At 69.4% G+C, this 55,979-nt stretch carries 49 protein-coding genes (2 of these 49 cut by a window edge); 25 read left to right on the forward strand and 24 right to left on the reverse strand.

Annotation, left to right across the window (positions count from 1 at the left end):
- The 3 genes in view from MLJ35_RS03205 to MLJ35_RS03215 are tightly spaced (at most 2 nt apart) and all read left to right on the forward strand, a layout consistent with a single transcriptional unit that may run on beyond the window.
- Nucleotides 1-828, forward strand: the 3' portion of a protein-coding gene (locus MLJ35_RS03205) for a 3-dehydroquinate synthase (protein ID WP_243382924.1). Its footprint begins 237 nt before the window's first position; 828 of the gene's 1,065 nt are visible here — the last part of the coding sequence; its start codon lies off the left edge, out of view; its stop codon occupies nt 826-828.
- Nucleotides 821-2,680, forward strand: coding sequence for a tetratricopeptide repeat protein (locus MLJ35_RS16085; RefSeq protein WP_243382925.1), 1,860 nt, complete (start codon nt 821-823; stop codon nt 2,678-2,680). The genes MLJ35_RS03205 and MLJ35_RS16085 overlap by 8 nt, the downstream gene beginning before the upstream one ends.
- Before the next feature lie 2 nt (nt 2,681-2,682).
- Nucleotides 2,683-3,147 carry a hypothetical protein gene (locus tag MLJ35_RS03215; protein ID WP_243382927.1) on the forward strand — a complete coding sequence of 155 codons (465 nt, stop codon included), beginning with the start codon at nt 2,683-2,685 and terminating at the stop codon, nt 3,145-3,147.
- A gap of 4 nt (nt 3,148-3,151) precedes the next feature.
- Here the strand turns inward: MLJ35_RS03215 and MLJ35_RS03220 are convergent, their stop codons facing one another.
- The 5 genes from MLJ35_RS03220 to MLJ35_RS03240 form a co-directional block, all read right to left on the reverse strand.
- Complete coding sequence (locus MLJ35_RS03220) at nt 3,152-3,967, reverse strand: S1/P1 nuclease (RefSeq protein WP_243382928.1); 816 nt, start codon at nt 3,965-3,967, stop codon at nt 3,152-3,154.
- A 114-nt stretch (nt 3,968-4,081) separates the two neighbouring features.
- A complete protein-coding gene (lepB, locus tag MLJ35_RS03225; RefSeq protein WP_243382930.1) occupies nt 4,082-4,960 on the reverse strand; it encodes a signal peptidase I in 879 nt (292 codons plus the stop codon).
- Between the two features lie 21 nt (nt 4,961-4,981).
- Nucleotides 4,982-5,626, reverse strand: a complete 645-nt coding sequence (locus tag MLJ35_RS03230) for a hypothetical protein (RefSeq protein WP_243382932.1) — start codon at nt 5,624-5,626, stop codon at nt 4,982-4,984.
- Entirely contained in the window at nt 5,626-8,136 is a 2,511-nt protein-coding gene (locus tag MLJ35_RS03235) for a Tex-like N-terminal domain-containing protein (protein ID WP_420843013.1), read from the reverse strand. Before MLJ35_RS03235 ends, MLJ35_RS03230 begins: the two co-directional genes overlap by 1 nt.
- A gap of 65 nt (nt 8,137-8,201) precedes the next feature.
- Nucleotides 8,202-9,212, reverse strand: coding sequence for a CobW family GTP-binding protein (locus tag MLJ35_RS03240; RefSeq protein WP_243382936.1), 1,011 nt, complete (start codon nt 9,210-9,212; stop codon nt 8,202-8,204).
- Between the two features lie 463 nt (nt 9,213-9,675).
- Between MLJ35_RS03240 and MLJ35_RS03245 the strand changes: the two genes are divergently transcribed.
- Both MLJ35_RS03245 and MLJ35_RS03250 read left to right on the forward strand, forming a co-directional pair.
- A complete protein-coding gene (locus MLJ35_RS03245) occupies nt 9,676-10,959 on the forward strand; it encodes a 3-deoxy-D-manno-octulosonic acid transferase (protein ID WP_243382937.1) in 1,284 nt (427 codons plus the stop codon).
- Between the two features lie 14 nt (nt 10,960-10,973).
- Nucleotides 10,974-11,885: an ATP-binding response regulator gene (locus MLJ35_RS03250; RefSeq protein ID WP_243382939.1), complete on the forward strand. Its 912-nt coding sequence runs from the start codon at nt 10,974-10,976 to the stop codon at nt 11,883-11,885.
- A 79-nt stretch (nt 11,886-11,964) separates the two neighbouring features.
- On the opposite strand, the gene trxA is transcribed toward MLJ35_RS03250, so the two are convergent.
- From trxA to ribB, 3 genes are read right to left on the reverse strand one after another with little or no spacing between them, the layout of a single operon-like run.
- Nucleotides 11,965-12,285 carry a thioredoxin gene (trxA, locus tag MLJ35_RS03255; protein ID WP_043483480.1) on the reverse strand — a complete coding sequence of 107 codons (321 nt, stop codon included), beginning with the start codon at nt 12,283-12,285 and terminating at the stop codon, nt 11,965-11,967.
- A gap of 17 nt (nt 12,286-12,302) precedes the next feature.
- Complete coding sequence (locus tag MLJ35_RS03260; protein WP_243320557.1) at nt 12,303-12,797, reverse strand: cyclic nucleotide-binding domain-containing protein; 495 nt, start codon at nt 12,795-12,797, stop codon at nt 12,303-12,305.
- Entirely contained in the window at nt 12,794-13,894 is a 1,101-nt protein-coding gene (gene ribB / locus MLJ35_RS03265) for a 3,4-dihydroxy-2-butanone-4-phosphate synthase (RefSeq protein ID WP_243287919.1), read from the reverse strand. The genes MLJ35_RS03260 and ribB overlap by 4 nt, the downstream gene beginning before the upstream one ends.
- 103 nt (nt 13,895-13,997) lie before the next feature.
- Between ribB and MLJ35_RS03270 the strand changes: the two genes are divergently transcribed.
- The 3 genes from MLJ35_RS03270 to MLJ35_RS03280 all read left to right on the forward strand — a co-directional run bounded on the left by MLJ35_RS03270 (nt 13,998) and on the right by MLJ35_RS03280 (nt 17,174).
- The gene (locus tag MLJ35_RS03270) at nt 13,998-15,050 is read left to right on the forward strand and encodes a DUF4388 domain-containing protein (protein WP_243382940.1); all 1,053 of its coding nucleotides are present in this window, start codon (nt 13,998-14,000) and stop codon (nt 15,048-15,050) included.
- 112 nt (nt 15,051-15,162) lie between these two features.
- Nucleotides 15,163-16,248 (forward strand): hypothetical protein, encoded by a 1,086-nt coding sequence (locus MLJ35_RS03275; protein WP_243382942.1) that lies wholly within the window; start codon nt 15,163-15,165, stop codon nt 16,246-16,248.
- Nucleotides 16,245-17,174 (forward strand): cell division protein FtsX, encoded by a 930-nt coding sequence (locus MLJ35_RS03280; protein ID WP_243320563.1) that lies wholly within the window; start codon nt 16,245-16,247, stop codon nt 17,172-17,174. Before MLJ35_RS03275 ends, MLJ35_RS03280 begins: the two co-directional genes overlap by 4 nt.
- 9 nt (nt 17,175-17,183) lie before the next feature.
- On the opposite strand, the gene MLJ35_RS03285 is transcribed toward MLJ35_RS03280, so the two are convergent.
- The 4 genes from MLJ35_RS03285 to murC are packed head-to-tail and all read right to left on the reverse strand — an operon-like array spanning nt 17,184 to nt 22,684.
- Nucleotides 17,184-18,080, reverse strand: a complete 897-nt coding sequence (locus MLJ35_RS03285) for a carbohydrate kinase family protein (RefSeq protein WP_243382944.1) — start codon at nt 18,078-18,080, stop codon at nt 17,184-17,186.
- On the reverse strand, nt 18,077-18,673 hold the full coding sequence (locus tag MLJ35_RS03290) for a UbiX family flavin prenyltransferase (protein WP_243382946.1): 597 nt from the start codon (nt 18,671-18,673) through the stop codon (nt 18,077-18,079). The genes MLJ35_RS03285 and MLJ35_RS03290 overlap by 4 nt, the downstream gene beginning before the upstream one ends.
- 8 nt (nt 18,674-18,681) lie before the next feature.
- Nucleotides 18,682-21,309, reverse strand: a complete 2,628-nt coding sequence (locus MLJ35_RS03295) for a M14 family zinc carboxypeptidase (RefSeq protein WP_243382948.1) — start codon at nt 21,307-21,309, stop codon at nt 18,682-18,684.
- Between the two features lie 7 nt (nt 21,310-21,316).
- Nucleotides 21,317-22,684 carry a UDP-N-acetylmuramate--L-alanine ligase gene (gene murC, locus MLJ35_RS03300; RefSeq protein ID WP_243382950.1) on the reverse strand — a complete coding sequence of 456 codons (1,368 nt, stop codon included), beginning with the start codon at nt 22,682-22,684 and terminating at the stop codon, nt 21,317-21,319.
- Between the two features lie 315 nt (nt 22,685-22,999).
- Here murC and MLJ35_RS03305 point away from each other — a divergent pair, with 315 nt between their 5' ends.
- Nucleotides 23,000-23,674 carry a hypothetical protein gene (locus MLJ35_RS03305; protein ID WP_243382952.1) on the forward strand — a complete coding sequence of 225 codons (675 nt, stop codon included), beginning with the start codon at nt 23,000-23,002 and terminating at the stop codon, nt 23,672-23,674.
- Between the two features lie 94 nt (nt 23,675-23,768).
- Here the strand turns inward: MLJ35_RS03305 and MLJ35_RS03310 are convergent, their stop codons facing one another.
- From MLJ35_RS03310 to MLJ35_RS03325, 4 genes are all read right to left on the reverse strand, one after another.
- Nucleotides 23,769-24,716, reverse strand: coding sequence for a diacylglycerol/lipid kinase family protein (locus tag MLJ35_RS03310; protein WP_243382954.1), 948 nt, complete (start codon nt 24,714-24,716; stop codon nt 23,769-23,771).
- A gap of 25 nt (nt 24,717-24,741) precedes the next feature.
- Entirely contained in the window at nt 24,742-26,262 is a 1,521-nt protein-coding gene (locus MLJ35_RS03315) for a hypothetical protein (protein WP_243382955.1), read from the reverse strand.
- Nucleotides 26,259-27,224 carry a glycosyltransferase family 2 protein gene (locus tag MLJ35_RS03320; RefSeq protein WP_243382957.1) on the reverse strand — a complete coding sequence of 322 codons (966 nt, stop codon included), beginning with the start codon at nt 27,222-27,224 and terminating at the stop codon, nt 26,259-26,261. The genes MLJ35_RS03315 and MLJ35_RS03320 overlap by 4 nt, the downstream gene beginning before the upstream one ends.
- Nucleotides 27,225-27,304: 80 nt before the next feature.
- Nucleotides 27,305-28,174, reverse strand: a complete 870-nt coding sequence (locus MLJ35_RS03325; protein WP_243382959.1) for an RluA family pseudouridine synthase — start codon at nt 28,172-28,174, stop codon at nt 27,305-27,307.
- Between the two features lie 311 nt (nt 28,175-28,485).
- Here MLJ35_RS03325 and MLJ35_RS03330 point away from each other — a divergent pair, with 311 nt between their 5' ends.
- Together MLJ35_RS03330 and MLJ35_RS03335 are read left to right on the forward strand one after the other, a co-directional pair.
- Nucleotides 28,486-31,602 carry a C45 family autoproteolytic acyltransferase/hydrolase gene (locus tag MLJ35_RS03330; protein WP_243382961.1) on the forward strand — a complete coding sequence of 1,039 codons (3,117 nt, stop codon included), beginning with the start codon at nt 28,486-28,488 and terminating at the stop codon, nt 31,600-31,602.
- Nucleotides 31,603-31,758: 156 nt separating this feature from the next.
- Nucleotides 31,759-34,752 (forward strand): VIT domain-containing protein, encoded by a 2,994-nt coding sequence (locus MLJ35_RS03335; RefSeq protein ID WP_243382963.1) that lies wholly within the window; start codon nt 31,759-31,761, stop codon nt 34,750-34,752.
- 177 nt (nt 34,753-34,929) lie between these two features.
- On the opposite strand, the gene MLJ35_RS03340 is transcribed toward MLJ35_RS03335, so the two are convergent.
- Nucleotides 34,930-35,358 (reverse strand): RrF2 family transcriptional regulator, encoded by a 429-nt coding sequence (locus MLJ35_RS03340; RefSeq protein WP_243382965.1) that lies wholly within the window; start codon nt 35,356-35,358, stop codon nt 34,930-34,932.
- Between the two features lie 119 nt (nt 35,359-35,477).
- Here MLJ35_RS03340 and cysK point away from each other — a divergent pair, with 119 nt between their 5' ends.
- The 7 genes from cysK to MLJ35_RS03375 all read left to right on the forward strand — a co-directional run bounded on the left by cysK (nt 35,478) and on the right by MLJ35_RS03375 (nt 40,816).
- A complete protein-coding gene (cysK, locus tag MLJ35_RS03345; protein WP_243320585.1) occupies nt 35,478-36,434 on the forward strand; it encodes a cysteine synthase A in 957 nt (318 codons plus the stop codon).
- A 9-nt stretch (nt 36,435-36,443) separates the two neighbouring features.
- Nucleotides 36,444-36,941 (forward strand): DUF4395 domain-containing protein, encoded by a 498-nt coding sequence (locus MLJ35_RS03350; protein WP_243382967.1) that lies wholly within the window; start codon nt 36,444-36,446, stop codon nt 36,939-36,941.
- A 36-nt stretch (nt 36,942-36,977) separates the two neighbouring features.
- A complete protein-coding gene (locus tag MLJ35_RS03355; protein ID WP_243382969.1) occupies nt 36,978-37,607 on the forward strand; it encodes a CAP domain-containing protein in 630 nt (209 codons plus the stop codon).
- 43 nt (nt 37,608-37,650) lie between these two features.
- Nucleotides 37,651-38,439 (forward strand): MlaE family ABC transporter permease, encoded by a 789-nt coding sequence (locus tag MLJ35_RS03360; RefSeq protein ID WP_243320591.1) that lies wholly within the window; start codon nt 37,651-37,653, stop codon nt 38,437-38,439.
- On the forward strand, nt 38,424-39,104 hold the full coding sequence (locus MLJ35_RS03365; protein WP_243382970.1) for an ATP-binding cassette domain-containing protein: 681 nt from the start codon (nt 38,424-38,426) through the stop codon (nt 39,102-39,104). Before MLJ35_RS03360 ends, MLJ35_RS03365 begins: the two co-directional genes overlap by 16 nt.
- Complete coding sequence (locus MLJ35_RS03370) at nt 39,101-40,066, forward strand: MlaD family protein (RefSeq protein WP_243382971.1); 966 nt, start codon at nt 39,101-39,103, stop codon at nt 40,064-40,066. The genes MLJ35_RS03365 and MLJ35_RS03370 overlap by 4 nt, the downstream gene beginning before the upstream one ends.
- A gap of 195 nt (nt 40,067-40,261) precedes the next feature.
- Nucleotides 40,262-40,816: an OsmC family protein gene (locus MLJ35_RS03375; RefSeq protein ID WP_243382972.1), complete on the forward strand. Its 555-nt coding sequence runs from the start codon at nt 40,262-40,264 to the stop codon at nt 40,814-40,816.
- A 50-nt stretch (nt 40,817-40,866) separates the two neighbouring features.
- Here MLJ35_RS03375 and MLJ35_RS03380 read toward each other — a convergent pair whose 3' ends face one another.
- Both MLJ35_RS03380 and MLJ35_RS03385 read right to left on the reverse strand, forming a co-directional pair.
- Nucleotides 40,867-41,160 (reverse strand): YciI family protein, encoded by a 294-nt coding sequence (locus MLJ35_RS03380; RefSeq protein WP_243382973.1) that lies wholly within the window; start codon nt 41,158-41,160, stop codon nt 40,867-40,869.
- A gap of 23 nt (nt 41,161-41,183) precedes the next feature.
- The gene (locus tag MLJ35_RS03385; RefSeq protein WP_243382975.1) at nt 41,184-42,131 is read right to left on the reverse strand and encodes a carbamate kinase; all 948 of its coding nucleotides are present in this window, start codon (nt 42,129-42,131) and stop codon (nt 41,184-41,186) included.
- Between the two features lie 133 nt (nt 42,132-42,264).
- Between MLJ35_RS03385 and MLJ35_RS03390 the strand changes: the two genes are divergently transcribed.
- The gene (locus tag MLJ35_RS03390) at nt 42,265-44,055 is read left to right on the forward strand and encodes a tetratricopeptide repeat protein (RefSeq protein ID WP_243382976.1); all 1,791 of its coding nucleotides are present in this window, start codon (nt 42,265-42,267) and stop codon (nt 44,053-44,055) included.
- Nucleotides 44,056-44,084: 29 nt separating this feature from the next.
- Here the strand turns inward: MLJ35_RS03390 and MLJ35_RS03395 are convergent, their stop codons facing one another.
- Nucleotides 44,085-44,618, reverse strand: coding sequence for a GNAT family N-acetyltransferase (locus MLJ35_RS03395; RefSeq protein ID WP_243382979.1), 534 nt, complete (start codon nt 44,616-44,618; stop codon nt 44,085-44,087).
- A gap of 58 nt (nt 44,619-44,676) precedes the next feature.
- On the opposite strand from MLJ35_RS03395, the gene MLJ35_RS03400 reads away from it, so the two are divergent.
- From MLJ35_RS03400 to MLJ35_RS03420, 5 genes are all read left to right on the forward strand, one after another.
- Nucleotides 44,677-45,618 carry a glycine--tRNA ligase subunit alpha gene (locus MLJ35_RS03400; RefSeq protein ID WP_243382980.1) on the forward strand — a complete coding sequence of 314 codons (942 nt, stop codon included), beginning with the start codon at nt 44,677-44,679 and terminating at the stop codon, nt 45,616-45,618.
- Entirely contained in the window at nt 45,615-47,687 is a 2,073-nt protein-coding gene (glyS, locus tag MLJ35_RS03405; protein ID WP_243382981.1) for a glycine--tRNA ligase subunit beta, read from the forward strand. The genes MLJ35_RS03400 and glyS overlap by 4 nt, the downstream gene beginning before the upstream one ends.
- Before the next feature lie 81 nt (nt 47,688-47,768).
- Entirely contained in the window at nt 47,769-49,298 is a 1,530-nt protein-coding gene (guaA, locus tag MLJ35_RS03410) for a glutamine-hydrolyzing GMP synthase (protein WP_243382983.1), read from the forward strand.
- A gap of 100 nt (nt 49,299-49,398) precedes the next feature.
- The gene (locus MLJ35_RS03415) at nt 49,399-49,845 is read left to right on the forward strand and encodes a hypothetical protein (RefSeq protein WP_243382984.1); all 447 of its coding nucleotides are present in this window, start codon (nt 49,399-49,401) and stop codon (nt 49,843-49,845) included.
- Between the two features lie 128 nt (nt 49,846-49,973).
- Nucleotides 49,974-51,056 (forward strand): HD domain-containing phosphohydrolase, encoded by a 1,083-nt coding sequence (locus MLJ35_RS03420; RefSeq protein WP_243320618.1) that lies wholly within the window; start codon nt 49,974-49,976, stop codon nt 51,054-51,056.
- A gap of 4 nt (nt 51,057-51,060) precedes the next feature.
- Here MLJ35_RS03420 and dsrP read toward each other — a convergent pair whose 3' ends face one another.
- The 4 genes from dsrP to MLJ35_RS03440 form a co-directional block, all read right to left on the reverse strand.
- Nucleotides 51,061-52,314 carry a sulfate reduction electron transfer complex DsrMKJOP subunit DsrP gene (gene dsrP / locus MLJ35_RS03425; RefSeq protein ID WP_243382985.1) on the reverse strand — a complete coding sequence of 418 codons (1,254 nt, stop codon included), beginning with the start codon at nt 52,312-52,314 and terminating at the stop codon, nt 51,061-51,063.
- Nucleotides 52,315-52,318: 4 nt separating this feature from the next.
- Nucleotides 52,319-53,245, reverse strand: coding sequence for a 4Fe-4S dicluster domain-containing protein (locus MLJ35_RS03430; RefSeq protein ID WP_243382987.1), 927 nt, complete (start codon nt 53,243-53,245; stop codon nt 52,319-52,321).
- Nucleotides 53,242-53,814: a cytochrome c3 family protein gene (locus MLJ35_RS03435; RefSeq protein ID WP_243382988.1), complete on the reverse strand. Its 573-nt coding sequence runs from the start codon at nt 53,812-53,814 to the stop codon at nt 53,242-53,244. Before MLJ35_RS03435 ends, MLJ35_RS03430 begins: the two co-directional genes overlap by 4 nt.
- Nucleotides 53,815-53,891: 77 nt before the next feature.
- Entirely contained in the window at nt 53,892-55,688 is a 1,797-nt protein-coding gene (locus MLJ35_RS03440; RefSeq protein ID WP_243382990.1) for a DUF2339 domain-containing protein, read from the reverse strand.
- A gap of 288 nt (nt 55,689-55,976) precedes the next feature.
- Here MLJ35_RS03440 and MLJ35_RS03445 point away from each other — a divergent pair, with 288 nt between their 5' ends.
- A protein-coding gene (locus MLJ35_RS03445) for a SixA phosphatase family protein (RefSeq protein ID WP_243382992.1) crosses the window boundary here: on the forward strand, nt 55,977-55,979 show its start. It continues 528 nt past the right edge of the window; only the first 3 of its 531 coding nucleotides appear in the window; it begins with the start codon at nt 55,977-55,979; its stop codon lies off the right edge, out of view.

Below are 55,979 nucleotides of genomic sequence, written 5' to 3' on the forward strand. Positions count from 1 at the left end.
CACCGGGACGCCACCGTGGTGGCCCTGGGCGGCGGCGTCCTCTCGGACATGGTGGGTCTGGCCTCGGCCCTCTACTTGCGGGGCATCGCCTGGCAAGTCTGGCCGACGTCCCTGCTGGCCATGGCGGACGCGGCCCTGGGCGGCAAGACCGCCGTGGACCTCGCCGCGGGCAAGAACCTGGTGGGAGCCTTCCACTCCCCCAGGCGCCTGGTGGCCTGCACCTCCTTCCTGGCCAGCCTGCCCGAGCGGCACCTGGAGAATGGCCGCTGGGAGCTGGTCAAGACCGCCCTCATCCAGGGCGAGACGCCCTGGGCCGTGGAGATGCTGCAGGACGGGCCCGTGAAGGTCCCCTGGGTGGAGCGGGCCCTGGCCTACAAGGCCGGCGTGGTGCACCGGGACCCCCGGGAGGCGGGCGAGCGGCGGTTGCTGAACCTCGGCCACACCCTCGGCCACGCCCTCGAGGCGGCGTCGGGCTACGACCTGCTCCACGGGGAGGCGGTGGGCCTGGGCCTGCTGGGCTCCTGCCTCCTGGCTGAGGACCTCGGCCTCAAACCTTTCCCCGCCGCCTTCCTCGCCTCCCTGGCCCGGCGGCTCGCCCCGCTGGCGCCCATGGTCGCCCCCTGGTCGGCCTGCCTTCCCCTGCTGCACCGGGACAAGAAGGCCAGGCACGCGCCCGGGGCCACCGAGGACGCGCCGGCCACGGAGATCCACTGCATCCTCCCCCGCTTCGGGGAACCGGCGATCCAGCGCGCCCTGGCCCCCGGGGCCTGGGAATCCCCCCATGCCCGTCTTGTCGATCTGCTCCACCGGGAGGCTCCCCGTGCCTGACCTCCGCCTTCCCCTCCTCGCCGTCCTGCTGGCGGCCAGCCTGGCCGCGGCACCGCCGGAAGACGTGCGGGCCCTGATGCTCCAGGCCCGCGCCCTGCAGCTGCGCGGCGGCGGTTCGGATCCCGCCGCGGCGGCAGCCATCTACCGGCGGGTGGCGGCCCAGGTGCCTGAGAGCGCGGAGGTCCACCTGCGGCTGTCCGAGGCTCTCCAGGAGGCCCAGGACCCCCGAGGCGCCCTGGCGCCGGCCCGCAAGGCCGTGGCCCTGGCGCCCCGGAGCGCGGAGGCGAGGGCCCACCTGGGCCTGCTCCTGTACCAGCTCTCCCAGTCGGACGAGGCCATGGCGGCGGAGGCCGCGAAGGAACTGCGGGCCGCCACAGCCCTGCTGCCCCAGGATCCGGAGCTGTGGGCCCGGCTGGGCGAGGTGTCCGAGAAGCTGAAGGATAACGAGGGGGCCCTTCAGGCCTGGCTGCATCTGGGCCGGCTCCGTCCCAGCTTCCAGGCGGCCTGGGAGCGGGCGGCCATCCACGCGCGGGCCCTCCAGAACTACGAGGGGCGGCGCGAGTCCGTGCTCGCCCTCAATGCCCGCAACCCCGACGAGCGCCAACTCCGCATGCTGGAAGAGCTGGCCCGGGATCAGATCCAGGCGGGCTACCTGGCCCACGCCGAGGAGAGCTTCCTCCTGCTCGCCCAGCACCTGCCGCGGGAGGCGGGCCTCTGGGAGAACGTCGCCCTGGTGCGCCTCCAGACCTCGCGGTTCGAAGAGGCCCTAGAGAGCCTGGGCAAGGCGGAAGCCCTGAAGGTGACGCCCCGGACGACCTTCAATACGGCCCGCGCCCTCATGAACCTGGGGCGCTTCCAGGAGGCCGAGACCCGGCTCGCGACCCTTCTCGCCGGCAAGATCCAGGAGGACTGGATCGCCGACGGATCGCAGGCCCTCTATGCGGAGACGCTCCTCCTCCAGGGCAAGGGCGGCGCCCTGCTGACCTACCTCAAGGAGCACCCGGGACGGGAGCAGGTCGCGGGCGAGCTGCAGGTGTTCACCTGCCAGGCCCTCATCAGCCGCAACGACTGGAAGAGCGCCCTGGCCGCGCTGAAGGACGGCATCGCGCGATTCCCCAAGGTGCCCTTCTTCCAGCAGGCCGCGGAGCTTCCCCCCGATTGCCTGGAATACCGCTTCTTCTCACGGAAGGAGACTCGCGCCGTCCTGGAGCAGCTCCATCTGGAGGGCATGGCGGCCATCTGGTCCGAGTTCCGCCGCTGGGACAAGTGCCTGGAGGCGCTCGAGCGGGCCCGCAGCCTGGGGCCCGTGAAGAACGTGGACATCCTGATCATGCAGAGCAGCGCCTATGACCAGCTGGGGCGGGCCGACGATTCCCTCCGGGTGCTCCGGGAGGCGCAGAAGACGAACCCGGGTAACCCCATGGTGCAGAACAATCTGGGGTACCAGCTGCTGGAGCAGGGGCAGAACCTGGAGGAGGCCGCCTCGCTCATCGAGGCCAGCGCCAAGGCCACCCCGGACAACGGCAATGTCATCGACAGCCTGGGGTGGGCCCAGTTCAAGCTGGGGAAGATCGCGGAGGCGGAAGTCACCCTCCGCCGGGCGGCGGAGCTGAGCCCCTTCAGTCCGGAGGTGCGGAAGCACCTGGGTGAAGTGCTGGTGAAGCAGGGCAAGCTGGCCGAGGCGGCCGAACAGTGGGAACGGGCCCTGGCGTTCGTCTTCCCGGACCGCCCCGCCCTGGAGAAGCGGCTGGGGGAGCTCCGCGTCCGCCTGGCCCGCGAGCAGGCCCGGAAGGTCGGAGAGGCCCAGGCGCCCGCGCCGGATGCCACCCCTGATGACGACGACGAGGAATGATCATGCTGGTTTTGCAGGTTCCCCCCGCTGATGTGACGCCAGCCCCGGCGGTGCCCGTGCGCGCCCAGTACGGCTGGGGGTATTCCGGCTCCGGCGGCGAGGGGACCGGCACCCTGAACCTGCTCATGGAACCGGTCTCCGGCCGCCTGGTGGCCGAACTGCATGGGCTCGGCGAGCGCCTGCTGCTCCTGGAGGGAGACCGCGCCTCCGGCTACCGGCTCCAGGTGCCCCGGCAGAAGGTCGACCAGCGGGCCGCCACCCTGGCGGAGCTGCCGCTGCCCTTCCTGCCCCAGGTGGCCAGCGTCGAGGCCCTGCTGCGCATGCTCCGACAGGGAGAGGGGCCGGGCGTGTCCGTGCTGAAGAAGGATGCCGCGGGACCCCGGAAGCTCCACTGGCAGGGCCGGGATCCCCAGGGCAAGGCCGAGCAGGTCTGGCTGGACCGGAAGCGCTGGGAGGAGAGCAAGTAGGCGATCAGGGCTCTGGTTTGCCGGCTGCGACCCAGGCGCTGAGGATGGCATCCCCCAGGTGCTTGCCCGCCAGCTGGAGCTGCCGGGTCACCACGGGACCCTGCCTGGCCCAGAAGAGCGTCCAGTAGGCGGGGGTGCGCATGGCCCGGCCGCGGGTGTCGGTGGGCGTGGTGCGGTCCGCGGTCCGGTCGTCCTCCAGGAGCTGGGGGATGAGCGCGTGGGAGGCGCGGAGCCATTCCCAGGGGCGCTCCAGGAATCGCGGGTCCACCTCGGCGGGAAGCGGGGCAAGCGCCTCCGGCTGGACGTACCGCTCGACCAGGCCGGTCTCCCAGCGGCTGTGGACTCCGCGCTGGTTCGTGGCCTGGCCGTCATGGTTCTCGGTGGTATGCAGGGGCACGTGCGCGTCCGCCACGTAGTGGCTCAGGATGGACGTAGCCATGGACACCCGGGCGGCGTCACCGGATCGGAAGGCATCCACCAGGTCCCGCCAGCGGTCCTGGATGATCCAGGGCACCACGCCCGTGCGGTAGAAGTCGCCGCCCAGGCGGGCCTGGGCCTCTTCCAGGGTGCGGGGGAGGTGATCGGGTCCCCCGTAGGGTTCCATGTCCAGGAAGTGGCGAGGGCCCTCCTTGCGATCCTGGCGCCAGTGGTCCGGGTCCGAGGCATGATCCTCCATCTCGCCCTCGCGCCCTGCGAACCAGGCGCGGAGCTCCGGCGGCAGACCTTTCAGGGCCAGGGCGCAGGCGGCCCGGTGGCCCTTGTCGCCCCAGGCGGAGAGGGGAAGGGCGGCCAGGAGCAGCGCGAGCAGGGGAATCTTCATGGTGTTTGGCGACTCTCTGAAAACGAACCCCACGAAGGACACGACGAAATACGTGAAGGGCACGAATATAGAGGCATTTATTCGTGCCCTTCGTGGAGATCTTTTGTGGCTGGGCTACTCGGGGATGGTCCCGGTGCGCTCCCAGCGGGTGCGGGTGAAGAAGTGGCGGGCGGCGTCGATGAAATCGGCGGCCACGTCCGCGGGGCCGTCGGGCACGCGGCCGTTGTCGTTGTCCGTGTCGCCCTCGCGGAAGCTCCACCACACGATGAAGGGCCGGCCCCGCAGGTGGTCCATGGGCAGGAAGCCCCAGTAGCGGCTGTCCATGCTGTTGTCGCGGTTGTCGCCCATGGCGAAGAGGTGGCCCGCCGGCACGGTGACGGGGCCCAGGTTGTCCTTGAAGCCTTCCTGGATGAGGCTGTTCATGGCCTGCATCTGGTTGTGGTCATGGAGGGCCAGCACCTCCGGATCCGCATGGCGCCAGAGGCCCACGGGGTGCTCGGCCTCGCCGGCGTTCCGGGTCAGAGGCCAAGGGCCGGGCGTGGGACCCTCGGGACTCCTGCCGAACTGGAACTCGAAGGGGCCGGTGATCAGCTTGCCGTTCACGTAGAGCCGCTTGTTGCGCATCTCCACGGTGTCGCCCGGCAGGGCCACGCAGCGCTTCACGTAGTCCTGATCCCGGTCGATGGGATAGCGGAACACGATGATGTCGCCGCGCTTCACCCCCCGCATGGGGAAGAGCTTCTCCTCCCAGGCCCACTGAGGCTGGGCGAAGATGAACTTGTTGGCCAGCAGGTGGTCCCCGATCATCAGCGTGTTGCGCATGGAGGCGGAGGGGATCTTGAACTGCTGACCCACGAAGGTCTTGAAGAACAGGATCAGGATCATCGCGAAGCAGATCACTTCCAGATTGTCCCGCACGGCGCCTTTGGCGGCGCCGGGAGGCAGTTCGACCTCGAGGTCGGCGGACGTGTCGGAAGCGGATTCAGCGGCCATATCGGCTCCGGGATTGGTCGATCAGGGGCGTTGGCCGGGGAACGGGCCGGAGAGGGGGGCGGGGGGCAGGTCCACGAAGCCGCGGGCCACCAGCCGGTTGATGGTCACCCAAACACCGCCGCGTTCTTCCTGGGACTCCACCTCGCCGAGGTTCGGCAGGTAGAGCGTGCGGCGCCGGGGACCCTGGGGCGGCTGGGTTTCCACCCACACGCCGACGGGGTCCGAGGTGGAAGGCAGGAGGGCCGCGCCTTCCCAGGTGGCGCGCCCCACCACGCGGAACCGGGTGCCCCGGTCCTCCCAGGTGGTGGTGGAAGGGAATCCTGTCGGCAGGGGCTGGGCCAGCACCCGGCCATCCTCGCCCAGGAGGGCGATGCCGCCGTCCTGGTGGCGGACCAGCAGGCTCATGTGGCCGCGGAGGCTGGTGAGATCCAGCTGCACCACCCGGGGGGAACCTGGGGCCATGGACGACCGGGCCACGCGCACCTGCAGGCGGTCCGAGGAGCGCTCCGGCTGGGGCCGGGACGGGTCCTCGAAGGCCAGGGTCAGCCCTTCCTCCCAGGGGCCGTAAACGGGGGCGGCCGGGCGCGGCTGGCAGGCCAGGGCCAGCAGCAGGGCAGCTGGCGCCAGCAAGACCGCTGGTGCCAGCCGGGGCAGGCGTGGACGCATCAGCGGGGTCCTTTGTTGAACTTGGCCATCAGGTCGGTCAGCGAGGCGCCTGAGGCCGGAACCGCCGGCTCACGCTTGGGCTGGGGTGGACGGGCTTCGCGCTCGGGCCGCGCCGGGCGAGCCTCCTGGGCGCGCGGGGGCCGGGCGCCCTCCGGCCGGGGTGGCCGGGGACCTTCGGGCCTGGGTGGCCGCGAGCCTTCGGGCCGGGGCGGCCGCGGCCCCTGGGGCCGGCCGCCAGCCTGGGGGCCGGACTGGGGACGGGGAGAGCCCTGGGGCCCGCGCTGGGGCCGGCCCTGAGGATGGCGATGGTGGGGCTGCGGCCGCTCGGCGCCTTCGGGGGCGGCGAGCAGGGCCTTGATGGACAGGGCGATGCGCTTGGCCTCCAGGTCGACGGCCAGCACCTTCACCTTCACGGCCTGGCCCACGCTGAGGGCGTCCGCCGGGTTCTTCACATAGCGGTGGGCGATCTCGGAGAGGTGCACCAGGCCGTCCTGGTGGACGCCGACATCCACGAAGGCGCCGAAGTCGGTGACGTTCGTGACGATGCCCTGGAGCTCCATGCCCACTTCCAGGTCGCTGGGCTTGTTGACGCCCTCGCGGAACTGCACGGCCTCGAACTGGTGGCGGGGATCGCGGCCGGGCTTCTTCAACTCCGCCAGGATGTCCTTCACCGTCTCCACGCCGAACTTCTCGTCCACGAGCAGCTTGGGATCCAGGGCGTCCAGCACGGCGTCGTTGCCGATGAGCTCGGGCACGGTCTTGCCCGCCAGCTGGCAGATGCGCTGCACCACGGGATAGCTCTCCGGGTGCACCGCAGAGGCGTCCAGGGGATCTTCGCCGCCGGGAATGCGGAGGAAGCCCGCGGCCTGCTGGAAGGCCTTGGCGCCGAAGCGGCCGACCTCCAGGAGCTGCTCGCGGCGCTTGAAGGCGCCGTGCTCGAACCGGTGGGCCACGATGTTCTTCGCCAGGCCCTCGCCGATGCCGGCCACATAGGCCAGCAGCTTGTAGGAGGCGCTGTTCAGGTCCACGCCCACGCGGTTCACGCAGCTCTCGACCACATCATCGAGGCCCTTCTTGAGGGCGGTCTGGTTCACGTCGTGCTGGTACTGGCCCACGCCGATGCTCTTGGGATCCACCTTCACCAGCTCGGCCAGCGGGTCCTGGAAGCGCCGGGCGATGCTCACGGCCCCGCGCACGGTGACGTCATGCTCGGGGAACTCCTCCCGGGCGATGTCGCTGGCGGAATAGACCGAGGCGCCTGCCTCGCTCACGCTCACGCAGATGAGGCCCTGGCGGTTCGTCTCCTTCAGCCACTCGCGGATGAAGGCCTCCACCTCGCGGCCGCCGGTGCCGTTGCCCACGGCGATGGCTTCCACGGGGTTCTCGGTGCAGAGCTTCTCGAGGATGGCGCGGCTGCCCTCCAGGTCCCGCTTGGGCTCCAGGGGGTAGATCACCTCGTTCTGCACCAGCTGGCCCAGCCGGTTGATGACCACCAGCTTGCAGCCGGTGCGGATGCCGGGGTCCACGCCCAGGGTGCAGCGCTGGCCCGCGGGGGGCGCCAGCAGCAGGTGGTCCAGGTTGGTCTGGAACACCTTGATGGCCTCGCCGTCGGCCTTCTTCTTGGCCTCGTAGCGGACCTCGGACTCGATGGTGGGCGAGAGCAGGCGGTCGAAGGCGTCGCCGGCCACCTCGTTGAGGAAGCGGCGGTAGCCGCTGGCCGGGTTCACCTGGACCTTGGAGACGAGCTGGCTCACCAGGTTCTCGCGCTCCACCAGGAGCTTCACGGTCAGGATCTCCTCCTTCTCGCCGCGGCGCAGGGCCAGCAGGCGGTGGCTGGGGATCTTCCGGATGGGCTCGGAGAAGTCGAAGTAGGGCTTGAAGCGCAGCGCGGCCTGGTCGGCCTTGCGCTCCTCGCGGATCTCGGATTTCAGCACACCCTGCTCGTGGAACTCCAGGCGCAGCCAGGCGCGGATGTCGGCATCCTCCGCCAGGCGCTCCGCCAGGATGTGGCCGGCGCCCTCCAGGCACTCGGAGGGCGAGCGAAGACCGTCCTCGTCCTTGATGAAGGGCTCGGCGAAGATGAATGGATCGGCGCCCGTCGCGTCGGTCAGGAGGGAATCCAGCAGGGGCTCCAGGCCGCGTTCCCGGGCCACCGTGGCCTTGGTGCGCTTCTTGGGCTTGTAGGGCAGGTAAAGGTCTTCCAGCTCGGCCTTCACCCAGGTGCTCTCGATCTTAGCCTTCAGCTCAGGCGTGAGCTTGCCCTGCTCCTCGATGGACTTCAGCACGGTCTTCCGGCGGTCCAGCAGGTCCTTGTAGTAGGCGTGGCGGTCCTCGACGGCGCGGATGGCGACTTCGTCGAGCGATCCCGTCGCCTCCTTGCGATAGCGGGCGATGAAGGGCACGGTGTTGCCCTCCTCCAGCAATGCCACGATGGCGGCCACGCCGGCGCGGGGGAGCTTCAGCTCCTTGGCCATGAGGTCGAGCACTTGATCCACACTTGCTCCTTGCATCCCGGGTCCGGGCGAACTGCGATGATACCAAGCCGGGCTCGAATCCGGCGATGGGCCGATCCGCGCTAGAGAAAGGCCTTGCGCCGCGCACCCGCGGGCGCACGCTCCAGGGCGCGCAGGGCCTTCTTCCACTGGGCCGCGTCCAGGCCCGTGCCGATGACCACGGCCGCGCAGGCCGGAGCGCTGCCATCCGCGAGGAGGGGCAGGGGAGAGATTTCCAGGCGCCCGTCGGCCAGCTGGAAGGCCCAGCGGTCGCTGCCGTCGTTCCGGGCGGCCCAGCCCGCGAAGGCGCAGACGCCCTTGGCGCGCAGCAGCTCGCCGGAGTCCGGCGGCGCCAGCAGCAGGGCTTCCAGCGCCGCGGGGTCGATGGGGTGATCCCAGTGCAGGGTGAGCGAACGAGCCTCGGCGAAACTGGGGCCTCCGGAGGGTTCCCAGCCCTCGGGCACGGGGCGCAGGTCCCCGCGCCAGGGATCGGGACTGCCCTCGGGGGCGAGCCCGTGGCGCGTGGGGATCAGGGGAATGTGCTTGAAGGCCGCGCGCAGCTCGCCCTCCCAGGCCACGGCCGCCGAAGGATCGAGATCGGCCTTGCTGAGGTGGATGAGGCTGGCCAGGGCGGCCTGCCGGTGGAGCAGGGGCTTGGTCTTCAGGTGATCCACGGGGGCCAGGCAGGAGACCACCGTGAGCAGCCCCGCCAGCCGCAGGCGTCCGGCCAGGGCGGGCTCCACCTCCAGGTCCAGCAGGTCCGTGGGGTCCGCCAGGCCCGTGGTCTCGAGGACCACGCGCTCGGGCCGCTGGCCTTCCGGCTGGTCGCACCAGGCCTGAAGGGTGGCCACCACATCGTTGCGGAGGCTGCAGCAGACGCAGCCGTTCACCAGGTTCTCCACGCCTGCCAGCTCGGGGCGTTCGGCATCCACCAGGGTGCCGTCCACGCTGATGGCGCCAAATTCGTTGATGAGCACGGCCACCCGGTGGCCGGCGGCGACCTCACCTTTAAGCAAGCGGTTCACGGCGGTGGTCTTCCCGGCGCCCAGGGGGCCGGTGACGATGAGGACTTCGAGCGGAGCGCGATCGGACATGCCTCCATCATGCCCTGGAGAAACAGCGGAACGCGAAGTCCACGAAGACGCCCTTCGGGCGCGCCAAGAGCGCGAATGGGTGCCCCATGTCGAGAGACATATGGATTATTGGTTCTTCGCGATACGGGGCGATGAACAGATGGTTTTGCCACCGATTGCGGTGATTTCAGTGATGAAAAGACCGGGCGCTGTCCCGGGCAGCATGGGCTCCATGGGGGGCGCCAGGACCGCGCCCTCTTTGGGGTGCGCGACCCTGGCGCCCCCCATGACTTCCGGCGGAGCCGGAAGCGGCCTACGGCCGGCCCACGCGGGAAGCATCCGAGGCGTCATCACCGCGATCTCTGGAATCGATGGCAACAAGCCTTGTTTTGCTTCGCGGTCTTTGCCCTCTTCGCGCCCTTCGCGTTCGTCTTTTCCAAGGTCTCCTTTGTCCCGGCGCGGCCAAGTGTGAGAGCGTAAACGGATGGATGCCCTGGACCTGAGCTACCTCGCGGCCGTTTCCCTGGCGGGGGCCGTGGCTCGGTCCTGCGCCAAGGGGCTGCCGGAGGGCTGGCGGATCCGGCTGCAGGCGGAGGCGCCGGACTTGCCCAAGGGTCGCTGGATCTGGCTGCACGCGGTGAGCGTGGGTGAGCTGCTGCTGGCGGACGGCCTGGTGGCCCGTCTGCGAGAGGCCGGCCACCGCGTCCACCTGAGCACGGGCACGCCGGCGGGGCTGGCGCTGATGGTGAAGCGCCTGCCGGGTTGGGACGCGGGCACGGGGCGGATCAGCGGCGGGGCCTTCCCCCTGGATGATCCCGAGGGTCTCGAGCCGTTCCTGAGACGCCCGCCCGGCCTCTTCCTGGCGCTGGAAACCGAGATCTGGCCGGGGCTGCTCCAGGCGCTGGAGGTACGCGGCGTCCCGCGGGTCATCGTGAACGGGCGGCTCACGGAGAAGTCCCTCCGGAAGGGCGGCCCCTGGATGCGGCGGGCGGCCTCGCGGCTGAGCCTGGTGTCCGCCCGAGACGAGGCCAGCGCGGAGGCCTTCCGGCACTTGGGCGCTCCGGATGTGCGCCTGGGCGGCAACCTCAAGGCCGACCTTCCTCCCCCGCGTCCCCTGCATGAAGGCTGGACGGCCCTGCGCGCAGCCTGGGCGGGCCTGCCCGTGGCGGTTGCGGGCAATACGGTGGAGGACGAGGAAGACCTGGTCCTTGGGGCCTGGCGCGCGGCCCGGGAGAAGCATCCTGGCCTGAAGCTCATCCTGGCCCCGCGTCAGCCCCGCCGCTTCGATGCCGTGGCGGACCTGATGGCGGCCCGGGGCCTGGCCTTCCGCCGGGCCTCCGGCGGATGGGGGGAAGGCGCCCCCTGGTCGGGGACGGACGTGCTGCTCCTGGACACCCTGGGCGAGCTCTCGGCCGCATACGCCGAAGGCACCGTGGCCCTGGTGGCCGGTGGCTGGGCCGCGGCAGGTGGGCACAACCCGCTGGAGCCGGTCCGCGTGGGAGTTCCGGCCCTGGTGGGCCCGGGCTTCTCTAATTTCGAGGACCTGGTGCCGCCCCTGCGCGAGGCGGGGCTGCTCCAGGTGGTTCCCGCCGCCGGGCTGGGCGTGGCGCTGGATGCGGTCCTGGCCGCCGCGCCGCTGCGCTCAGGGGGCCCGGCTCCGCTGCCCGAGGGCCTGAGGGGGACGCTGGACCGCACCATGGGGCTTGTGGAACCCTATCTGGCCACCCTTTCGGCTGCCAGCGGGCTGGAATCGCATCGAGTATCCTGAAGCGTGGAGCCGCCATGACTCGCCGTGGGACGCACATCCTTCTGATCGATGACGACCCCTCGGTGCTCGAGATGGTCCAGTCCGCCCTGGCCCATTACGGCATGGAGGTCCACGGCTACCCCGACGCCGCCCAGGCCCTGGAGCTCCTCCAGAACCCCAAGGCCCCGCCCTTCGACCTGGTCATCAGCGACATCAACATGGAGGGCATGGACGGGTTCGAGGTGGTCCACAAGGTGAAGGCTTCGCACCCCCACCTGCCCGTGGTGCTGATGACCGGCCAGGCCTCGGTGGACTACGCCATCCAGGCCATGCGGCTGGGCGCCTCCAATCTGTTCATGAAGCCCATCGCCATGAAGGATCTGGTGCACAGCGTGTTCCACCTGGTGGAGCTGCACCGGGAGCTCCGCAAGACCGATGATGGCCTACGCGGGCTGGTGAACGAGCGGCGGCATTTCCTGTTCCGCTCCGACGAGCTGGACATCCCCAGCCTCACGCACCACCTCACGGACCGGCTGGTGCCCATGGGCTTCGCCTCCGCCGGAAACATCGACGTCATCGCCATGGCCATGCATGAGGCCCTGGTGAACGCCCTGGAGCACGGCAACCTCGACCTGGATTCGCGGCTGAAGGGGGATCTCTTTGCGATGGAGGATGCCTACGCGGCGCTCCGCGCCGAGCGCATGGCGGATCCCGAATACGCAGGGAGGCTCATCGAAGTCCGCCTTGCCATGGATACGGAGCGGTTCGAGGTGGAGATCAGCGACGAAGGCCGCGGCTTCGACGCCGGCCGGCTCTCTCCGCCCCAGCCCGATTCGGAGATGGCGCCCCACTGCGGGCGCGGCCTGCCCCTCATCCTCCTCGTGATGGACGAAGTCCACTTCAACGAGAAGGGGAACCAGGTGCGGCTGGTCTTGAGAAGGAAATAGCTGTCGGCTGTCAGATAAAGAAAACGCCGGGTCGCCCCGGCGCTTTTACTGACAGCTGAGAGCTGGTGGCTGACAGCCCTTAGAACGCACTCTCCACGAACGCCTTGAGCTGGGGCTTGGGCTGGCCGCCGATGAGCTTGTTCACCGGCTTGCCGTCCTTGAAGACGATGAGCGTGGGGATGCTCATGATGCCGAACTGGCCGGCCACCTGGGGATTCTCGTCCACGTTCATCTTCACGAACTTGGCCTGGCCCTTCATTTCGGCGGCCAGCTCGTCCAGGACGGGGGCGATCATCTTGCAGGGGCCGCACCAGGGGGCCCAGAAATCCACGAGGGTGACACCCTGGGCGACGGCTTGGGGGAACTCGGCGTCGGTGATGTGCGCGACGAGGTCGGACATGGGAACTCCTTTCAGGTTCAGGGTACGGGAATGGGGCCGCCGGGATTGGCGCCACCCCATTGGGCGATGGTGAAGATGCTCATGTAGCGGTCGTTGGTTTCCCGCAGGCGCTGCGCGAGCACTTCGCAAAGGGCGTAGAGGATCTTGAGCGCGATCTTGTGCTGGGTTTCGATGATGGACCGGAGATCCTGCAGGGGGATGAAGAACAGCTCGGAAGGCTCGTTGGCGATGGCATCCGCGGCGCGGGCGGACAGGTCGATGAGGGCCATCTCGCCGAAGTAGGCCGGCGGCGCCAGGACGGCGAGGGCCTCCTCGCCCGTGGCGCCGCGCTTGGAGATCCGCACCGAACCCTTCAGCACGATGAAGAGGCCGTCGCCGGCATCCCCTTCCCGGAAGATCACCTCATCGGCCGCGACCTGGCGCTTCTGGCCGATGATCAGGATCTGGGCGCGCTCCACCTCGTCCAGGTTCCTGAACAGGGGCGACTGGGTCAGGAAGCGGGCGTCGATCACCGGGGATCCGAGGAAGGTTCCAAGGGCACGTGGGCACAGATGTCGAGGCCGAAGCCACGGAGTCCAATGTACTTGGTTTCATGCCGGCTGAGCAGGCGCATTTTTCCAACCCCCAGCTGGCGCAGGATCTGGGCGCCCACGCCGAAATCCCGGTCGTTCATGGCCTGGAGCTGGGCGTGGCCCTCCTCGGCCACCCCCGGGGTGTGGGCATGGCGGCGCAGGTAGACCATGGCGCCGCGGCCCTCCTTGGCCAGGGCGGCCATGGCCCGCTGGAAGAGGCCGGTCTCGAAGCCGTGCAGGTCGTCGGGCAGCGTCTCCACATGCACCCGCACCAGAGGCGGATCGCCCCCCAGGTCTCCCAGCACGAAGGCCAGGTGGCTGCCGCCGTCCAGCAGGCTCCGGAAGCTGTGGACCTTGAGGGCCCCCCACTGGCTCACCATGTCGCGGGCTCCCAGGTGCGTCACCAGGGGTTCCTGGCGGAGACGGTAGGCGACCAGGTCCGCCACGGTCACCAGGGGCAGGCCGTGCTGTTTGCAGAAGGGCACCAGGTCCGGCACCCGGGCCATGGTGCCGTCGTCCTTCATGATCTCGCAGATGACGCCGCTGGGATGCAGGCCCGCCAGGCGCGCCAGGTCCACGCTGGCCTCGGTCTGGCCTGTGCGCGTGAGCACGCCGCCGGGCCGGGCCCGCAGAGGGAACACGTGGCCGGGCTTCACGAAGTGCTGGGGCTTGGCGTCCGGGGCGATGAGGGCCTGGATGGTGCGGGACCGGTCCTGGGCGCTGATGCCGGTGGTGGTGCCTTCCCGGGCTTCCACCGAGATGCAGAACGCCGTCTCGAAGGGGCTGGTGTTGTCGCGGACCATGAGGGGGATCTGGAGGCGGTCCAGCACCGGGCCCTCCAGGGCCGCGCAGATGAGGCCGCGCCCATGGGTGGCCATGAAGGCGATGGCTTCCGGGGTGACATGCTCGGCGGCCAGGGTGAGGTCGCCCTCGTTCTCCCGGTCCTCGTCATCGACCACCACCACCATGCGGCCCTGCCGGATGGTGTCGATGGCTTCCTCGATGGAGGCGAAGGGGGAGTCGGGGCGGGTGCTCATAGACCCATCAGGATCGCTCAGGAGGACCCGGGGGGGAAGGGCGCACTCCATGGTAAGGTTGACCATCTCCTGTAGGCCTTCATTTTCCCGAGAGGAACGACCCATGTCCCAGGGTGTGATCCAAGGCTCCATGCGTGAGGCGCCGCTGCCCGACATCATCCAGCTCGTGAGCCAGGGCGGGAAGTCGGGGTGCTTCCACGTGCAGCAGGAGGCCTCCCGCGCCCGCATCTACCTCAAGGATGGGCGGATCATCCACGCCGTGACCCACGCCGGGGAAGGCTTCGAGGCCCTCATGGAAGTGGCGCTGTGGCTTGACGGCTCCTACCGGTTCGAGGAGCTGGTGCCTGATGTCCCGGCCACCATCACCAAACCCAACGCCTCCATTCTCATGGAGTTGGGCCGGCGCATGGACGAATGGCGCGTCATCAGCCAGAAGGTGCCTTCGGTGGACCTCTACCCCGCCTCCACCCTGCTCCCCGGGGAGACGCCGCACGGCGTGAACGCCCGGGAGGCGCGGGTCCTGGCGCTCTCCACCGGGTACTACAGTGTCGCCGAGGTGGCCGAGGCCATGCAGAAGCCCGTGCTCACCATCGCCAAGGATCTCTATGGCCTGGTGATGGCCGGCCACGTGACGCTGAAGGGCATCCGGTCTGGCAAACCCCCCAAGATCGACGCCCCTGCTGCTCCCCCGCAGCCCGGGCCCCAATCCGGGATCCAACTCGAATCGGCGCAAGTCCTTCCGGACATCCGGGAGATGGATGCCGCCGGGCCGTCCATTCCTCCCCCTCCCGTCGCCGCAGGGTTTCCGGAGAACGCCGAGCCGTTCCCTGAGACCGTGGGCGGAGGGGTTGCCGGAACTCCGGCTCCCGCCCCGGCCAAGGCCGCGCCGGCGGACGATCCGCAGCGCATGGTGAAGCTGATGAACTTCACCCAGCGCATCGCCCAGGCAGCCAAGATGGTGCTTCCCGAAGCCCAGCACGAGATGGTGCACCGCTACCAGGCCAAGGCCACCCAGCAGATCATCTCCGGCGACGGCCCGGAGGCGGTGAAGAACCTCGCCCTGGCCATCAGCCGCGGAGCCGTGGATGCGGGCTGCGATGCCGACATGGTGCGCACCCTGAACACCCACCTCAAGGCGCTCTTCGCCACCAAGTAGGCGGTCCCCCATGATCCGACCTCTACCCGCACCGGTGTCCGGCACCGGGAACATCGCGCGCGTCCTGGGCATCCATCTCAACGCGCCCCTCGCCACCACGTAGGCGGTTTCCATGATCCGACGTCTTCTCGCAGGCCTCGCGGCAGTCCTCTCGCTGGTGGCCATGGGGTGCAAGGAACCCGATGGCAGTTCAGGCGGGACCACAGGCGTGGCCCTGTACGCCTACGACAGCACCACGAGCTCGGTGTTCGTCTGGAGCGACCTGAGCGCCCTGTACGACAGCACTGCCACCTCGGTGGCCCCCACCAAGACGATCACCTCCTCGGTGTTCAGCACCAAGATCGGCAGCCTGGCCTGGGGCGGGCTCTGCTTCGACCGGCAGAACGGCTACCTCTACATGGTCTCGGACACCGGGACCATCGTGCGCGTGAGCAACATCCGGACGCAGAGCGGCGACGTGGCCAGCTCCGACGTGGTCTCCTTCAGCCTGTCCAGCACGGGCCGGCTCTCCAGCTCGACGTTCGGGCAGGCCAGCCTGGACCCCCAGACCGATACCCTCTACATCACTGAGAACGGCAGCAGCGGCACCCAGATCTGGGTCGTCAGCAACGCCAGCACCCAACCCCAGAGCGCCACGATCACGCTCCAGGCGCTGGCGGCCAGCGGAGACACCGGCGGCACCGGGGTCGCCTCCGCCTCAGGTTCGGTCTACGCCTTCATGCTCTCGGGCGACACCGTGGGGACCGTGACGACCTACACGGGGCCCCGCCTCCGGAAGGGTACCGCCTCGGGGTTCGTCGGCGCCAACACGATCATCGGCCCCTCCACGCTCCTGGGTCAGTACGGCACCCTCGCCCTGGACTCGGGCAACGGCTATCTCTTCGTGGCCCGCCACAACACCGATGCCGGCGCTTCCACCGCGCCGATCCTGGTGTTCACCACCGGGATGTTCGGCCAGGCCTATGATCAGGCCCCGACCGCGACCCTCGGAAGCGCCACGGACCAGCCCAACCTCCGCGTCATCGCCCATGCCGGCACCAAGGACTGGCTGGTGGGCCTGCGCGGAAACGACTCCACGGCCTTCGCCACCATCGACCTGTGGAAGTCGCCCATGGGCGGCACCGCAGCCAAGACCATCGTCGCCTCCCCCACCACGGCCCTCTTCAAGGGCGTGGCGGTGGACGGGAACGCCTCGTGACCGCCCTCCGCCTCCTGGGATTGTTGCTCCAGGACGTGCTGCGGGACCTCTTCCGGCACCGGGGCCAGTACTTCCTCGCCGTGCTCACCCTGGCCTCGGGCCTCCTCCTGGCGGGCGGCGGCCTGCTCCTGGTGGAGAGCCTCGACCGCTTCGTGGGGCGCCTGGAGGACATGGCCAAGGTGGTGGTCTACGCCGCCGATGGCAAGACCCTCGATGAGGCCGAGGCCCGCCTCCGGCGGGATCCGCGCTTCCGGGAGGTGCGCCGGGTGACCGCCGTGGAGAACCGCAAGCGCTTCCAGTCGGCCACGCGCGAAGCAGGCCTGCTGCTGGAGAGCGCCGGCCAGGACGCCCTGCCGGAGAGCCTGGAACTGAGCCTCCGCCAGGACCTCGCCGAGGGCGCCAAGGCGGTGGAGGTGGCCGCGAGCCTGCGGAATCTCCCGGGCGTGGGCGATGTGCTAGCAGACCAGGAACGGCTGGAGCAGATTCAGCGCATGGCCCGGATGCTCCGCTCGGCCCTGGCCAGCCTGGGCGCGCTCCTCCTGGTGGCCGCAGGCTTCGCCACGGGGAACGTCATCCGCATGAGCATCCTGGCCCGGGAGGAGGAGATCAGCATCATGCGCCTGGTGGGGGCCTCCGAGAGCTTCATTCGCACGCCCCTGGTGCTGGAAGGCGCGGCCCTGGGTTTCGGGGGCAGCATCCTGGCCCTGCTGGGCCTGTTCGGCCTGTGGCTGCCCGTCTCCCGGGGCATGGGCGGCCTCTCGCCGCTCCTGGTGGACCTGGCCCGCCTGGGCTTCTTCTCCGCCGGCAGCATGGCGCTGCTCGCCTTCGTGGGGGCCGTCACCGGCGCCCTGGGCGCGCTCTGGGCCTTCTGGAGCACCCGCCGGGCCCAGCGTGCCGAGGCCGCGCTGATGGAGAGCGCGGGCTGATTCCGGGCCTCAGCGGGACCGGGCGTCCAGTTCCCGGGCCGTGATGAGGCCGGAAGAGGTCCCCCGAAGGGTGCAGGCGTGGCGGGCGGCGACCTGGCCCCGCCGGATGGATGCCTCCAGCGACCGCCCTTCCAACACGTAGCTGGTGAGGAACCCGACCGCGAGGGCGTCGCCGGCGCCGTTGGTGTCCACCACGGGGCGCTCGCCGGCCACGGGCGGGAAGAACCGGATGCCCTCCCGGGTGCCCAGGGCGCAGCCCTGCGCGCCCATGCCCGACACCACGATGCGATCGGGATGACCGGCCAGGAAGGCCCGGATGAGCGTGGAGGGATCCCCGTGATTGGCGGCGGAGAAGAAGAGGATGTCCGCCTGCTCGATGAAGTCGCGCCGATAGGGATCCGCCGGGTCGACGACATCCTGGAGGTCACAGGCCACGGTGAGGCCCAGCTCCTTCGCCACTGGAAGCAGGCGGCGGGCCCAGTCCGGGATGTTGACGTGCGCCAGCCGGGCGCCGGACATCACCTCGCGGCAGAGCGGCAGGTCCAGATCGAGGCCCGCGCGCCCCTTTCCGTCGTAGAAGTTCTTCCGCCGGCCATCGGGATACATGAGATTCACGCTTCGGGCGGTGCCCGTCGGATCCACACCCAGGCCGCGCAGGTCGACGCCCGCATCCGCGAGCCGCTGACGGACGGCCCCGCCGGCGGCGTCCTCGCCCACATGGCCGATGAAGGCCACGCGCCGCCCCAGGGCCGCGTAGCCCAGGCTGGCGTAGCCCCCGGCCTGGCCCACGCAGTCCAGGTTCTCCGTGAAGTTACCCTCCACGGTCCAGTCGATGCCTTCCGGCGGAAGGTACACATTGGTATCGAGGCCCGCGCACCCGACGACGACGACCTCGGGGGGGATCATTCCTTCCACCGGCGGGAATCGCTTTCCCGCAGTCCCAGCTGGTCCAGCACCCGGGTGGCGAAGGTGTCGTAGAGGTCGTCGAGGGCCTTGGGGGCGGTGTAGAAGCTGGGCATGAGGGGCATCACGATGGCGCCGGCGTCGTGGACGCGGAGCATGTTCTCCAGGTGGATGCGGTTGAGCGGCGTCTCCCGGAGGCAGAGCACCAGCGGGCGGCGCTCCTTCAGGCATACGTCCGCGGCGCGACTCACGAGGGATTCGCTCACGCCGGAGGCGATGCGGCCCAGGGCGCCGGCGCTGCACGGAACGATGGCCATGCCGTCGTGCCGGTGCGAGCCGGACGAGATGTCCGCGCCCAGGTCGCGCTCGTCCCGCAGGCCCACCTTCGGAAGGGCGGCCAGGTCCTTCGGCGTGAGGCCCGTCTCGTCCAGCAGGCAGCGCTTCCCCGTGGGGGAGAGCAGCAGCGCGATCTCCTCCACCGCCGGACTGGCGGACAGGCGCCGGAGCACGGCCACGCCGAAGGCCGAGCCGGAAGCGCCGGTGATGGCGAGGGTGATGCGGAGGCCGCCGGGGTTCGTCATTCGGTCGTCCTTCATGCCAGGGTTCATTCTGGAGCAGGCCGGTAGGCCCCGAAGAAGATGGCGTTGAACAGCAGGCGGCGCGTGAAGGGCTCCTGCCCGCGGAAGACCGGATCGCCCGCCACCAGGATCACCGCCCCCAGGCCCAGCTTCTCGCGCAGGGCATAGGCGGTCTGCTGGAGCTTGGCTTCCATGGCCTTCGGCACCAGGCCGGAGACCTTCAGCTCCTCCTTGCCGTAGTGGAGGGGGTTCTCGCCGCCCTGGCTCAGCTCGAGGATGGGGTCGCTGGTGTCGAGCACCGCCGCCCCGCCCTCGGCGTGGAGACCCCAGGCCAGGGGATGGCCGCCGTCCACCTGGACCTTCAGGAAGGCCCCCGGAATGCTCTCCTCCAGGGCCCGCTCCTCGCGCTTGTCCCAGGGGCGCACCAGGTCCGCGGGGTCGGCCTTGGGCGCCTCGCGCTTGGGATCCTTCTCCTTCAGCCGGGCCTCCTCCGCCGCCTTGGCGAGCAGGTGGTAGCCCGTGGGAGTGAGGCCGGCACGGGAGGCGTAGGCCGCGCCGCCCTGGAAGGCCAGCAGGCTGCCGCCTTCGGTGACCCAGGCCTTCAGCTTCGCCGCGCCGCCCTCGCCGAGGGCCTGCTGCCAGGCCTTGCCCTGGGCGCCATCGTCGACGACGAGAATGTGGGTGAACCGGCCCAGGGGAACGGCTCCGAACCGGTCGGCCCGCAGCTGCACGAAGGGCAGGCCGGCCTCGGTGAGGGTGTGGGCGAGGGCGCCGAAGGCCATGGGGTTGGCGGGACGGTCCATGAGGATGGCGATGCGGGGGGCCCGCAGGATCAGGGTCCGATTGGACCCCAGATCGGGCCCCGCGTCCATCTGGGCGGTGTCCATGGCCACCACTGGGTGGTGGTTCTCCCGGGCGAGGGCCTGCAGCCGCCCGGCCAGGAATTCCTGGTTCGTGCGCCGGGGCAGGATGATGGTGCCCGCTCCGAACCGCTGGCCCCGGAAGCTGGCCGGTTCGGCCAGGACCATGGCCGAGAAGCCTTCCTGGAGGAGGGCCCCCACGGTGCGTTCGACCCCCTCGTGGCCGGCGGGGATGAGGTAGCCCCAGGCCGCCTCGGGGAGTGTTCCCTCCTCGGCCACCGTGAGGGGCGCCGTGGCGACCCTGGGGCGGCCCTTGGCCCGCCAGGCGGGCACATGGAAGGCCAGGGGTAGGCTCCAGGCCGTGAGGTCGTACGTGGGCTTGGGGCCCATGTGGGCCTCACCCTCGAGCAGGGCCTGGGCCAGCTCGCCCCGGGGCTGGTCCAGGGGCACCAGGTAGCTGCCCGCGGGCAGGCCCGGGGCCCTGGCGAGGCCGATGGGCTCCAGACCCGCGGTTCCCAAGGGGGCTGTGGTGCGCAGCACCTCGACGCCGTTCCGCCCCAGCAGGTCCACGAGGGCCCTCGTCCGGCCCGGATCGTCCCCCTCCGCCAGAAGGAAGCCCCCGGCGCGGTCGCCCAGGGCCACACGCTCACGGCGGGCCCGCTGGTAGTCCCAGAGAAGGGCCTGGCGCTCGCTGGCGGCGGTGGCCACGGTGGCCAGGCTGGCGGCCACGTGGCGCTGGATGCGCCCCTCGAGGGTGAGGATCTCGCCATCCTGCCGCTTGTAGGCGGGCCCGCCCTGGCCCGCCACTTCGAAAGTCATGCCCACGGCGCCCTGGAAGGTGGGCCAGGAGTCCCCGTAGCCGGGGTAGAAGAGATCGAACACGTCCCGGCTGAAGTAAGCCCAGCCGCGGGCGTCGAAGGCCCGGGCCACGCCCCTCCCGAAGGTCGCCTGCCAGCGGCCGGAGAAGGCCGCGGGGAGCGCCTCGTGGATGGGCTGCATGGTGGGCGGGAAGTAGTAGGTCGCTTCCGGCCACATCTCGTGGTGGTCCGCCAGCACCTGAGGGTTCCAGCGCCGGAAGGCGGCGGTCTTGGCCCGCGACTCGCCCTGGGTCTGCCAGGCCCAGTCGCGGTTCAGGTCGAAGAGCCGGTGGTTGAAGCGGCCCCCGGGCCAGCGCCCGGTGTTCGCGGCGTCCATGGGGTCGTTGGTGTTGAAGGGGGTCGAAGCCTCCGCCACGGCCTGCCGGTGCCGGGCCAGCCCGTCCGGGTTCTGTGTGAGGTCCATGAGCAGCACCACGCGGTCGAGCTGCTTCAGGACCTCCGGCTGGCGGGCGGAGGCGAAGTGGTAGGCCACGGCCAGAGCCGCCTCGGAGCCGGAGGCTTCGGAGCCGTGCACCGAGTAGCCCAGCCACACGAAAGCGGGGTTGGTTTCGGCGATGCGGCGGGCCTCGTCCTCCCCGCAGGTGCGGGGATCCGCCAGCTTCGCGTTGAGGGCCTGCAGCTCGTCGAGTCGCTTCAGGTTCTCCGGCGCACTGATGACGAGGAAGGGCTGCTCCCGCCCCTCCTCCGTGACGTTCAGGGTGAGGAGCTTCACCCGGTCCGGCGCGGCCGAAGCCAGGGCGCGGACGTAGGCGAGCAGGTCGTGGTGGGAGGTGTAGCGGGTGCCCAGCTCCGGCCGGGGCACCTCGGGGCGGCGGTCTCCTGCGGGCAGCAGACCGGGCGGAAGGCCGGCCAGAAGGCTGATCGGGCCGCAGGCCGAGACGATGAGGACAGGCAGGAGGAGGGAGCGCCGCCTCATGGGCGCCTCAGGCCAGGGCCAGGAAGGCCGGTCCGGCCTGCGTGATGGAGCCCGCGCCGAAGGTGATGAGGAGATCCCCGCTGCGGGTCAGGCGCCTGAGAACCTCAGGCAGATCGTCGATCCGCCCGGCGAGGTGGACGTCCTTCTGGCCGTGGGCCCGCAAGGCCTCCACCACCGCGGCGCTGTCCACGCCCTGGATGGGGGGTTCGCCGGCGGGGTAGATGTCGGTGACCACCACGGAATCCGCCTCGAAGAACGCCGTGCTGAACTCTTCCAGCAGCGCCCTCGTGCGGCTGTAGCGGTGAGGCTGGAAGGCCGCCACGATGCGGCGGTCCGGGAAGCCGGCGCGGGCCGCGGCGAGGGTGGCGGCGATCTCCGTGGGGTGGTGGCCGTAGTCGTCCACCACCAGCACGCCGTCCTTCTCGCCCTTGACCTGGAAGCGCCGGTCGGCACCCGTGAAGGCGGCCAGGCTGCCGCGGATGGTCTCCCGGTCGATTTCGAGTTCCAGGGCGACGCCAATGGCGGCCAGGGCGTTCAGCACCATGTGGTGGCCCGGCACGCCCAGGCTGAAGGCGCCCAGATCCTCGCCGTAGGCGCGGACCTTGAAGTGGGTGCGGAAGCCCTCCTGCCGGATCTCCTGGGCGCGGATGTCCACCTGGGGGTGGGTGCCGTAGGTGCGCACCTGCCGCTTCAGGCGCGGGCGCACGGCGGCGGCGTGGGGGTCGTCCATGCAGAGAAACACCGATCCGTAGAAGGGCACCTTGTTGGCGAAGGCCACGAAGGCCTCCTGGATCTCCTCCAGGTCGCGGTAGTGGTCGAGGTGCTCCCGGTCGATGTTGGTGATGGTGGCCAGCGTGGGGTTCAGCATGAGGAAGCTGCCGTCGCTCTCGTCGGCTTCGGCCACCAGGATGTCGCCCTTGCCCAGCTTGGCGTTGCTGCCGATGGTGCCGAGCTTGCCGCCGATGACGATGGTGGGGTCGAGGCCGCCCTGACTGAGCACCTGGGCCACCATGCTGGTGGTGGTGGTCTTGCCGTGGGATCCGGCCATGGCGATGCCGTACTTCATGCGCATCAGCTCCGCCAGCATCTCGCCCCGGGGGATCACGGGCACCTTGGCGGCGTGGGCCGCCACCACTTCCGGGTTGTCGCCTTTCACGGCCGAGGAGATCACCACCACCTGGGCGCCTTCGATGGCCTCGCCCTTGTGGCCCAGGTGCACCTCGATGCCCAGGCCCCGCAGGCGCTGGGTGACGGCCGTCTCCCGCAGGTCCGAGCCCGACACCCGGTAGCCCAGGTTGGCGAGGACCTCCGCGATGCCGGACATGCCGATTCCGCCGATGCCCACGAAATGGATGTGCTGGATCTTGCCGAACACCTGGAGACCCCCATGTTTAAGCAGGTGTCAGGATACCCCAGCTCCTGGCACGGCTCTGGCATCCTGATGGGGTTCCCACGGAACCATGGGGGGTGTGTGATGAGGACGCTCGATACGCAACTCCGCGCCACTGCGCTCGTTTCCTGTCTTCTCGCCGTGGCTCCCGTCTGTGGTGCTTCGCCACAGCAGGAGCGAGGCCGTCGCGCAACGCCACAGCCCATGCGCCCCATGGCCGACCGGCCCGCGCCTGACGCACCGCGGGCCGGCAGTCCCCGGAGCCTGGCCGGGCCCATGGCGGCCGACCGGATGGACCGGATGGATCGAACGGAGCGGCACCCGGGGATCCGCACGCCCCGGGTCGATCCCCGTCCTGCAGACCTCGCCCCCCGCGCCAGGAACATCAGCCTGTACCCGGGCACCCAGGTGGTGGTGCCCCCGGCCTGGAACCGCTGCTCTGCGATTCCCTCGGCCCGCTACTGGCAGCGGCGCGACATCATGGCGGAGATCCAGTGGCTCTCCCGCCGCGGCTACATCCCCGTGACACCCCTGGGCGGTACGGTGGAGTCTCTCTCGGACTATGTCCAGGTTCCCGCCGGTTGGCGCGCCTATGGGCTTTCTGTCCCCGCGGGTGGCACGATCCAGGTGGAGGTCCAGCACACCAAGCTGGGCTGGTTCAGGCTCATGCTGGTGGACAAGTGGGGCCAGCCCGGACCTGGCATGATGCAGGCCGCCTATGCGCATCAGCCCGTCCTCGTGACCTACAAGAACCCCCACAAGGAGGCCACGGCCGTCTACGTCATCGTGGATGATCCCGCCTGGTGGTCCGACGCCCGGGACCCCTACACCCTGGTTGTCCGCCGGAACTGGGACCCCGCCGCGGTGGACCTGAGCGGAGTGAAGATGGTGGCCGGCCTCTGGGGCGCCAGTCCCAGCGTCAGCGCCGAGTTCCGCGGACCAAGCCTCACCGGACCGGCGGTCTTTCCGCATTGATGCGGTCTGGGGGTTCCGCGCTGCGCGCACGCCCCCAGACCCCCGCGCAGAAGCCCGGCTGAGCCGGGCTTCTGCTTTATCCACCCGGAGAGACTCACTGCCAGGGGCAGGCGCCCGTCACCCACATCCGGAAGGCCTGGGCCTCCACGGTGAGCTCGGCGCGGTCCCGCTCCGGGGCGGGCTCGCCGTCCAGGTGCCAGGGCATGGCGCGCTCCAGGCGCAGGGTGGCCCGGCGGATCCGTCCCTCGTGGCGGAGGGCCGTGTGTCCGCCTTCCTGGAAGAGTCTGGGCGCTTCGGTGAACAGCGTGAGCCAGGTGGGCCGGGCCAGGGTGGCCCACTGGAGGCAGCCGTCCGTGGGATCGGCGTACGGAGCGATCCACAGCCCGCTGCCGTAGGTGGGGAGGTTCGCGAAGCAGAGGCTCCAGGCGGATTCCGGCAGCCTTGACGCGTCCGGGTGGAAGGCGGCGCGGATGCGCTCGATCCGGCCGTCCGAGGGGGGCATGGGCGCCTCCTCCGCCTCCCAGGCCAGGGCGGCCGGCTTCCAGGTGCGCCACAGCTCCAGGGTGGCCCGGGCGTAGGCGGCGAACCCGCGGCCGGGAAGGCCGGCGAAGCGGTGCGCCACGGCGGCTTCGAAGCCGGTGCCGCAGACATTCACGAAGGGGATGCCGTCCAGGAGCGGAAGGTCCATGTGCACCTCCCGTCCTTCGAGCAGTCGCCGGAGGGCGCCGGCAGGCTCCAGGGGGGTCCTCAGGCCCCGCACCAGCCCGTTCCCGCTGCCGCCGGGGATGGCCCCGAGGGGCACGGGGCAGCCACGCTCGAACAGCGCCCTGGCCGCGTGGTGGATGGTGCCGTCCCCACCCCAGACGAGCAGGGGCCCCTCCGCCCGCCGGGCCTGGTCGATGGCGGGTTCGAAGTCCCAGGGCGGCCCGAAGGGGAGGACCTCTACGCGGTCCCGCAGGGTCTTGGGCAGCGGCCGCAGCAGGGCGTCAGGATCCTTCGGGGTCGTGCCCGAGGCGGGATTGAAGAGGATCGGAAGTCTCATGTGGCGAGGATACCCGCTCGTGCCCTCAATCCAGGGCGACCACCAGCGCGGTGGGATCCTCGTAGGCCACCCGGAAGGGGGCCTGGCGGAGCTCGGGGTAGCCGGGAGCCCGGGCGGCTCGGAGGACCAGGTACCGAGCGTGGAACCTGGCCTTCATCTGCTCGGCGTCCAGGCGGATCTGGTGCCGCCGCAGTCGCTCCAGGAGCTTGGCCCGCTCTGCGTCCTCCCGCAGGGAGTAGGTGGGATCCAGGCCCCAGAGGAACCGCTGCCGGTAGCCGTCGTAGAACAGCTCGGGGAAGTCGTCCCAGTAGAGGTTGATGACCGTCTCGCCCGGGGCCAGGTTCGCGGCCATCCAGGCGCAGGCGCCGGTGAAGTGCCGGGGAGGCGCGGCCTGGGTCTGGTAGAACCGGTAGAACGTCATGGACCGCACGTGGAACCCCAGGAGGGTGGCCAGGGCCAGCGCGCCCGCCGCCAGGCGGACGGGTCGCCGGGCGGCCCACCAGGTTGACGCCTCCAGCAGGGGCCACAGGTCGCGGGCCACCAGCGCCCAGGCCGCGGGCACGAGCAGGGCCGAGTACTCGGCGAATCGGGGCGTGGCGACGGTCAGGCCGAACCAGAAGAGGGCCGCCGCGCCCAGGCCGAGGGTGCCCGGGGCGAGGCGTTTCCGGGCGAGGAGGAGGGCCAGGGGCAGCGCGAAGGCCAGGATCAGCAGGAAGGGGTAGATGTCCCAGAAGATCGGCCAAGAGTAGGGGTAGAGCTCGTTGCCCAGCTCGAAGCCGGAGGCGGCCGACCCCTGGAGGCCCAGGCGGAAGACCTGCACGTAGGTCAGGAAGGTCTCGAGCGTGAGGGGCGTGTAGGGGTGGATGGCCAGCCCCAGCACCGAGCCGGCCCCCGCCGCCAGGGGCAGCCGGAGGTCCGGCCGTTCGCCGCCGAGCCAGGTCCCAAGCACGAAGGGGACCGCGGTCATGAGCAGCACGAAGGGGACGGTGTAGGCCCAGGCATAGACGAAGCCCAGGGCGAGCAGGGCCTTCCAGCGCTTCTGCAGCAGGAAGTGGAGGCCCAGCACCAGGAGCAGCATGCTCAGCACATGGGAGCGGATCATCCCCAGGCGGGCGATGAAGAGGCCGCCCGTGGCCAGCGTCAGGGCCGTGAAGAACGCCGGGAACCGGACGCGGTGGGCCCGGAGCACGGCGTAGAGCGCCGCCAGGACCGCCACCGACAGCAGCACGCCGAAAATCCGGGCGCCCAGGATGGGGTCGTGGCCGATCCGCGCGAAGGGGGCCATGGCCAGGTGGTAGAGGAACTCCTTGTCGCAGAAGTGCTCCCGCCAGGTGCTCAGCTGGGTCCAGGGGAAGGATCGCGACAGGCCCTGGACGGGCATGAGGGCCGCGAAGCGGGCGTGGAAGTAACCGTCCCGCTCGAAGAGGCCCTTCTGGAGCCAGGCGGTGGCGCCGAAGAGGAGCAGGGCATAGAGGAGCAGGCCCCCCGGGGCGGCCCAGGCCTTCAGGCGGGACGTCCATCCTTCCTGCATCTGGGGTGGGTTCATCGCCCTTCCTCCCTGGCCGGGCCCCCGCCCACGGGTGGGATGGCCAGGTAGGCCATGCGCTTCAGCTCCTTGCGGCCCCGGGTGACCGTGTCGAGGATCAGGCCGCAGGTGTAGCCCAGGGCGGAGATGACCATCATCCCGGTGGTGAGGATCGCCGTGGGGAACCGCGGCACCAGGCCCGTGCGGAAGTAGGTCACGAAGATCGGCACCGACAGGCCGATGGCGGCCAGGGCCAGGAGGGTCGAGAGGACGGAGAAGAACTGGAGCGGTTGCTCGTTCCGGTAGAGCGAGGCAATGAGGCGCAGGATGCGGAACCCGTCGGCGTAGGTCCGCAGTTTGCTGGCGGAGCCTTCGGGGCGGGCGCCGTAGGGCGTGGGCAGCTCGGCCACGGGCATGGCCAGCTCCAGGGCATGGACGGTGAGCTCCGTCTCGATCTCGAAGCCCCGGGACAGCGCGGGGAAACTCTTCACGAAGCGACGCGAGAACACCCGGTAGCCCGAGAGGATGTCCGTGAAGCGCTGGCCGAAGAGCAGGCGCACGGCGGAGGTGAGCAGGCGGTTGCCGAAGCGGTGGCCCCGGCGGTAGGCCTCGGTCTCCGTCTCCACCCGGCAGCCCACCACCATGTCCAGTTGCCGGCTCCGCAGGAGGTCCACCAGGGCCGGGGCGCTGGCGGCGTCATAGGTGGCATCGCCATCCACCATCACGTAGACGTCCGCGTCGATGTCCGCGAACATGCGGCGCACCACGTGGCCCTTGCCCTGGGCGGTCTCGAAGCCCACGAGGGCGCCCGCCGCCCGGGCCACCTCGACGGTGCGGTCCGTCGAGTTGTTGTCGTAGACGTGGATGACGGCGCCGGGCAGGGCCGCCCGGAAATCCGCCACCACGCGGGCGATGGCGGCCTCCTCGTTGAAGCAGGGGATGAGGACTGCCACGCGGGCAGGGGCTGGGGCGGGGAGGTTCATGCATGCCGTCCGTGCAGGGCCCGTCGAGGCTCCGTGGGCCCATTCTGGACCAGGAGATAGGTTGGGGCCAGCGGCTTCGGTCAGACCCGGAACCGCAGCGGCGGGGCCTCCAGGCGCAGGTCTTCGCCGGTGACGGGATGCTTCAGCCCCAGGCGCCAGGCGTGGAGCCAGAGGCGGTCGGACGGACCGCCACCGTAAAGAGCGTCGCCCAGGACGGGCCGGCCCAGGTGGGCCAGGTGGACGCGGATCTGGTGGGTGCGACCCGTGTGGATGCGGGCGACGACATAGTGCCCGGGCACGAGGCCTGCGGTCTCCTGGGCCGTGGCGGGGCGGAAGTCCGTGCGGGCGGATTTCGGCTCCATGAGGTCGCCCTCGCAGCCGAAGCGGCCGGGGTCGGCGCCCCGGAGGCGGCCGATGGGGGCCTCGACGGTGCAGGCCTCCAGGGGCTCGGAGATCCGCGCCAGGTAGAGCTTCTCCAGGTTCCGGTCGGCGAAGGCGGCCGCCAGTCCGGGGTTGGCTTTGGCGTCCTTGGCCAGCACCAGCAGGCCCGAGGTGCCCTGGTCCAGGCGGTGGTGCAGGAACAGCTTCAGCTCCGGCCGCTGGGTCTTCAGTAGGGCCAGCAGGTCGTGGCGGTCCGTGGCCCAGGTGCCCTGGGTGGCGATGCCGGCCGGCTTGTCCACGGCCAGGAGCCACGCGTCCTCGAACACGATGGGGATGGCCGTCGTCGGCACGGGCGGCAGGTCGGGATCGTAGGCCACGCGGACCTCGAGCCCCGGCTTCACCAGCTTGCCGGCCACCTTCACCCGCCTGCGGTCCACCTGCACGCCGCCCAGCTTCAAGGCCTCGCGGGCCGCCCGCCGGGACAGCTCCGTCCGTTTCGCGATGAGCTGGTCGAGGCGCAGCTCGGCGTCCTCGGGATCCACGGTGAAGGTCCATTTGCGAAGCGTCATGGTTCCAGCGTAGCGGGTGTGACGAACCCATCCCTTCGGCTGGCGGCCTGGTCCGTCAAAAAAGGGAACGCGAAGACCGCGAAAACGCCCTTCGGGCGCACGAAGCAGGCCGCGCGAGGCGCTCCCGGGGCCGAATGCCCGGATGTCCTATGTCGAAATGCCAATGGTCTTACTTCGCGGTCTTGGCTCTCTTCGCGCTCTTCGCGTTCCTCTTTTTTGTCCGAGTGAGTGGAACCGATGAAGGAATTGCCTCAAAAAGCGAGGCAATTCCGCGGCGGGTTTTGGCATGCTGGAGGGCGGAGGCTCCCCCCATGATTCGAACGCTTCGCGCCGGGCTGCTGATGGCCCTGGCGGTGCTGGCCACCGCCGCCGACATCCCCGTGTCCGGGTTCGCCCTGAAGCCCGGCTCCACCGCCCAGGCCCAGGGACTCCGCCTGACGGCCGCGCCGGAAGGCTCGGAGGCCACGCTGGCGTCGGCGCCCGTGACGCTGAAGGTGGGTGAGCTGTACCGCCTGAGCGCCACCCTCCGCACCCAGGGCGTGAAGGCCGATGCCCTGGCCCGCTACCCCACGGCCCTGGGCGCCTGCCTCTCCATGGAGAGCTTCCCCTTCACCAACGCCTCCCAGAGTGTGGCAGGCACCTCCGAGCGCCAGGTCTCCGTGCTGTTCCTGGCCACCAGCCCCACCGACCGCGTGCAGCTGCACCTGGGTCGCAACGGCAGGGCCACCGGCGCCGCCACCTTCAGCGCCGTGAAGCTGGAGAAAGTGGAGGACATCACCCAGTTCATCCCCCTGCAGACCGTGCGCTGGGCCGGGAAGGGGTTCCGCTACGAGATGGGCGGCTGGACCTTCCTGCACATCGAAGGTTCGCCCTACGCCCGGGGCCGCCAGCACGGCGAGCTGATGGCCGACGAGATCGTGCGCTACATGACGAAGCTCGGGGTGCTGAAGAATGCGGCGGACCCTGTCCGCGGCTGGACCGACCAGCGGCAGACCGCAGACGCCCTCTTCTTCCGCAAATACGACGTGGAGTTCCTGGAGGAGATGAAGGGCATCGCCGACGGCGCCGCGAAGGCTGGCGCCGCCTTCAAGGGCCGGCCCGTGGACCTGCTGGACATCGTGACGCTCAACAGCGCCGTGGACATGAGCTCCCTCCAGGAGGGCCTGGCCCGCGCCGCGAACCCGCTCACGGGCCGCACCTTCATGACCGGCGACGACGAGATGGCCAAGGGCGGCGAGGGCGACCACTGCTCCTCCTTCGTGGCCACCAAGGGCGCCACCAAGTCCGGCCGCTTCATCTTCACGCAGATGTTCATGTGGAACGGCTACACGGGCACCGAGTGGAACGTGATGCTCGACGTCGTCCCCGAGAAGGGCCACCGCTTCGTGATGCAGACCTTCGCCGGCGGCATCCACAGCGGCACCGACTGGTACCTGAATGCCGCGGGCCTGGTGATGGGCGAGACCACCGTGGGCCAGACGCCCTTCAACCCCGACGGCACGCCCCAGAGCAACCGCATCCGCAAGGCCGCCCAGTACGCCAACAGCATCGACGAGGCCGCAGAGATCCTCTTCAAGCAGAACAACGGCCTCTACACCAACGACTGGACCATGGCCGACACCAAGACGGACGAGGGCGCCTGCTTCCTGCTCGGCACCGAGAAGACGCGCCTGTGGCGCACCGGGGGCAACGGGAAGGGCGCTGACACCCCCGGACACCACCGGGATTTCATCTGGGCCAACAACAACAACCGGGACCTGGAGGTTCGCGGCGAGTATGTCGCCAACCCCGACAACGCCCCCGCGGACCTGGCCTTCAACACGTGGAACCGCGACATCGCCTTCCAGGAGGCCTTCAAGGCCTTCGGCAAGGGCGGCTTCGACATCGATGCCTCCACGCGCCTCCTGGCCAGCAGCCCCATCAACCGGCCCCACGCCTGCGACGGCAAGCTGACCACCTCGGAGATGGCGGAGAAGCTCGTCTTCATCGCCCACCAGGGCAAGACCACCCAGCGCGAAAAGATGGTGGGCGGCCGCTGGATCGCCGACCTGCCCGGCGCCACGCCCCACCTCACCTATGGGTATACGGCGTTCAGTCCGATCTGGGTGACGGCCAAGCTCCAGGCCGCTCGGGCAGCCTGGAGTATGGAAAAGCCTGCGAAGGCGGCTCCGGTGCCGGACGTGGCAGGGGTGAAGGAGGCGTTCTCGTTCGATGCCAAGGGGCTGTGGACGGGGACGGTCAAACCGGCCTCGGACGCGGACAACTGGTTCGTCAGCGGCTCTGCGGCCTACTGGCGGCAGCTGAAGCACCTGCCGTCCAGCCCCGCCAAGGCCTTCGAGGCGCAGTCCGCGGACTTGGCGGACCTCGCCACACGCCACCTATGGCTGGAGCGCGTCGAGGGCGTCAAGGCGCCGCTCGCCACGGTCACCGACTACGACCACTACGGGGCCTACCAGATTCCCCGCATCCGGGGCGTCTTCGCCCTGCACCAGCTGCGGCTGCAGCTGGGCAACGCCGCCTTCGCCAAGGCCATGGCCGCGGCCCACGGCCGCTTCGCCGGGAAATCGGCTTCCACCGCCGACATCCTCAAGGCGCTCTCCGACGGGGCCGGGAAGGACGTCGCGCCCTTCGTCCGGCCCTGGCTGGAGCGGGCGGACCTGCCCGCGCCGAAGGTCCAGGCGCGGGTCGAGAAGGCCAAGGACGGCTACAACGTGAAGGTGGAGGTGCGCCAGGCCGGCTTCGCCTATCCCTTCGTGGCCTTCGCCAGCCTGGAGACGGAGCAGGGGGCGAAGCTGGAGCGGCTGGCCGTGGCCGGCGCGCAGGCCACCTTCACGCTCCACAGCCAGGCCCGGCCCACCCGCCTGACCTTCAACGCGGAGAGCGACCTCCCCATGCCCCGCGCCAACGCCTGGGTGCCGGGCAACCTGCTGGACGACTGGGGCCATGCGCGGCTGGTCTTCGGCACCGGCCGCGAGGTGGAGGCCCAGCGCACGCTGGCGCTGGCCTACCGCGAGTCCCTGGCGGACAACATGACCGAGGTGTTGCTGCCCCTGCAGCCCGACGCCGAGGTGGGCGACGCCGACCTGGCCGCCAGCGACCTGGTCCTCTTCGGCGGCCCCGCCGACAACGGCGTGGTGGCGCGCCTCCAGGCCGAAGGCAAGCTGCCCGTCGAGACTGGCGCCGGGTGGTTCCGGTGGCAGGGCCGCACCTACGGCCGCCCCGACGACGGCCTCCTGGCCGCCTTCCCCAATCCCTGGAACCCCAAGCGCATGATGGTTCTCGTCCTCGCCAACAGCCGCGTGCAGCAGTGGGCCATGACGAAGACCGTGCCCCGCGGCCTGCCCGGATGGGCGGTCTACCGCGCCGGGGAGGTGAAGGAGAAGGGCCAGGCCGCCACCGAGGGGACGGTGGTGGACTTCAAGCCCTGAAGGCCTGGCCCCGCCTGGACGAAGGAGCCGCCACCCGGCGGCTTCTTCGCGTACGGGCGCGCGTCGCCGGGCAGGGATGGAGACCGGAGGATCATCTTTCCTGGGGCGGAAGGGGCGGGACCGCTACAGTGGTTCCAACCCTCCCACAGGTGCGCCATGTTCCGCCGCTTCGCGCTCGCCCTACTGGCCCTCCTCCCGCTGTGCGCGCAGGAGCGGCTGCCCATGCCGCAGATCCGCATCCAGGAAGGGGACCGATCCGTGCCCGCCCGGATCCACGATCTGAGGATCGACGTGAAGGTGGTCGGCCACGTGGCCACGACCACCTGGGACATGACCATCCACAACCCGCAGACCCGGGTGCTGGAGGGCGAGCTGGTCTTCCCCCTCGGCGAGGGCCAGACCGTCTCCCGCTTCGCCATGGACGTGAACGGGCGGCTCCGCGAGGGCGTGGTGGTGGAGAAGGCCAAGGGCCGACGGGCCTTCGAGGAGATCGTCCGCCGGGGCGTGGATCCCGGCCTGCTCGAGAAGACCGCGGGCAACAGCTTCAAGGCGCGGGTGTATCCCATTCCCGCCCGGGGGTACAAGCGGGTGGTCCTGGCCTACGAGCAGGAGTTGGCGGATGGCGGGCCCGGAGAGCTGCTCTACCGGCTGCCTCTGGCCTTCACGGACAAGGTGGCCACCTTCGGCCTGAAGGTGGAGGTCCTGGACCAGCCGGTGGCGCCCCGGGCCACGGCCAGCCCCCTGGCCAATTTCTCGTTCAAGTCCGTGCGCCGGGGCTACCTCGCGGAGGAGGTGCGGAGCGACTTCCTGCCGGACCGACCCCTCGTGGTGTCCATCCCGCGGGCCTCCGACAGCGGGCAGGTGTTCGTGGAGCGTCGGGACGGGCAGGACTTCTTCTTCGTGATGGTGCACCCGGGGATGGCTCGGGAGGCGAAGCCCCTTCCCCAGCGCCTGCTGGTGGTGTGGGACGCCTCGGCCAGCGCCCGGAACCGCGACCTGGCCCGGGAGCTGGGCCTGCTGGAGGCCTACCTCCGGCACCTGGGCACCTGCGAGGTGAACCTCTCCGTCTTCCGCGATGCGGTCGAGCCCCTGAAGGCCTTCCGGATCCAGGACGGGAATGCCGCCGGCCTGATCGCCCACCTCAAGAACCTGCCGCTGGACGGTGGGACCTGCCTGGGCGCCGTGAAGCTGAAGGACCTGCGGGTGGACGAGACCCTGCTGTTCTCCGATGGCCTGGGCACCTTCGGCCCCCGCGAGGCCCAGTTCCCCGAGGCCCCCCTGGTGGCGGTCAACAGCGCGCTGACGGCCGAGCACGGCCTCCTGCGGGCCCTCGGCGAAGGGCAGGGCGGCGAGTACCTCAACCTCCAGAGCCTCAGCGCGGAGGAGGCCCTGAAGGCCCTCACCACCCGGCCCCTGGCCTTCCTCCGGGCGGTCACGGAGCGTGGCGATGTGGCGGAGGTCTATCCTGGCGCGGGGCGGGTGGTCCGGGGGCCCTTCGGGCTGGCGGGCCTCCTCAAGACCCCGCGCGCCCGGCTCACCCTCCAGTTCGGGTTCGGCCGCAGCGTCCGGGTCACCCGGACCTTCGACCTCGATGCGGCCAAGGCCGCCGAAGCGGCGCCCGTGGCGCGGATGTGGGCCCAGCGGAAGCTCGCCGAGCTGGAGCTGGATCCGGCCCGGAACGCCAAGGCCATCCTCGCCCTCGGCCAGGCCCACGGCCTCGTCACCGAAGGCACGAGCCTCATCGTGCTCGATGACGTGGCCGACTACGTGCGCTACCGGATCGCCCCGCCGGAGGAGCTCCGGGCCGAGTACGACCGCCGGGTGGGCGACGAGCTGCAGCGGGAGGGGAAGCGGGAGAAGGACCACCTCGAGGCCCTGGTGAAGCAGTTCGAGGAGCGGAAGGCCTGGTGGGCCACCGAGTTCAAGGTGGCGCCCAAGCCCCGCCCTTCGTCCACGGAACCTCCCCCACCTGGCGCCGGTGGTGTTCCAGGAGGTGTTCCCGGAGGCGTGATCGGCGGGGTCGTGGGGGGCGTCGTCGGGGGCACGGCGCGTCGGGAGGAAGTCCCGCCACCGCCCCCGCCACCGCCCCCGGGGGCGGGCCGGACCCAGCGGAATCGCCCACCCGCCCAGGCCGTGGTGGAGGTGGTGGCGTCGGTGCCTGTTTCAGATCGGACCGAGGTCAGCACGGCCGCGAACCTCTCGCCTGGCGTGACCGAAGGGACGGAGCCGGTCGCCTCCGGGACCATCGAGCTCAAGCCCTGGACGCCCGATACGCCGTACCTGAAGGAACTGAAGGCCGCGCCGGCCAAGGACCGCTACACCCTCTACCTCCGGCAGCGGGAGACCTACGGGAAGACGCCGGGCTTCTTCCTCGACGTCTCCGACTTCTTCCGGGACCAGGGCGAGAAGGACCTGGCCCTGCGCATCCTCTCCAACCTGGCGGAGCTCAAGCTGGAGAGCGCCCCCCTGCTGCGGATCCTGGGCTACCGTCTCCGCCAGCTGGGTCTGCCGGACCTGGCGGTGTGGACTTTTGGCGAGGTGCTGCGGATCCGGGAGGAGGAGCCCCAGAGCCGGAGGGACTTGGCCCTGGCCCTGGTCGAGGCCAGGCAGCCCCAGAAGGCCGTGGGCCTCTTCTGGGAGCTGGTGAAGACGCCCTGGGACGGGCGGTTCCATGACGTGAACCTCATCGCCCTCGGCGAGCTCAATGCCCTCCTGGCGACCTCCAACACGAAGCTCGACGCCTCAGCCATCGATCCCCGCTTGGTGGCGAACCTGCCCGTGGATGTGCGCGTGGTGCTGAACTGGGACACGGACAACAGCGACATGGACCTGCACGTGGCGGATCCCCGGGGCGAGGAGTGCTTCTACGGCCACAACCGGACCGCCATCGGGGGTCGCATCAGCCAGGACGTGACCGCCGGCTACGGACCGGAGGAGTTCCTCCTGCGCCGCGCCCTTCCGGGGGCCTACGCGGTCAGGGCCCGGTTCTACGGCACCCGTGAGCAGACCGCCATCGGCGCCACGACGGTGACCCTGGAGCTGTACCTCCGCTACGGGACGGGGCGGGTCGAAAACAAGTCGATCACCCTGCGCCTGGAGGGTCCGGGCCGCACCGTGGACATCGGGAGCTTCCGGTTCGAGGGGGACTGACGGGACACGCTCTGCCATCCGGCGGTCCCGTGGCATGACCTCCTCGCCGGATCCTGGCTCCGCAGAGGACATCGAGTCCTCTGCTCTGCCATCCGGCGGTCCTGTGGCATGACCTCCTCGCCGGATCCTGGCTTCGCAGAGGACATCAAGTCCTCTGCTTCGCCATCCGGCGGTCGGTCAAATCGAATATCCGTGGCTGTCCACTTCGAGGGCCTGCTGCTTGAAGGCGAGGTCGGCGAGGGTGGAGGCGCACAGGACGGCGCGGGCGGCCTCGGTGCTGCGGGTCCAGAGGTCCCGCACGGCGCGGGCGCCGGGGGTGGCGTCGGGGGGCAGGCTTGCGGGGCCCAGGCGGCCCTCCAGGGCCTCCAGCACCTCCAGCGCGGTGATGTGGCTCGGGTGCCGGGCCAACTCGCAACCGCCGTTGGGGCCCCGCTGCACCTTCACCAGCCCGGCGGCCTTGAGGGGCCCCAGGAGCACCCGGATGAACTTCGAGGGCAGGGCCTGGCGCTCCGCCACCACCTCCACCTGCACGGGGCCGTGCCCGGCCTGGAGGGCCAGCTCCACCATGAACTGCAAGCCGTAGCGCCCCTTGGCCGATCCGCGCATGACATGCCTCCCTTGGAGAGCTACTTTAATACATAACAAAAAAAATTGACAAACTTGACAATACCCAATTTCCCTTCATACTCCTGGATTCCGGCCCTGCCCGAACCCAGGAGGAACCCATGGCCCGTCCCACCGATCGCCCCAACCGCGTCGAGCACGCCTACGAGCTGGTGGGCTACACGCCCGTCGTGCGCCTGAACCGCCTCGTGCCCAAGGGCTCGGCCAAGGTCTACGTGAAGCTCGAGAGCGCCAACCCTGGCGGCAGCGTGAAGGACCGCATCGCCCTCAGCATGATCCAGGATGCCGAGGCCCGCGGCGCGCTGAAGCCCGGCATGACCCTGCTGGAGGCCACCAGCGGCAACACCGGCATCGGCTTGGCCTTCGTGGCGGCGGCCAAGGGCTACAAGATCACGCTGGTGATGCCCGACACGATGACGCAAGAGCGCCGTTCCCTGCTGAAGGCCTACGGCGCGGAGCTGCTGCTGACGCCCGGTTCGGGCGGCATGAAGGCTGCCGTGGACAAGGCCCAGGAACTGGCCGACGGTGATCCCTCCTACTTCCTGGTGCGCCAGTTCGAGAACCCCGCCAACCCCGCCGTCCACCGCCGCACCACCGCCCTGGAAGTGCTGGAGCAGGTGCCCGAGCTGGACGCCTTCGTGGCGGGCGTGGGCACCGGCGGCACCGTGACCGGCGTGGGCGAGGTGCTGGCCGAGAAGAAGCCCGGCACCCTGGTGGTGGCCGTGGAGCCCGAGACGTCGCCCCTGCTCAGCGAGGGGAAGGCCGGCCCGCACAAGCTCCAGGGCCTGGGGCCCAACTTCGTGCCCGGCATCCTGAACCGGAAGGCCTTCCAGCGTGTCCGCCCCGTGGGCTACGACGACGCCATCGCCATCGCCCGCCGCTTGGCCAGGGAGGAAGGCCTGCTCACGGGCATCAGCACCGGCGCCATCGTCTTCGCGGCCCTGGAGGTGGCGAAGGAGCTGGGCGAGGGGAAGACCGTGGTGGCCGTGCTCTGCGATACCGGCGAGCGCTACCTCACCCATCCGCTCTTCGCCGAGATCGATGGACCCGCGATCTGAGGGGGGGCGATGAACCAGAAGGCGATTCGCCCGGGACCGAGCTGCCCCATCACGCCGGACCTGACCGATGAGTCGGCCGGGCGGATCGCCGCCTTCCTGTCGCTGGCCCTCCTCGGGGTGTGCGTCTGGCCGGGCCGGGGCTGGGCAGTCCTGGCCCTGGCCGCGGATTTCCTCCTTCGCGCCGCGGGTCGCCCGGCCTTCAGCCCGGTGGCCCGTGCCGCGGGTGCCCTCCGTCGCTGGGTGGGCCTTCCCGAGCGGCGAATCAACGCGGGCCCCAAGCGCTTCGCGGCTTCCGTGGGCTCCCTGATCTCCCTGGGCATCGGCCTGGCATTCCTGGCCGAGCTCCGGCCCCTCGGCCTGGCCATGGCGTCGATCCTGGGGACCTGCGCGGGCCTCGAGGCTTTCTTCGGGTTCTGTCTGGCCTGCCGGATCCATCCCTGGCTGCCCTGGGTGCGGAGCGCCTCGGCCCAGCTTCTTGCCACCGGAGTCGATGAACCGGCCCTCTAAGAGCGCCTATCCTTGAGGGTCCGTCGGGAGATGCCCATGAGGATCGCCATCCTGTTCCTTGCCGCGCTGCTGTTTCCCATCCATGCGGTGTCCGGTGAACCGGCGAAGGCCACGGCCTTCGAGCGGGCGGTGGTCCAGGAGATGAGCGATGCCAGGGTGCAGCCCAAGGCCTATGCCAAGCACCTTCGGGAGCTGCGGCCGTACTTCGAAGGCACCCTGTGGAAGCGGCCGGAGCGTGTGCCGCTCCGCACGGAGGAGGGCGTGGCGGCGCTGGACGAGGCCATCCGGTTCCTGGAATCCGCCAAGCCGGTGGGTCCCCTGCGCTTCAACGAAGGTCTGGCCCGGGCGGCCCGCCTCCATGCCCAGGACATCGGCCCCAAGGGCAGCATCGAGCACACGGGCTCCGACGGCAGCAGTCTCTCGGTCCGCCTGAACCGGCTGGGCCGATGGCAGGGGCTCATCGCGGAGAACATCAGCGCCGGCGAGGACGAGGCCCGGCAGGTGGTGATCCAGCTGTTGGTCGACGACGGGGTGGCCAGCCGCGGCCATCGGAAGAACCTCTTCAACCCGGATCTCCATCAGGCCGGTGCCGGCTCGGCGCCCCATCGGGATTACCGAACAGTGACCGTGATCGACTACGCCGACGGGTTCGTGGCCGGGCACTAGGGCCGCCGGTATTCTGCTAGCCTTGGAGCCATCCCTCGGGTGAATGATGGCTTTCCTAGCGCGGATTGGCGCGCCGGCGCGCGGCTTCCTGGAGTTCCTGGGCGACCAGGCGCACCTGGTATGGCGGACCCTGCGTTCCGGGCTGGCGCTCCGGGCCGGCCAGCTGGCCGTGGTGGGCGGGCAGACGAAGCTCCAGATCCGCTTCACGGGACTCGATGCCGGGGTGCTCGTGGCGGGCACGGCGCTGCTGCTGGGCGCGGTGACGCTCATCCAGGCCTTCAGCCAGCTCTCCGGACTGGGGGCGGAGAACTACATCGGCACGCTCATGGTGCTCATCATCCTGCGGGAGCTGGGCCCGCTGCTGACCGCCGTGCTGGTCATCGGCCGGAGCGCCACGGCCATCGCGGCCGAGCTGGGAACCATGCAGCTCAACGGAGAGGTCGACGCGCTCGCCGCCCACGGGGTGGACCCGTACCGCTACCTGCTCCTGCCCCGCTGGGTGGGCGTGCTCGTGGCGGTCTTCGCCCTGGTGGTGTGCTTCGACGCGGCGGCCCTCGGGGGGGGCTTCCTGGTGGCGCGGCTGAAATACGGCATCACCTGGGGCTTCTTCATGGAGTCCGTGCGACAGGCGCTGTCGAATCTGGATTTCACGGCCACCCTCCTGAAGGTCTTCTTCTTCTCGGGCGCCATCACCTTCCACGCCTGCCATTTCGGCCTTGGCGTCCGGCGCAGCCAGACCGAGGTTCCCCAGGCCGTCACGAGGACGGTGGTCTCCGCCCTGGTGGCCGTGTTCGTCGTCGACGGCCTCTTGGCCGCATGCTTCTACTTCTGATGCTCCAGGTCCGCGGTCTCGCCTGCGCTCTCCCTGATGGCCGGCCTCTGGTGGAGGGACTGGACCTGGACCTCTCGCCGGGTCAGAACCTCCTGGTGGCGGGCGCAGACGGAATGGGAAGGGGCCACCTGCTGAAGGTGCTTGCCGGCACAGAGCGTCCCAGGGCTGGCAAGGTGGCGGTCGCGGGCATCCCCGTCTGGCCAGGGGAGGGCGCCCTCGGACTGGCGGGGCGGGTCCGCATGGGGTTCGCCTTCCCCACCGGCGGGCTGCTGTCGAACCTCAGCCTGGCGGACAATGTGGCCCTCCCGCTGAGATTCCTGGGACTCTCCCGAGGGGAGGTCGCCCGCCGGACTGGAGAAGCTCTGGGGCGGCTCGGGCTGGAGCCGGTGGCAAACCTCCGCCCCCATGCGGTGAGCGCGGCGGCGCGGAAGCATGCCAACCTGGCCCGGGTGCTGGCTCTGGGCCCGGAGCTGATCCTCCTGGACGCGCCCCTGGAGGGATTGGACGCCACCGATCGCAGCCTGGCCCTCGGCCTCATCTCGGGCTGGGCTCTGGATTCCGGTTGCACCCTCGTCCTGGCCATGGAGGGGGCGGACTTGCCGCCAGGGCCGGACTTCCAGACGCTGGATCTCCGCGCACGCCACTCGCCTTCGGAGCCGTCATGAACTTCGAGAAACAGGACGCCCGCCTGGGCCTCTTCGTCCTCCTGGCGCTGGGCTTCTTCGGGGGGCTGCTGGCCTACAAGAACGCCGCGGTGGTGACCGAGAAGACCTACCCGCTGGTGGTGCGACTGGAACAGATGGAGGGGTTGGCCCCCGGCACCGACGTTCAGCTGAAGGGCTATCGCGTGGGATCCGTGGAGCGGGTGGACATGCGGCGAGAGGGCACGGACTACCACTTCCTGGCGACCTTGGCCGTGCGCTCGGACATCCAGCTGTGGCGCGGCACCCGGGCGGTGGTGGCCCCCAGGGGCGTGGGCAGCGTGATGCTGGACCTGCGCCTGCCGCCGTCAGACATGCGCACGGTGCCCCTGGTGCCGGGCGACCAGATCCCAGGCGAGGAGGGGGTCTCCCTGGGCGGCGTGCTGGAGCGGGCGGACCGTCTCCTGGCCAGCCTGAACACCTCGCTGGAGGCGGTGCGCGATCGCATCCAGACGAAGGGGCTGGGCGACCTGCTGGAGCATCCTTCCGTGGCCCGGGCCCTGCGATCTCTGGATGCCACCCTGCTCGAATTTCAGGCCCTGGCCAGGGATGGCCGCGGACTGGCCGCCCATGCGGACCGCAGCATGGGAGAGGCCGACAAGGCCCTCGCCGACCTGGAAAAGAGCCTGGCAGTGACCCGCGCCCTCCTCGAAACGCGTGCGCCGGACTTGGATCGGATTCTCGTGAGCCTGGCGTCGGTGCTGCAGCAGTCGGATGGGCTGCTGGCCCGGTTCCGGGCCGAGGACCAGCCGGAGCTGGAGGCCAGCCTCAAGGCGCTGCGGCGCTCCCTGGATTCCGTGGAGGAACTGCTGCAACTGTTGAAGCAAAAGCCCAGCCGGGCCGTGTGGGGCACCCCCAGCGATGCGGAACGGACCCGGGCCCGACAGGCGGCGGAAGCCGCCAAGGCCGCGCCGGCGCCGAAGTAGCTGTGCCTTCGACAGATGAGTCAGCGGGCCCCTGGTTCGAATTTTGCGACCTTGTTTCAGGCTTGACCGGGCCCATCCTGGTGTCTCTTTCCAGGGGGCCCCGTGGCTTGCGGGACTCTTGTGGGTGTCCTACACGCGCTTCCCTTCGGAGGCCCAACCCCCGTCGGGGCAGCGCCCGATCCACGAGGAGGATCCATGGGCAGCATCGCAACCATCCACAACGGCGTGAACGTGGACGCCATGAACGCCACCGTGTCGGCGGTGAAGGCAAACCCCAGCCTTGCGAAGTTCACCTTCCGCTCCAAGGCCAAGTGGATCAACGGGGCCCACTCCCAGAGCACCTTCGACTCGCTCTACGGAGCGGGGGAGGAGCACAAGCGGAGCATGCCGATGTTCCTGGAAGCCGACGAGCCGGAGGCCCTGCTGGGCACGGACCTGGCGCCGAACGCGGGTGAGGCCGCCCTGCACGCCCTCAGCGCGTGCCTGAGCGTGACCTACGCCTACGCGGCCGCGGCCATGGGTCTGGACATCAGCAGCCTCAGCTTCGACATGGAGACGGATTCCGACATCCGGGGCTTCCTGGAACTCGACAAGAACATCCGGCCCGGGCTGTCCCAGATCCGCGTGAAGGTGAACCTCGCCTGCAGCGGCACCCCGGCGCAGATCCAGGAGCTCCACGACTGCGTCGTGCGGACGTCGCCCCTCTACGACACCTTCAAGAATCCCGTGGACATCAAGCTCAGCCACTGACCGAATCGAGGACAAATCTCCGCCTGCGGGGGAAGCCCGGCGGGCTGAGATCAGATCTGGTCGAACGATTCCTTGCCGGCCATCACTTTCCAGGGCAACAGCTCATAGTTGGCGAGGCCCGCTTTGTGGAATGGGTCGCCATCGCGCAGGGTGTCCAGGTCGGCAAGGGGGTTCTCGTCTTGCACCCGCACCAGCCAGGCGCCGCCGAACCGGGGATCCAGGGGGCCCGATGCCAGGAGGACGCCCTGCTTCTTCAGGGTGTCGAGGTAGGCCCGATGGGCTTCCGTGACGGCTTCGACTTCGTCGAGGGGGCGGCGGTAGCGGACGAGGATGAGGGCGTACATCGGAAGCTTTCTCCCAAGAAGCCTCAGTCTCGCACGATGCGGGTGCCCACGGTGGCGGGGTCCTCGGTGGCCAGGGCCTCGGCGGTGGTGATGAGCACTTCGTGGCCGCCGCCTTCCAGGTAGGTCAGGGCACTCTCGATCTTGGGGCCCATGCTGCCGGGCGGGAACTGGCCCTCCGCCAGGTGCTTCCGGGCTTCGCTGGCGGTGAGGCGATCCACCCAGCGTTGGGTGGGCTTGCCGAAGTCGAGGGCCACCTTGGCCACGCCCGTGAGGATGATGAACAGGTCCGCGTCCAGCTGGGCCGCCAGCAGGGCGCTGAGGCGGTCCTTGTCGATGACGGCCTCGACGCCCACCAGGAAGCCGCTGGCGTCACGGATCACGGGGATGCCGCCACCGCCGCCCGCGATGACGGAGCTGCCCGACTGCAGCAGGGTCTTGATGGCCTCCAGCTGGACGATCTCGATGGGCTTGGGCGAGGGCACCACCTTGCGCCAGCCGCGACCCGAGTCCTCCTTCATCTTCCACCGCTTGGAGCGCATCAGCTCCAGGGCGCGGAACTCCGGGTAGAAGGGACCCACGGGCTTCGTCGGGTCCTGGAAGCCCTTGTCTTCCTTGTCCACCACCACCTCGGTGAGCACGGAGGTCACCGGCGCGTCCAGGCCCATGAAGCGCAGGCGGTTGATGAGCATGCGCTCCAGCATGTAGCCCATGGAGCCCTGGGTCATGGCCCCGCAGATGTCCAGGCTGTAGGGCGGGATCTGGCCAGAGCCGGCCTCCTGCTGGATGAGCAGGTTGCCCACCTGAGGCCCGTTGCCGTGCACCACGCAGAGGGCGTAGCCCTCGGCCACCACCCGCGCCAGCATCTCTGCCGTCTCCCGGGCGTTCTCCAATTGCTCCTCCTGGAGCCCGCGCTCCTTCTCTTTGAGAAGCGCGTTTCCACCGATGGCCAGGAGTGCGATCTTTCGGGTCATGCAGGTCCCCGGGAAACGAGGATTCTACAGGGCCCGGGGGGCAGGCCAAAGGACAGGCGTCACAGTGCGGGGCACTTCTCGGAATTTCCTTGCGGGAATCCCCGTGGTTTTTGCACCCTGTCAAAGGTCCCCCATGCGCCCCCCGAACTCCAGGCTCCCCCTCCTCCCGTGGCTGCTCGTGCCGGCGGCGGCCATGCTCGCCCAGGCACCGGGTGCCCCTGGCCTTGAAGGCGGCCTGCTAGCCGAGGGGCATCGCCGGTGGCTCGGCTCGGAGGGTTGTCCGCGGGACCGGGCCAGGGCGGAGGCCTGCTACCGGGCGGCGGCCGAAGCCGGCGACGCCGAGGCCATGGCCCATCTCGGGCGCATGCACTTCCGGGGCGAGGGCATTCCGAGGAATTCCGCCGAGGCCCTGAAATGGCTGAAGGCCAGCGCGGCAAAGGGCAATGCCCGGGGGCTATACCACTTGGCGGAGCTCTATCAGAACGGCTTCGGCGTGCCGGTGAATCACGCTCGGTACGCCAAGCTGCTCCGGGAAGCAGCGGAGAAGGGATCTCCGGATGCCATGGCGGAGCTGGGGCAGTGTCTTGACAGCGGTGCGGGCATCGCCTGGGACCCGTCGGCCGCCAAGGTCTGGTTCAGCCGGGCCGCGGACCAGCCCCAGTCGCGCTTCTACCCCATGACGCTCGCCTGGATGCATGAACGGGGCCTGGGGTTCCCCAAGGACACCGCGGCAGCCTTCCGGTTCGCCAAGCAGGCCGCCGAGGCGGGCTACACCGATGGGCCGCGGCTCATGGGACGGTTCCTCCTCGACGGTACCGGCGTGCCCAGGGACCCGACTGGGGCCCTCTCCTGGCTCACGCAGGCCCAGGGGCTCGAGGATCCTTCGGCCCTGGTGATGCTGGCTGGGATGCTCATCCGGGGCCAGGGCGTTCCCAAGGATCCGGAACGCGCCGTCATGCTCTGCAGGCAGGCTGCCCGGATGGGTTCTCCTCAGGCCATGGGATGGCTGGGCGAGTGCTACGAATCCGGCATCGGGGTGGCGGCGGACTACCCGGAAGCCTTTTCCTGGTACGCGAAGGCCGCCGAACGCGAATACGCTCCGTCCTTTCCCCAGCTTGCCTGGCTCTACCACAAGGGACTGGGCATCGGCCAGGACGACCGGCGTGCCCTCGCCTGGCTGAAGGAGGGGGCCAAGCAGGGGTCTGCCCGGTCGATCTACCTCCTGGGATGGTTCTCGGAGAACGGGTGGGGCACGGCCAAGGACCTTCAGGCGGCCGTCGGTCACTATCAGCAGGCTGGGGAGCGGGGCTGGGTGCAGGCCTGGGCGCAGCTGGGCTTCTGCTACAAGCGCGAGGGGTGGGCGGACAGGAATCTCGGCAAGTCGCTGGACTATTTCCGCAAGGCCGCGGAACTGGGCCACGTGACCGCCCTGCATCAGGTTGGTTGGGCCTATCAGAACGGCGAAGGCGTGCCCGTGAACCTCACCGAGGCCATGAGGTGCTACCAGGCCGCCGCGGACCAGGGGAGCGGAGCGTCCATGAACCAGCTCGGCTGGTTCTACGAGCAGGGCCTGATCGTGCCCAGAAACCCCGACATGGCCCTTGGGTGGTATCTGCGGGCCGGGGCCAAGGGAAGCGCCAGCGGGTGGTGGAATGCGGGCCTGATCTACGAGTCGGGCGAAGGCACGATTCCGAAAGATCCTGAGAAGGCGCGGCACGCCTTCGCGGAGGCTGCCGGTGGCGGGAACGCGGCCGCCATGAGGAAACTCGGGAGCTACCTGGAGCAGGGAGTGGGCGGTGCCAGGGACATCGACCAGGCGCTCTCCTGGTACCGGAAGGGCATGGAGGCTGGCGATGCGGAGGCCCGGGCGGCCTACCTGCGCCTCACCCTACCTCCGCTGCCTGAGCCCGACGAGGATTCCTGACCCAGCAGAACTCCCGGAACGGGGAGGCCTTAGAGGCCCAGGTTCATCAGGGTGTGCACCAGCACCCGGTCCCGGTCCACCTGCTCGCCCACACGGAAAGTGGCCTCGCCGACATCCTGAAAGCCCGCCTTGGCGTAGAACCGGATGGCTCGAGGGTTCTGTTCCCAGACCTGCAACCAGACGCCGTCGTGGCCAGCGGATGCCGCGTGGTCCAACGCCGCCGCCATCAGCGCCTGGGCGGCGCCACGGCCATGCAGGGAGGCATCCACATAGAACCGGGCCACTTCGAGCGGATTGACGAAGTGGAAAGAGGCCATTCCTTCCTCCGGGCCACAGGCTCGGAGCAGGGTGTAGCCCAGAAGGGCGTTCCCCTCCGCGATCACCAGCGTCCGGCAGGCGGGATCGGCCAGCTCCGCGGCCTGCTGCCGAGGCCCGAAGGTCTCCGCCAGGTGCAGCTCCAGATTCGAAGCTGGGATAAGTCCGGTGTAGGTTTCGCGCCACAGGCGCTCACCCAGGGCCGCCAGGGCAGGAGCTTCGGAAGGAAGGGCGATCCGGATCAGCATGCCTCCAGCTTACTAAAGCGCTGAAAACCCGCTACAATGCTCGTTTTGGTAGGCCTCCATGCACATCCAGGAACTGATCCTCCGCCTGCAGCGGTTCTGGGCCGACCGGGGCTGTCTCCTCGGCCAGCCGTACGATCTGGAAAAGGGCGCGGGCACCATGAACCCGCTGACCTTCTTCGGCGCCCTGGGACCCAAGCCCTGGAACGTGGCCTACGTGGAGCCCTCCCGCCGTCCGGCGGACGGCCGCTACGGCGAGAACCCCTTCCGCGTCTACAAGCACCTCCAGTTCCAGGTGATCCTCAAGCCCAGCCCCGCCAAGGTGCAGGACCTCTACATCGAGAGCCTGGAGGCCCTGGGCATCGACCTCTCCAAGCACGACCTTCGCTTCGAGGAGGACAACTGGGAATCGCCGTCGCTCGGTGCCTGGGGCGTGGGCTGGCAGGTGGTGCTGGACGGCATGGAGATCAGCCAGTTCACCTACTTCCAGCAGGTGGGCGGCCTGGACTGCCGGCCCGTGAGCGCCGAGCTGACCTACGGGATCGAGCGCATCTGCATGTTCCTGGGGGGCTACGACAATATCTTCGACCTGGTGCACGGCGAGGTGAAGACGGACGACGGCGTGTTCCCCGTCACCTACGGCCAGATGCGCCAGCGCGAGGAGTTCGAGCTCTCCGCCTACAGCTTCGAGCACGCGGACCTGGACCTTCACCGCACCCTCTTCGAATCGTTTGAGAAGGAAGGCTGGCGGCTGCTCAAGGACCACGGCCACTTCCTCAGCGCCTACGAGCAGGCCCTCAAGATGAGCCACACCTTCAACGTGCTGGATGCCCGCGGCGCCGTGAGCACCACCGAGCGCCCCGGCATCATCAAGCGCGTGCGCGATCTGGCGTGTGCGTGCGCCCGGGCGTATCTGGACTTTGAAAATGCCAAAACGCCAACCGCAGAGAACGCGGAGGGCGCAGAGAAAAGCGTGGTGGCTGGGAAGGGGGGGTCCAAGTGAGCGGCGCGAAGACCTTCCTGCTGGAACTGCACTGCGAGGAGATCCCGGCGCGGTTCCTGGGGCCGCTGACGGACGAATTCGCCACGGCCTTCGCGACCTGGGCCGGAGGGCAGGGCCTCGCGACCTCCGGCCTCGAGACCTTCTTCTCCCCGCGCAAGCTGGCTTGGCGCGCTTCGGGCCTGCCCGTCTCCCAGCCTGATCAAACCGAGATCCAGGTGGGCCCGCCCCAGCGCATGTGCGTGGGGGAGGACGGCCAGCCCACGATCCAGGGCCTGAAGTTCGCGGAGAAATGGGGCGTCGATTTCAGTGCCGTGCGCTTCGAGCAGCCGGCGGGGAAGAAGGAGCCCTGCGCGGTAGTGACGATCACGAAGCAGGGGCGCCCCACGGTGGACTTGCTGGCCGAGGCGCTGCCGGGGCTCATCGCCGGGCTCCACGTGCCCAAGGCCATGCGCTGGGGCAACTCCGAGTTCGAGTTCGTGCGGCCCATCCGGAATATCCTGTGCCTCTTCGGTGAGCAGGTCGTGCCCATCACGGTGGATGGCGTGACCGCCACGAACACCACCTGGGGCCATCGGCTCTACCACCGCGAATACCCCGCTCCGGTGGTGATCGTCACGCCCGAGGCCTATGAGTCAGCGCTGGAGACGGCGGGCGTCGTGGTCAGCCTGGAGGCGCGCCGCGCCCGCATCGCCCAGCAGCTGGAGGCCCTGGCCGCCGAAGTCGGCGGCCGCGTGGTGGCCGATGCCGAGCTGCTGGACACCCTGGCGGAGATCGTGGAGTTCCCGAAGATCGTGCGCGGCGAGTTCCCGGCGGACTTCCTGGAACTGCCCAAGGAGGTGCTGGTCACCAGCCTCCGCGAGCACCAGAAGAGCTTCTGCATCGAGCAGGCGGACGGGACTCTGCTGCCCTTCTTCCTCACGGCCGCCAACCGCACGGACGACCCGGCGGGTTTCGTGAAGGCCGGCAACGAGTGGGTGCTGAAGGCGCGCCTCTACGACGCGCGATTCTTCTTCGCTGAGGACCGCAAGCATCCTCTGTCCGACCGCCTGGAGAAGCTGAAGGCCCTCACCTTTCAGCGCGAGCTGGGCAGCTACCACGACAAGACCGGCCGCGTGGTGGCCCTCACCAAGGCCCTGGCCACGTGCCTCTCCACGGACGACGAGCACATCGACCGCGCCCTGGAGGCCGCCCGCATGGCCAAGTGTGACCTGCGCACGCTGATGGTGGGCGAGTTCCCCGAGCTGCAGGGCGTCATGGGCGGCGAGTACCTCAAGCACGAAGGGGCCCACGAAGAGGTCTGGAAGGCCGTCAAGGAGCACTACCGGCCCGTCGGCGCCGAGGACGCCATCCCCTCCACGCCCATGGGCTGCCTGCTGTCCCTCTGCGACAAGCTGGACACCGTGGCGGGCTGCTTCGCCGTGGGCCTCATCCCCAGCGGGTCGAAGGATCCCCTTGCCCTGCGCCGCGCCGGACAGGGCATCGTCCGAATCCTCTGGGAGCAGGGCTGGCCTTTCACGCCTGCCGACCTCATCGGCGCGGCCCTGAAGGTGGTCGGCCCCAAGGCCACGAAGCCCGAGGCGGAGACCCGGGAAGCCCTGCTGGCCTTCTTCAAGGACCGCGTGGCCTACCAGCTGGAGCTGGCCGGGTACGCCGGTTCGGTGCGCCGCTCCGCCCTGGCTGCGGGCTGGGAGGACCTGGCGGACCTGAAGGCCCGCTGCGAGGCGCTCTCCGCCTTCGCCGAGGACGCCCGCTTCGCCAGCCTCGCCCAGAGCGCCAAGCGCATCGGGAACATCCTGAAGGACGAGACCCCCGCCGATCAGTTCGACCGGGCCCTGCTGACGCAGGACGAAGAGAAGGCCCTGGCCGGTCGGCTCGGGAGCCTGGAGACCACGGTCGACCGGAAGGATCTCCTCGCGGCCCTCGCCGACCTGGCCGAGCCCCTGGAGGCGTTCTTCAACGCCGTCATGGTGAAGTGCGACGACTCGGCCCTCCGAGCCGCGCGTCTGAGCCTCCTCCACCGGCTCCGTCAGGCCTTCCTGCGCGTCGCGGACTTCAGTCTGTGGCAGTAGGGACGGCCCGGCTCCGGACGGATCCCTTCTTTCCTCTGCGCTCTCTGCGTTCTCTGCGGTTCAACAGCTTTTGAGGTCCCCATGCACCACGAGCGCATCGCCATCATCGACTACGGCAGCCAGTACACGCGGCTCATCACGCGGCGGCTGCGCGAGCTGGGGGCCTTCGGGCTCGTTTACAACTGTGGCGCGACGGCCCAGGAGATCGCGGGGGCGGACCTGAAGGGCGTGATCCTGTCCGGCGGACCCAATTCGGTGCTGGAGCCCGGGGCGCCGGACCTGGACCCGGCCATCCTGGACTTCGGTGTGCCCATCCTCGGCATCTGCTACGGCCAGCAGCTCCTGGCCCGGAACCTGGGCGGGCAGCTGCACCGCTCCGCGAGCCGCGAGTACGGCAAGGCGGAGATCCAGGCTTCGCCCGAGGTCTCGATGCTCTTCGAAGGGCTGCCCCACGCCCAGCAGGTGTGGATGAGCCATGGCGACCATGTGGAAGTCGCCCCGGCGGGCTTCACGGTCACGGCGAAGACGCCCAGCGTGCCCGTGGCGGCCATGGAGGACCTGAAGCGTGGGATCTACTGCCTCCAGTTCCACCCGGAGGTCACCCACAGCACCCAGGGCACGCCCCTGCTGCTGAACTTCCTCAAGCGCTGCGGCATGGCCCTGGACTGGAACGCCGGCAACTTCATCGAGGAGAAGGTCAAGGTCATCCGCGGGCAGGTGGGGCAGGGCACGGTGGTACTGGGGCTCAGCGGCGGCGTGGACTCCAGCGTGGCGGCGCTGCTGCTGCACAAGGCCATCGGGAAGCAGCTCACCTGCGTGTTCGTGGACCACGGGCTCATGCGCAAGGACGAGATGAAGCAGGTGCAGGCCTACTTCGCGCCCTTCGAGCTCAACGTGATCTGGGTGGACGCTTCGGACGAGTTCCTGGGCGCCCTGGCGGGCGTGACCGATCCCGAGCAGAAGCGGAAGATCATCGGCGGCAAGTTCATCGAGGTCTTCGAGCGCGAGGCCGGCAAGGTGAAGGCCGACTTCCTGGGCCAAGGCACCACCTACCCCGATGTCATCGAATCGAGCGGCATCGGCGGCGCCATCCTGGTGAAGTCCCACCACAACGTGGGCGGCCTGCCGGAGCGCATGAAGCTCAAGCTGGTGGAGCCCCTGCGCGAGCTGTTCAAGGACGAGGTGCGGGCCACGGGCCTGGCCCTGGGCCTGCCCGAGGAGATGAACCAGCGGCATCCCTTCCCGGGCCCCGGCCTGGCCGTGCGCCTGCCGGGCGCCATCACCCGGGAGCGCGCCACCATCCTCCAGAACGCCGACGCCATCTTCCTCCAGGAGCTGCGCGAGAGCGGCTGGTACGGCCGCACCAGCCAGGCCTTCGCCGTACTGCTGCCCGTGCAGACCGTGGGCATCATGGGCGATGAGCGGACTTTCGAGTGGATGTGCGCGCTGCGCGCCGTCACCAGCGAGGACTTCATGACCGCCGACTGGGCGCGGCTTCCTCACGAGCTGCTGGACCGGATCGCCCAGCGCATCGTCCGCGAGGTCAAGGGCATCAACCGCGTGGTTTTCGACATCACCTCCAAGCCACCTGCGACCATCGAATACGAATGAGTGTTTAACCGCAGAGAACGCAGAGAGCGCAGAGAAAAACACTCATTCTTTCCTCTGCGTTCTCCGCGTCCTCTGTGGTGATATTTTTTTCTGGAAAACCATGGCCAAGCGTGTCGAACCCGTCCGCAAGTCGGTGAAGGAGATCCTGGAGGACCTGCTGGCGGGGCACCGCGAGGCGGCCTTCAGCGGGCCGGAGGCTGCGCTCAAGTACCTGCGCCGGACTCTGGAGGGGCAGGCCAGTCTGCCGAACGCCGTGAAGTGCGTGGCCCACGACTTGACCGCCGAAGCCCTGGCACAGCTCGGTCAGTGGGAGGCCTGCACCGGATCGGTGGCCGCGGTGATCGGCCACCTGCCGGATCTGGAAGCGGCCTTCCCGCATGAGTACCGGCGGATGCTGGAGAACCTCACCTGCTTCGAGCGGGGCATCCAGGCCCACAGCGAGCTTGGAGACTTCCACGGAGCCCTGGCCCTTTGCGAGCGGGCCATCGGCTTGGATCTGGGCGCCCACTTCCGGGCCAAGCGGGACTCCCTCGAGTGGGCCCGGTGACCGGAGGCAGTGGAGGCACGTCACACTTCACCCGCACCGAGGCTTCAGGGTTTTTTCCACCTGTGCCATCATCGAGGCCGATAGCGATCCACCAGGCTTGCCGTTCAACACCAGTCCCGGGAAGGTCCATGGGCGAAGACATCCAAGTGGTGCCCCAGCAGGTCAGCATCCTGATCGTGGATGACCTGCCCATCATTCGCCTGTCGCTCGAGCGGATCCTGGCGAAGGCGGGGTACCGGTGCCGGACAGCCGGCGACGTACCGGCCGCCCTCAAGGCCCTGGAAGAGGAACCCTCCGACCTGGTGCTCAGCGACATCCAGATGCCGGGGGCCTCGGGGCTCGACCTGGTGAAGGCGCTCCAACCCCGCATTCCGGACATCTCCGTGGTGATGGTGAGCTCCACGGAGGCGGCCGAGACGGCCATCGAGTGCCTCCAGGAGGGCGCCTTCGGCTATGTGCTGAAGCCCTTCCAGCCCCGGGAGATCCTGGTCCAGGTGAATGCCGCGCTGCGGCGGCGGATGCTGGAGATCGCCTTCCGGGACCGGGAGGCCCAGCTCGCCCAGAAGGTCCGCGAACAGACCGAGCAGATCCGCGCTTCCCGCGAGGAGGTGGCGCTCCGTCTCATCTCCGCCAGCGAGCACCGGGACCACGAGACTGGCACGCACGTCCGCCGGATCGGCCTCTACGCTGCGGAAATGGGCCGGCTGCTGGGCTGGGACGAGGAGACCATCGAGACCATCCGGGCCGCCGCACCCATGCACGACATCGGGAAGGTGGGCGTGCCGGATGCCATCCTCCAGAAGCCGGGCGCCCTCACGGTGGAGGAATGGGTGACCATGAAGCGGCATACCTCCATGGGAGCCACCATCCTGAAGGGCTCGAAGGTGCCCTTCATCCAGATGGGGGCCCGCATCGCCTTCGGCCATCACGAAAAGTGGGATGGCACTGGCTATCCGAGGGGCCTGAAGGGGGAGGCCATCCCCATCGAGGCCCGCATCACCACCCTGGTGGATGTCTTCGATGCGGCCAGCAGCCGGCGTCACTACAAGGACGCCTGGCCCGAGGACCAGGTGGTGGCCCTGCTCCAGAGGGGGCGGGGCGTCCATTTTGACCCGCAGCTGGTGGATCTCTTCCTGGCCCACGTCGACCGGTTCGCCGCGATCCTCGCCGCGAACCCGGATGAGGAACGCGACGAGGATCCGGGGATCTGAAGGCCTAGACTTCCCGTGGCGGAACCGCTTGCGGGGGCTGTCCCTTGGAGATGGTGAACTCGCCCAGCATCATGGGCACGGCGGCTTTCAGCATGAGGGTGAAGACCAGGAAGCCGGTGGCGAAGATGCCCGCGGCCACGGCGATCTCGGTGAAGGAGGGGCGGTAGACGTAGATGTCTCCCAGCACGTCCGGCGTGAGGCCCGGGATGATGAGGCCCATGCCCTTCTCGATGTAGACGCTGGCGTAGATCAGCACGCAGCCGATGTTGAGCGTCACCCAGTTGGTGCGGGTGCGGGGCACGAGGAACAGGATGAAGGCCGCCAGGCCGCAGAGGATGGAGGCCCAGGCGTAGGGCACCAGGGTGGTGTGGCCCTTGAGGCCGAACAGGAGGTACTGGAAGTACACCATGTGCTCGGTGCCGGAGTAGAGCTCCTTGAAGGCTTCGGCCGCGGTGAGAAAGAGGTTGAAGCCCATGGTGTAGGCCATCAGCTCGGCCACCTTGAAGATGGCCTCGTCCTTGATGGTGAGCTTGGTGGTCTTCCTGAGGATCTGCAGGAGAATGAGCAGGATCGCCGGGCCCGAGCAGAAGGCGGATGCGAGGAAGCGCGGCGCCAGGATGGCGGAGTTCCAGAAGGGACGGGCGGCCAGGCCGTTGTAGAGATAGGCGGTGACGGTGTGGATGCTCACGGCCATGGGGATCGACAGCAGCACCAGCGGCAGCACCAGCTTCTTCACGTAGTGCCGCTCCGTATAGGCGCAGAAGAGCAGGTAGGTGACCACGAACCAGTTCAGCAGCAGGTAGAGGTTCAGCACGATCACGTCCCAGGCCAGCATGGACTGCGGCCAGTTCAGCCTGCCCACCAGCGGGATGATGTGCCAGAAGCGGTCGGGCCGGCCGATGTCCACCATCACGAAACCGAGACACATGATGAGGGCGCTGATGGCCAGCATCTCGCCCAGGATGGTGATCTCCTTGATGGGCTCCCAGTCGTAGATGTAGGCCGGGATGACCAGCATGATGGCGGCCGCGGCCACGCCCACCAGGAAGGTGAAGTTGCCGATGTAGAAGCCCCAGGAGACCTGGTCTCGCATCTTGGTGACGATGAGGCCGTTGTTGAGCTGACCCAGGTAGGCCGCCGCGCCGATGGCGATGAGGAGCATGAGGAACCCCACCCAGGCGTAGTAGAGGCGGTCGCCCTTCAGGATGATCCGCAGCGTGTCGGTGATGAACTGCCAGAAGTTCTTCAGCGTGATCATGGCCCTACACCCCGTAGAAGTAGAAGAAGTTGGGTTGGGTGTTCAGGTCTTCCTTGAACTTGAAGACGCGCTTGTTCTCGAGGACGTAGCGGATCTCGCTGTCCTTGTCGAGGAGGTTGCCGAACTTGCGGGAGCCCGTGGGGCAGATCTCCACGCAGGCCGGGTACTGGCCATTGCGGGTGCGCTGGATGCAGAAGGTGCACTTCTCCACCACGCCCTTTGGCCGAGGACGGTTGCCCAGGTAGTGCGTGTTGGTGTTCACCTGGTCCGCAGGCAGGTTGGGCTCGCCCCAGTTGAAGTGGCGGGCGCCGTAGGGGCAGGCTGCCATGCAGTAGCGGCAGCCGATGCACCAGTTGTAGTCCACCACCACGATGCCGTCCTTCTCGCGCCAGGTGGCGCCTACGGGGCAGACCTTCGTGCAGGGCGGCTTCTTGCACTGCTGGCACTGCACCGGCATGTAGAAGTGGCCCTCCTGGGGCACCTCCTCCGGATTGTAGTACTGGTCCGCATGCTGGAGGTTGACGCCTTCCTCCTTGTCCATCTGCAGGACGCGGATCCACTGCACTTCGGGATCCCGTGACTGGTTGTTCTCCTTCACGCAGGCGTGGACGCAGCGCCGGCAGCCGATGCAGCGGCTGAGGTCCAGGGCGTAGCCGAAGATCACGCCGGGGATGGCCGGGGTGTTGGCGACCTTCACGTCCTTCCCGTACTTGGCCTTGTATTCCTTCTCCAGCCGGGCGATGACATCCAGAACCTCCTGCTTGGAAAGTTCGCGGAAGTTGCGCTGGAGGAATTCCTCCTTGCTCAGCGTACCGCAGCCCGTGAGGGCGGCGGCCATGGCGGCCGTGGCTACGCCGAGGAACTCGCGCCGGGTGCCGCAGCTGGAGCCACCCCAGCTTTCAGGAGGCATCGTGGGTTTCGGATCCGTCATCGGACACCCCCTTTGCGGAGCTGGATCTGTTCGGGAGGGGTGGGCGGAGCCATGGGCTTCAGCGGCTTGAACCGGGGTGAGTGGGGGTTGTGGCAGTGGACGCAGAGGAGGTACTGCTTCTCGCCGTTCCAGTGGCCAGTGCGCTTGCCGTGGACACCCACGCGCCAGTCCCTCAGCTTGTCCCCGTGGCACTGGCCGCACAGCAGGTAGGAGGCGGTGAAGGGCACCTTCTCGCCGCTGGCCAGGTGGAGACTGTCGCGGCTGTTGGCGTCGTGGCAGTCCAGGCACCAGCGGCTGGCCGGCCCGTGGTTGAGGACGATGTCCGTGTGCATGTCGGTCAGCTCGCGGCGCTTGAGGTTCGGCTTCATGCTCTTGCCGTCGTGGCACGAGGTGCAGGGGAAGATGCCCTCGCTGAAGGGGGGCTTGGGCACCTCGATGCCCTCCGGGGCCACCGGGTTCTCCGCCCGGGTTCCGGCGGGCGGCTTGACGGTGGGCGGCTCCGCGAAGGCCGCTGAGCCAAGGAGCATTAGCAGGCCCGCCGCGAGCATGGACAGGGTCGGAAAGCGCATTGGGATGTCCTTTCGTGAAACGGTGCCGCAGGACGGCGGCGGGATGGGGTCCGGACAGGAGGATCGGGAGGGGTGCTTCATGGGGCGTCCTCCTCCTCGTCCGCGTCCCGGACCGCCGGGTTCTTCAGCAGGCGGGGGGCGAGGATGAGCGTCGCCCCGAAGCCCATGAAGGCCAGGAAGAGCGTGAGGGGCCGTCCCACGGCCATGTCCTCGAACAGGAACTTGAGCGTGGTGACGGCGAGGAACGGGTAGACCATCCACCGCAGCTCCAGCACGGGCACGCGCCGCCCCAGCCAGGCCAGAGCGATGGCGAGGGCCGACAGCACCAGGGTCCGGGCCAGGGCCAGGCCTCCGGGATCCGGGGTCCTGCCGCCGCAGCAGATCCAGATCGCCACAGCGCCGAGGCCTGCCGTGGCCAGGGCGCCCATCACGAGGATCGCGGGGCGCATCAGGACGGTGACGGGATCCGGCGGCCGGCGCGCCAGGAAGATCGCCAGGGTGGCGAAGAGCGCGGCCAGGCTGACCAGCCCCGCGATGGAAGGGGCGGCGGTGGGGCTGGCGGGATCCATGAACACGTGGAGTGCCCAGGAACCGAGCCCGGAGGCCAGGGCGGCGGCCGTGAGGTAGATGCCGCTCTGGTACACCAGGACCTTCCGGCGCAGGCGCAACGCGGCCAGCATGGCCACCAGGCCGAGAACTCCCGCGAGGGTGGCGAACGCGGGCAGGGGCAGGACGAAGGGCCCACCCAGCAGGAGGAAGATCAGGGCCAGGAAGGTGAAGAAGTTGAAGTTCGCCCGGGTCTCCTCCCGGTCGTCCGCGAAGGGGAAGGCGGCGGCATAGCAGCCCACCCCCGCCAGGGAGACTCCCGCGCCCAGCAGCACCGTGCCCGAGCCCGAGGCCTGGGCGACGCGGACGGCGCCCCCGAAGCCCACGAGGAGGACCAGGGCCGTCTGGATGAACTCGAAGGCGTTCACCACCCGGCGGCGCTGGAGCATCCGCACCGCGAAGCTGCCGATGTAGATGCCCACCAGGGCCAGAGCCAGGAACAGCGCCCGTCCCAGGGACAGCCCCTGATAGATGCCCTGCGCGCCACCCGGCAAGGTGGCGAGGAGCGTGAGGATCAGCACGCCGGCATCCGCCGCCAGGGCCGTGGGCCAGCGCAGCCCGTGCCAGCGACGCCCGTAGGTGAGCCACAGGGCCCCGGCGCCCAGGGCGAGAAAGGCCGCCGCGAAGGGTTCGATGGACCGGCGGGCCATCATCACGATGAAGCCGGAGCCCAGGGCGGCCAGGGTGGCCGTCCAGAGGATGGCGTGGAGGTCCCTGCGCCAGGCCACAGCGGCGTGCAGTGCCGCGACGGCGACCAGGATGAGGGCTGCCAGTCCCGGGGCCAGGATGCCGAAGTGGGTGGAGGATTCCACGATCAATGGATAGGCGATGAGGATGGAGGCCAGGGTGCGGAAGGCGGCGTCCAGGGGACGCCGGGCCCGGCTCCCCAGCGCGGCCCAGGTGGCGGCGTAGGCGAGTCCCATGGCCACGCCCACGCCATGGGGAAGGGTGCCGGCATCCACCAGGGCCCGGATGAGGTAGGCGCCGCCCAGGATGAGGCAGACCCGTCCGACGAGGCCCAGGACGCGGGTGGGACTTGGGAGGGCGGGTTCCGGCAGGAGCGCATCCACCGCGGGAGTGGCCCCGGCAGTTGGCGCCGAGGATGCTCCCGTGGGTGTCGGCGAGGTCCGGACCGCCGCCTCCAGGGCCCCTACCCGGGCCTCCAGGCCCCGGACCACGTCCGCCAGCGCCTCAAGGCGGGACTCCATTCCGGCCGGCGGGGCTTCGCCCGGTGGGGCCTTCAGGGGTGGAACCTGGGCAGTGGACATGGACCTTCCTCTGGGGAGGTGGGACCGAGATCTATGGATGGATGAGTTGGACCCATCCTCACCCCGGTTCAGGGGGCGTCAAGTCATGGAAATTCATTCCAAACGACTCATAAAGAAAACAATGAATCGTGTTATCACATGCGCGGAGGGGTCTGATGGCTCCAATGCCGGAGATGCTGAGAAAAAACAGATCACCGCACGTGTCGGGACTTTCCAGGTCACTGGGAGATCATGTGTCCGCCATCACAGGGGAGGCACACCTCCGTTAACCTCGGATGCGGAGGTTTCATG

Origin of the sequence: Geothrix alkalitolerans, assembly GCF_022808885.1 — a bacterium.
GTDB lineage: Bacteria > Acidobacteriota > Holophagae > Holophagales > Holophagaceae > Geothrix > Geothrix alkalitolerans.

Bases quoted from the DNA above. Each gene is read 5' to 3' on its own strand.
- MLJ35_RS03230 (WP_243382932.1), bottom strand. From the start codon at position 5,626: ATGCGTCCACGCCTGCCCCGGCTGGCACCAGCGGTCTTGCTGGCGCCA.
- MLJ35_RS03430 (WP_243382987.1), bottom strand. From the start codon at position 53,245: ATGACGGATCCGAAACCCACGATGCCTCCTGAAAGCTGGGGTGGCTCC.
- MLJ35_RS03315 (WP_243382955.1), bottom strand. From the start codon at position 26,262: ATGAACCCACCCCAGATGCAGGAAGGATGGACGTCCCGCCTGAAGGCC.
- MLJ35_RS03290 (WP_243382946.1), bottom strand. From the start codon at position 18,673: ATGAAGGACGACCGAATGACGAACCCCGGCGGCCTCCGCATCACCCTC.
- MLJ35_RS03435 (WP_243382988.1), bottom strand. From the start codon at position 53,814: ATGCGCTTTCCGACCCTGTCCATGCTCGCGGCGGGCCTGCTAATGCTC.
- MLJ35_RS03360 (WP_243320591.1), top strand. From the start codon at position 37,651: ATGATGGCTTTCCTAGCGCGGATTGGCGCGCCGGCGCGCGGCTTCCTG.
- MLJ35_RS03350 (WP_243382967.1), top strand. From the start codon at position 36,444: ATGAACCAGAAGGCGATTCGCCCGGGACCGAGCTGCCCCATCACGCCG.
- MLJ35_RS03235 (WP_420843013.1), bottom strand. From the start codon at position 8,136: ATGCAAGGAGCAAGTGTGGATCAAGTGCTCGACCTCATGGCCAAGGAG.
- MLJ35_RS03275 (WP_243382942.1), top strand. From the start codon at position 15,163: ATGATCCGACGTCTTCTCGCAGGCCTCGCGGCAGTCCTCTCGCTGGTG.
- cysK (WP_243320585.1), top strand. From the start codon at position 35,478: ATGGCCCGTCCCACCGATCGCCCCAACCGCGTCGAGCACGCCTACGAG.
- guaA (WP_243382983.1), top strand. From the start codon at position 47,769: ATGCACCACGAGCGCATCGCCATCATCGACTACGGCAGCCAGTACACG.
- MLJ35_RS03270 (WP_243382940.1), top strand. From the start codon at position 13,998: ATGTCCCAGGGTGTGATCCAAGGCTCCATGCGTGAGGCGCCGCTGCCC.
- dsrP (WP_243382985.1), bottom strand. From the start codon at position 52,314: ATGATCACGCTGAAGAACTTCTGGCAGTTCATCACCGACACGCTGCGG.
- MLJ35_RS03245 (WP_243382937.1), top strand. From the start codon at position 9,676: ATGGATGCCCTGGACCTGAGCTACCTCGCGGCCGTTTCCCTGGCGGGG.
- lepB (WP_243382930.1), bottom strand. From the start codon at position 4,960: ATGGCCGCTGAATCCGCTTCCGACACGTCCGCCGACCTCGAGGTCGAA.
- MLJ35_RS03385 (WP_243382975.1), bottom strand. From the start codon at position 42,131: ATGACCCGAAAGATCGCACTCCTGGCCATCGGTGGAAACGCGCTTCTC.
- MLJ35_RS03305 (WP_243382952.1), top strand. From the start codon at position 23,000: ATGGATCGAACGGAGCGGCACCCGGGGATCCGCACGCCCCGGGTCGAT.
- MLJ35_RS03395 (WP_243382979.1), bottom strand. From the start codon at position 44,618: ATGCTGATCCGGATCGCCCTTCCTTCCGAAGCTCCTGCCCTGGCGGCC.
- MLJ35_RS03400 (WP_243382980.1), top strand. From the start codon at position 44,677: ATGCACATCCAGGAACTGATCCTCCGCCTGCAGCGGTTCTGGGCCGAC.
- MLJ35_RS03325 (WP_243382959.1), bottom strand. From the start codon at position 28,174: ATGACGCTTCGCAAATGGACCTTCACCGTGGATCCCGAGGACGCCGAG.
- MLJ35_RS03355 (WP_243382969.1), top strand. From the start codon at position 36,978: ATGAGGATCGCCATCCTGTTCCTTGCCGCGCTGCTGTTTCCCATCCAT.
- MLJ35_RS03215 (WP_243382927.1), top strand. From the start codon at position 2,683: ATGCTGGTTTTGCAGGTTCCCCCCGCTGATGTGACGCCAGCCCCGGCG.
- MLJ35_RS03250 (WP_243382939.1), top strand. From the start codon at position 10,974: ATGACTCGCCGTGGGACGCACATCCTTCTGATCGATGACGACCCCTCG.
- MLJ35_RS03240 (WP_243382936.1), bottom strand. From the start codon at position 9,212: ATGTCCGATCGCGCTCCGCTCGAAGTCCTCATCGTCACCGGCCCCCTG.
- MLJ35_RS03310 (WP_243382954.1), bottom strand. From the start codon at position 24,716: ATGAGACTTCCGATCCTCTTCAATCCCGCCTCGGGCACGACCCCGAAG.
- MLJ35_RS03380 (WP_243382973.1), bottom strand. From the start codon at position 41,160: ATGTACGCCCTCATCCTCGTCCGCTACCGCCGCCCCCTCGACGAAGTC.
- MLJ35_RS03340 (WP_243382965.1), bottom strand. From the start codon at position 35,358: ATGCGCGGATCGGCCAAGGGGCGCTACGGCTTGCAGTTCATGGTGGAG.
- MLJ35_RS03330 (WP_243382961.1), top strand. From the start codon at position 28,486: ATGATTCGAACGCTTCGCGCCGGGCTGCTGATGGCCCTGGCGGTGCTG.
- MLJ35_RS03390 (WP_243382976.1), top strand. From the start codon at position 42,265: ATGCGCCCCCCGAACTCCAGGCTCCCCCTCCTCCCGTGGCTGCTCGTG.
- MLJ35_RS03375 (WP_243382972.1), top strand. From the start codon at position 40,262: ATGGGCAGCATCGCAACCATCCACAACGGCGTGAACGTGGACGCCATG.
- MLJ35_RS03285 (WP_243382944.1), bottom strand. From the start codon at position 18,080: ATGATCCCCCCCGAGGTCGTCGTCGTCGGGTGCGCGGGCCTCGATACC.
- MLJ35_RS03415 (WP_243382984.1), top strand. From the start codon at position 49,399: ATGGCCAAGCGTGTCGAACCCGTCCGCAAGTCGGTGAAGGAGATCCTG.
- MLJ35_RS03320 (WP_243382957.1), bottom strand. From the start codon at position 27,224: ATGAACCTCCCCGCCCCAGCCCCTGCCCGCGTGGCAGTCCTCATCCCC.
- MLJ35_RS03220 (WP_243382928.1), bottom strand. From the start codon at position 3,967: ATGAAGATTCCCCTGCTCGCGCTGCTCCTGGCCGCCCTTCCCCTCTCC.
- MLJ35_RS03370 (WP_243382971.1), top strand. From the start codon at position 39,101: ATGAACTTCGAGAAACAGGACGCCCGCCTGGGCCTCTTCGTCCTCCTG.
- MLJ35_RS03420 (WP_243320618.1), top strand. From the start codon at position 49,974: ATGGGCGAAGACATCCAAGTGGTGCCCCAGCAGGTCAGCATCCTGATC.
- ribB (WP_243287919.1), bottom strand. From the start codon at position 13,894: ATGAGCACCCGCCCCGACTCCCCCTTCGCCTCCATCGAGGAAGCCATC.
- MLJ35_RS03335 (WP_243382963.1), top strand. From the start codon at position 31,759: ATGTTCCGCCGCTTCGCGCTCGCCCTACTGGCCCTCCTCCCGCTGTGC.
- MLJ35_RS03440 (WP_243382990.1), bottom strand. From the start codon at position 55,688: ATGTCCACTGCCCAGGTTCCACCCCTGAAGGCCCCACCGGGCGAAGCC.
- MLJ35_RS03365 (WP_243382970.1), top strand. From the start codon at position 38,424: ATGCTTCTACTTCTGATGCTCCAGGTCCGCGGTCTCGCCTGCGCTCTC.
- MLJ35_RS03295 (WP_243382948.1), bottom strand. From the start codon at position 21,309: ATGAGGCGGCGCTCCCTCCTCCTGCCTGTCCTCATCGTCTCGGCCTGC.
- trxA (WP_043483480.1), bottom strand. From the start codon at position 12,285: ATGTCCGACCTCGTCGCGCACATCACCGACGCCGAGTTCCCCCAAGCC.